General features: G+C 49.8%; 48 protein-coding genes and 1 tRNA gene (1 of these 49 only partly in view). 22 read left to right on the top strand and 27 right to left on the bottom strand.

The window, feature by feature from the left end; translation table 11 throughout:
• Positions 1–39: 39 nt before the first annotated feature.
• Positions 40–1,098: an Mrp/NBP35 family ATP-binding protein gene (locus AC2D8L_RS08875; RefSeq protein ID WP_484685083.1), complete on the top strand. Its 1,059-nt coding sequence runs from the start codon at positions 40–42 to the stop codon at positions 1,096–1,098.
• Between the two features lie 456 nt (positions 1,099–1,554).
• Positions 1,555–3,357: a P-loop NTPase fold protein gene (locus AC2D8L_RS08870; RefSeq protein WP_484685082.1), complete on the top strand. Its 1,803-nt coding sequence runs from the start codon at positions 1,555–1,557 to the stop codon at positions 3,355–3,357.
• Positions 3,358–4,078: 721 nt separating this feature from the next.
• On the opposite strand, the gene AC2D8L_RS08865 is transcribed toward AC2D8L_RS08870, so the two are convergent.
• On the bottom strand, positions 4,079–4,807 hold the full coding sequence (locus AC2D8L_RS08865) for a helix-turn-helix transcriptional regulator (RefSeq protein WP_484685081.1): 729 nt from the start codon (positions 4,805–4,807) through the stop codon (positions 4,079–4,081).
• Positions 4,808–4,910: 103 nt separating this feature from the next.
• Here AC2D8L_RS08865 and AC2D8L_RS08860 point away from each other — a divergent pair, with 103 nt between their 5' ends.
• Entirely contained in the window at positions 4,911–5,237 is a 327-nt protein-coding gene (locus tag AC2D8L_RS08860) for an antibiotic biosynthesis monooxygenase family protein (RefSeq protein WP_484685080.1), read from the top strand.
• Positions 5,238–5,299: 62 nt separating this feature from the next.
• On the opposite strand, the gene AC2D8L_RS08855 is transcribed toward AC2D8L_RS08860, so the two are convergent.
• Positions 5,300–6,394 (bottom strand): ATP-dependent DNA helicase, encoded by a 1,095-nt coding sequence (locus AC2D8L_RS08855; protein ID WP_484685079.1) that lies wholly within the window; start codon positions 6,392–6,394, stop codon positions 5,300–5,302.
• A gap of 115 nt (positions 6,395–6,509) precedes the next feature.
• Positions 6,510–7,259, bottom strand: a complete 750-nt coding sequence (locus AC2D8L_RS08850) for a hypothetical protein (protein ID WP_484685078.1) — start codon at positions 7,257–7,259, stop codon at positions 6,510–6,512.
• Between the two features lie 84 nt (positions 7,260–7,343).
• On the opposite strand from AC2D8L_RS08850, the gene AC2D8L_RS08845 reads away from it, so the two are divergent.
• From AC2D8L_RS08845 to AC2D8L_RS08820, 6 genes are all read left to right on the top strand, one after another.
• A complete protein-coding gene (locus AC2D8L_RS08845; protein ID WP_484685077.1) occupies positions 7,344–7,895 on the top strand; it encodes a MarR family winged helix-turn-helix transcriptional regulator in 552 nt (183 codons plus the stop codon).
• 17 nt (positions 7,896–7,912) lie between these two features.
• Positions 7,913–8,605 carry an MOSC domain-containing protein gene (locus AC2D8L_RS08840; RefSeq protein ID WP_484685076.1) on the top strand — a complete coding sequence of 231 codons (693 nt, stop codon included), beginning with the start codon at positions 7,913–7,915 and terminating at the stop codon, positions 8,603–8,605.
• A gap of 296 nt (positions 8,606–8,901) precedes the next feature.
• Positions 8,902–10,206: an ABC transporter substrate-binding protein gene (locus AC2D8L_RS08835; protein WP_484685075.1), complete on the top strand. Its 1,305-nt coding sequence runs from the start codon at positions 8,902–8,904 to the stop codon at positions 10,204–10,206.
• A 110-nt stretch (positions 10,207–10,316) separates the two neighbouring features.
• Positions 10,317–11,315 (top strand): carbohydrate ABC transporter permease, encoded by a 999-nt coding sequence (locus AC2D8L_RS08830; protein WP_484685074.1) that lies wholly within the window; start codon positions 10,317–10,319, stop codon positions 11,313–11,315.
• A 71-nt stretch (positions 11,316–11,386) separates the two neighbouring features.
• A complete protein-coding gene (locus tag AC2D8L_RS08825; protein WP_484685167.1) occupies positions 11,387–12,502 on the top strand; it encodes a carbohydrate ABC transporter permease in 1,116 nt (371 codons plus the stop codon).
• A 394-nt stretch (positions 12,503–12,896) separates the two neighbouring features.
• Complete coding sequence (locus tag AC2D8L_RS08820) at positions 12,897–14,231, top strand: hypothetical protein (RefSeq protein WP_484685073.1); 1,335 nt, start codon at positions 12,897–12,899, stop codon at positions 14,229–14,231.
• 180 nt (positions 14,232–14,411) lie between these two features.
• Here the strand turns inward: AC2D8L_RS08820 and AC2D8L_RS08815 are convergent, their stop codons facing one another.
• The 7 genes from AC2D8L_RS08815 to AC2D8L_RS08785 all read right to left on the bottom strand — a co-directional run bounded on the left by AC2D8L_RS08815 (position 14,412) and on the right by AC2D8L_RS08785 (position 22,411).
• Positions 14,412–15,440, bottom strand: coding sequence for an SH3 domain-containing protein (locus AC2D8L_RS08815; RefSeq protein ID WP_484685072.1), 1,029 nt, complete (start codon positions 15,438–15,440; stop codon positions 14,412–14,414).
• A gap of 146 nt (positions 15,441–15,586) precedes the next feature.
• A complete protein-coding gene (locus AC2D8L_RS08810; protein WP_484685071.1) occupies positions 15,587–16,228 on the bottom strand; it encodes a glutathione S-transferase family protein in 642 nt (213 codons plus the stop codon).
• Positions 16,229–16,401: 173 nt separating this feature from the next.
• A complete protein-coding gene (locus AC2D8L_RS08805; protein ID WP_484685070.1) occupies positions 16,402–18,435 on the bottom strand; it encodes a hypothetical protein in 2,034 nt (677 codons plus the stop codon).
• Positions 18,436–18,664: 229 nt separating this feature from the next.
• Positions 18,665–19,570, bottom strand: a complete 906-nt coding sequence (gene ubiV, locus AC2D8L_RS08800; RefSeq protein ID WP_484685069.1) for a ubiquinone anaerobic biosynthesis protein UbiV — start codon at positions 19,568–19,570, stop codon at positions 18,665–18,667.
• Positions 19,571–19,572: 2 nt separating this feature from the next.
• Positions 19,573–20,577: a ubiquinone anaerobic biosynthesis protein UbiU gene (ubiU, locus tag AC2D8L_RS08795; protein WP_484685068.1), complete on the bottom strand. Its 1,005-nt coding sequence runs from the start codon at positions 20,575–20,577 to the stop codon at positions 19,573–19,575.
• The gene (ubiT, locus tag AC2D8L_RS08790) at positions 20,574–21,104 is read right to left on the bottom strand and encodes a ubiquinone anaerobic biosynthesis accessory factor UbiT (RefSeq protein ID WP_484685067.1); all 531 of its coding nucleotides are present in this window, start codon (positions 21,102–21,104) and stop codon (positions 20,574–20,576) included. Before ubiT ends, ubiU begins: the two co-directional genes overlap by 4 nt.
• 215 nt (positions 21,105–21,319) lie before the next feature.
• Entirely contained in the window at positions 21,320–22,411 is a 1,092-nt protein-coding gene (locus AC2D8L_RS08785) for a LacI family DNA-binding transcriptional regulator (protein WP_484685066.1), read from the bottom strand.
• 215 nt (positions 22,412–22,626) lie between these two features.
• Here AC2D8L_RS08785 and bglA point away from each other — a divergent pair, with 215 nt between their 5' ends.
• Together bglA and AC2D8L_RS08775 are read left to right on the top strand one after the other, a co-directional pair.
• Positions 22,627–24,297, top strand: coding sequence for a beta-galactosidase BglA (gene bglA / locus AC2D8L_RS08780; protein ID WP_484685065.1), 1,671 nt, complete (start codon positions 22,627–22,629; stop codon positions 24,295–24,297).
• A gap of 22 nt (positions 24,298–24,319) precedes the next feature.
• Complete coding sequence (locus tag AC2D8L_RS08775) at positions 24,320–25,324, top strand: ABC transporter ATP-binding protein (RefSeq protein WP_484685064.1); 1,005 nt, start codon at positions 24,320–24,322, stop codon at positions 25,322–25,324.
• A 39-nt stretch (positions 25,325–25,363) separates the two neighbouring features.
• On the opposite strand, the gene AC2D8L_RS08770 is transcribed toward AC2D8L_RS08775, so the two are convergent.
• The 9 genes from AC2D8L_RS08770 to AC2D8L_RS08730 all read right to left on the bottom strand — a co-directional run bounded on the left by AC2D8L_RS08770 (position 25,364) and on the right by AC2D8L_RS08730 (position 37,721).
• The gene (locus tag AC2D8L_RS08770) at positions 25,364–25,888 is read right to left on the bottom strand and encodes a hypothetical protein (RefSeq protein WP_484685063.1); all 525 of its coding nucleotides are present in this window, start codon (positions 25,886–25,888) and stop codon (positions 25,364–25,366) included.
• A gap of 167 nt (positions 25,889–26,055) precedes the next feature.
• Entirely contained in the window at positions 26,056–26,616 is a 561-nt protein-coding gene (locus AC2D8L_RS08765; RefSeq protein WP_484685062.1) for a hemerythrin domain-containing protein, read from the bottom strand.
• 69 nt (positions 26,617–26,685) lie between these two features.
• Positions 26,686–28,221, bottom strand: a complete 1,536-nt coding sequence (locus tag AC2D8L_RS08760; protein ID WP_484685061.1) for a dipeptide ABC transporter ATP-binding protein — start codon at positions 28,219–28,221, stop codon at positions 26,686–26,688.
• Positions 28,208–29,071, bottom strand: coding sequence for an ABC transporter permease (locus tag AC2D8L_RS08755; RefSeq protein WP_484685060.1), 864 nt, complete (start codon positions 29,069–29,071; stop codon positions 28,208–28,210). The genes AC2D8L_RS08760 and AC2D8L_RS08755 overlap by 14 nt, the downstream gene beginning before the upstream one ends.
• Positions 29,061–30,023, bottom strand: coding sequence for an ABC transporter permease (locus tag AC2D8L_RS08750; RefSeq protein WP_484685059.1), 963 nt, complete (start codon positions 30,021–30,023; stop codon positions 29,061–29,063). The genes AC2D8L_RS08755 and AC2D8L_RS08750 overlap by 11 nt, the downstream gene beginning before the upstream one ends.
• A gap of 38 nt (positions 30,024–30,061) precedes the next feature.
• Positions 30,062–31,552: an ABC transporter substrate-binding protein gene (locus AC2D8L_RS08745; RefSeq protein ID WP_484685058.1), complete on the bottom strand. Its 1,491-nt coding sequence runs from the start codon at positions 31,550–31,552 to the stop codon at positions 30,062–30,064.
• A 293-nt stretch (positions 31,553–31,845) separates the two neighbouring features.
• Entirely contained in the window at positions 31,846–33,504 is a 1,659-nt protein-coding gene (locus tag AC2D8L_RS08740) for an ABC transporter permease (RefSeq protein WP_484685057.1), read from the bottom strand.
• Positions 33,505–33,591: 87 nt separating this feature from the next.
• On the bottom strand, positions 33,592–34,623 hold the full coding sequence (locus AC2D8L_RS08735; protein WP_484685056.1) for an extracellular solute-binding protein: 1,032 nt from the start codon (positions 34,621–34,623) through the stop codon (positions 33,592–33,594).
• A gap of 206 nt (positions 34,624–34,829) precedes the next feature.
• Entirely contained in the window at positions 34,830–37,721 is a 2,892-nt protein-coding gene (locus AC2D8L_RS08730; RefSeq protein WP_484685166.1) for a sensor histidine kinase, read from the bottom strand.
• A gap of 229 nt (positions 37,722–37,950) precedes the next feature.
• Between AC2D8L_RS08730 and AC2D8L_RS08725 the strand changes: the two genes are divergently transcribed.
• A tRNA-His gene (locus AC2D8L_RS08725) sits at positions 37,951–38,027 on the top strand.
• A gap of 12 nt (positions 38,028–38,039) precedes the next feature.
• On the opposite strand, the gene AC2D8L_RS08720 is transcribed toward AC2D8L_RS08725, so the two are convergent.
• The 3 genes from AC2D8L_RS08720 to AC2D8L_RS08710 form a co-directional block, all read right to left on the bottom strand.
• Positions 38,040–39,212, bottom strand: a complete 1,173-nt coding sequence (locus AC2D8L_RS08720) for a TadE/TadG family type IV pilus assembly protein (RefSeq protein WP_484685055.1) — start codon at positions 39,210–39,212, stop codon at positions 38,040–38,042.
• Positions 39,213–39,266: 54 nt separating this feature from the next.
• Positions 39,267–39,911 carry a L,D-transpeptidase gene (locus AC2D8L_RS08715; RefSeq protein ID WP_484685054.1) on the bottom strand — a complete coding sequence of 215 codons (645 nt, stop codon included), beginning with the start codon at positions 39,909–39,911 and terminating at the stop codon, positions 39,267–39,269.
• A 138-nt stretch (positions 39,912–40,049) separates the two neighbouring features.
• Positions 40,050–40,529: a response regulator gene (locus tag AC2D8L_RS08710; RefSeq protein WP_484685053.1), complete on the bottom strand. Its 480-nt coding sequence runs from the start codon at positions 40,527–40,529 to the stop codon at positions 40,050–40,052.
• A gap of 85 nt (positions 40,530–40,614) precedes the next feature.
• On the opposite strand from AC2D8L_RS08710, the gene AC2D8L_RS08705 reads away from it, so the two are divergent.
• The 6 genes from AC2D8L_RS08705 to AC2D8L_RS08680 all read left to right on the top strand — a co-directional run bounded on the left by AC2D8L_RS08705 (position 40,615) and on the right by AC2D8L_RS08680 (position 47,354).
• Complete coding sequence (locus AC2D8L_RS08705) at positions 40,615–41,232, top strand: DNA-3-methyladenine glycosylase I (RefSeq protein ID WP_484685052.1); 618 nt, start codon at positions 40,615–40,617, stop codon at positions 41,230–41,232.
• Between the two features lie 126 nt (positions 41,233–41,358).
• Positions 41,359–42,843: a histidine--tRNA ligase gene (gene hisS / locus AC2D8L_RS08700; RefSeq protein WP_484685051.1), complete on the top strand. Its 1,485-nt coding sequence runs from the start codon at positions 41,359–41,361 to the stop codon at positions 42,841–42,843.
• A gap of 4 nt (positions 42,844–42,847) precedes the next feature.
• Positions 42,848–43,948 (top strand): ATP phosphoribosyltransferase regulatory subunit, encoded by a 1,101-nt coding sequence (locus tag AC2D8L_RS08695; RefSeq protein WP_484685050.1) that lies wholly within the window; start codon positions 42,848–42,850, stop codon positions 43,946–43,948.
• Positions 43,945–44,676, top strand: a complete 732-nt coding sequence (gene hisG, locus AC2D8L_RS08690; protein ID WP_484685049.1) for an ATP phosphoribosyltransferase — start codon at positions 43,945–43,947, stop codon at positions 44,674–44,676. The genes AC2D8L_RS08695 and hisG overlap by 4 nt, the downstream gene beginning before the upstream one ends.
• A gap of 79 nt (positions 44,677–44,755) precedes the next feature.
• A complete protein-coding gene (locus tag AC2D8L_RS08685; protein ID WP_484685048.1) occupies positions 44,756–45,523 on the top strand; it encodes a TSUP family transporter in 768 nt (255 codons plus the stop codon).
• A gap of 127 nt (positions 45,524–45,650) precedes the next feature.
• Positions 45,651–47,354 carry a methyl-accepting chemotaxis protein gene (locus tag AC2D8L_RS08680; protein ID WP_484685047.1) on the top strand — a complete coding sequence of 568 codons (1,704 nt, stop codon included), beginning with the start codon at positions 45,651–45,653 and terminating at the stop codon, positions 47,352–47,354.
• A gap of 74 nt (positions 47,355–47,428) precedes the next feature.
• Here the strand turns inward: AC2D8L_RS08680 and AC2D8L_RS08675 are convergent, their stop codons facing one another.
• Positions 47,429–47,656, bottom strand: coding sequence for a hypothetical protein (locus tag AC2D8L_RS08675; protein ID WP_484685046.1), 228 nt, complete (start codon positions 47,654–47,656; stop codon positions 47,429–47,431).
• Between the two features lie 51 nt (positions 47,657–47,707).
• Complete coding sequence (locus AC2D8L_RS08670; protein WP_484685045.1) at positions 47,708–48,043, bottom strand: hypothetical protein; 336 nt, start codon at positions 48,041–48,043, stop codon at positions 47,708–47,710.
• Positions 48,044–49,142: 1,099 nt separating this feature from the next.
• On the opposite strand from AC2D8L_RS08670, the gene AC2D8L_RS08665 reads away from it, so the two are divergent.
• Both AC2D8L_RS08665 and AC2D8L_RS08660 read left to right on the top strand, forming a co-directional pair.
• Complete coding sequence (locus AC2D8L_RS08665; protein WP_484685044.1) at positions 49,143–50,882, top strand: hypothetical protein; 1,740 nt, start codon at positions 49,143–49,145, stop codon at positions 50,880–50,882.
• Positions 50,883–51,368: 486 nt separating this feature from the next.
• Entirely contained in the window at positions 51,369–51,593 is a 225-nt protein-coding gene (locus AC2D8L_RS08660) for a hypothetical protein (RefSeq protein WP_484685043.1), read from the top strand.
• A gap of 598 nt (positions 51,594–52,191) precedes the next feature.
• Here AC2D8L_RS08660 and groL read toward each other — a convergent pair.
• Both groL and AC2D8L_RS08650 read right to left on the bottom strand, forming a co-directional pair.
• Positions 52,192–53,844, bottom strand: coding sequence for a chaperonin GroEL (groL, locus tag AC2D8L_RS08655; protein WP_484685042.1), 1,653 nt, complete (start codon positions 53,842–53,844; stop codon positions 52,192–52,194).
• A gap of 50 nt (positions 53,845–53,894) precedes the next feature.
• Positions 53,895–54,185, bottom strand: coding sequence for a co-chaperone GroES (locus AC2D8L_RS08650; protein WP_484685041.1), 291 nt, complete (start codon positions 54,183–54,185; stop codon positions 53,895–53,897).
• Between the two features lie 325 nt (positions 54,186–54,510).
• Between AC2D8L_RS08650 and AC2D8L_RS08645 the strand changes: the two genes are divergently transcribed.
• Both AC2D8L_RS08645 and AC2D8L_RS08640 read left to right on the top strand, forming a co-directional pair.
• Positions 54,511–55,650, top strand: coding sequence for a glycosyltransferase (locus AC2D8L_RS08645; protein WP_484685040.1), 1,140 nt, complete (start codon positions 54,511–54,513; stop codon positions 55,648–55,650).
• Positions 55,650–57,497: an ArnT family glycosyltransferase gene (locus AC2D8L_RS08640; RefSeq protein WP_484685039.1), complete on the top strand. Its 1,848-nt coding sequence runs from the start codon at positions 55,650–55,652 to the stop codon at positions 57,495–57,497. The genes AC2D8L_RS08645 and AC2D8L_RS08640 overlap by 1 nt, the downstream gene beginning before the upstream one ends.
• Here AC2D8L_RS08640 and AC2D8L_RS08635 read toward each other — a convergent pair.
• Positions 57,494–57,671: the 3' portion of a GNAT family N-acetyltransferase gene (locus tag AC2D8L_RS08635; RefSeq protein WP_484685038.1), read on the bottom strand. It continues 275 nt past the right edge of the window; 178 of the gene's 453 nt are visible here — the last part of the coding sequence; the start codon falls outside the window, past its right edge; its stop codon occupies positions 57,494–57,496. The genes AC2D8L_RS08640 and AC2D8L_RS08635 overlap by 4 nt on opposite strands.

Genomic DNA, 57,671 nt, shown 5'->3' with positions numbered 1-57,671 from the left:
CTACTTTAGTTGAACAACGACCAAGCGAATGGAATAGCGATGAGCGATAAAGCTTTAGAAGCACAGGTGCGTGATGCGTTGCAGAACGTGCAATTGCCCGGCGGTGCGCCACTTGCCACCTATGGTGGTCTAAGCGACATCATCATCACAAAAGGCGCCGTAGCGTTCGCCATCACCATTGCCCCGGGGTTAGAGGCATCTTTTACCCCGGTGCAAGAACAGGCTAAAAAAGCCGTGGCCGAAATTGCAGGTGATCGCAAGGTCATGATTTCGGTGACGTCGGACCGCGCCGCTGCGCAAAAAGCACAAGCCACCGCTGCGCCGCGCCAACCCGGCCCGCCACCAAAAGAGCCGGTAAAAGGCATCAAATCCATCATCGCCATCGCGTCGGGTAAAGGCGGGGTGGGCAAATCCACAACTGCTGTAAACTTTGCGTTAGCATTGCAAGCCAAAGGGCAAAAAGTTGGTATTTTGGATGCGGATATTTACGGCCCATCCATGCCTAAACTGCTGGGTCTAGAAGGCAAGCCCGCCATGCGGGACGATGGCATTTTCGCCCCCCACGAAGCCTATGGCCTAAAAGTCATGTCTATTGGCTCCATGCTTGAAGGCGACCAAGCGGTCGTTTGGCGTGGCCCTATGGCTACCTCTGCCCTTCGTCAATTGCTGCGCGAAACCGACTGGGGCGATCTTGATACGCTCGTGGTTGATCTGCCCCCCGGCACCGGCGACGTGCATATCTCCATTGTCCAACAAGTGCCCCTAACCGGCGCAATTGTGGTGTCTACCCCGCAAGACTTGGCACTCATCGACGCGAAAAAAGCCATCGACATGTTCGCCCGCACCAAAGTGACCATTTTGGGCATTGTCGAAAATATGAGCTATTTTCTCTGCCCATCCTGCGGCACACGGTCAGACATTTTCGGCTCCGGCGGCGCTCAAGAAACCGCGAAAAAACTCGGCGTACCTTTCCTTGGCGGCATTCCACTGCACATGGATATCCGCGAGCGCTCAGACGCCGGCACGCCAATTGTTGCCACCGCACCAGACAGCGCTGAAGCAAAGGCGTTTTTGGACATTGCTGAGGTGGTTGGCTGATCCCGCATCAAGTGCGGGAATGCCTCTTGGCGACAGCACGCATTTCCTTTTGGCCACCCCGGACTTGATCCGGGGTTGACTATTAGTTCGCCACTCCTTGAAGTATTAAATTGCACACGGATATCCGATTGGCAGCTTAGAGCCCAACTAGGAGCTTTGAAATTGTTCAAAATCAAGAAATTCTGTGTCCGAGCCGCCCATATACGGGCGTATCACTGCATAAGTTGAGTATAATGCAAGCGTTCGCTAGAACTGGTCGGTATTTTTGCCGAATGTTCGTGCAAACATGTGACACTGATGGGCTTCTCTGTTCTTAGAGTAGGTGACGTTAGCACCGGAACAGTTCAATGTTGCTAAGAACTAATGGTCACGGCACTATTAACATACAACAGTGTGGCTAAAATTAGCGCAGCGCTTCACTTTGCACTTAAATGCGAAGCAAGAGAGGAACCAAATTTGGATCAGAATACAGCGGCAATCGGTACTCTTCAAGAGTATGTAGATATCAGCGAGCCTGGGTACGCAATTATGATTGAAGCTCCCTGGGGTGCGGGTAAGACCCATTTGGTGAAAAATGAGTTCAAAGATCTCCTTTCCAACGAAAAGGCGCGCTATGTCACACTAAATGGGGTATCCGATCGAAGTTCGTTTCGACGAGCGCTACTCGCCACGACTTCTGAATCTAAGCTCACTGAGGCTGCAGGAGCGTTGGGCGATGCCATTGGAAAAGTCGCGAAGATAGGTAATATCGGCAGTCTCCTCAAGGACGCTATTGAAGACCGAATGATTAGCAGTTTGCCCGATCTCTTGATCTTTGATGATGTTGAACGATGCGAAATGTCCTCCGGCGAACTCTTGGGATTGATCAACGAGTTTGTAGAACACCAGTCAAAGAATGTTGTTCTTTGCGCATTCATCGAACGAGATGATAATGGAGAGAAACGTGATGGTTTTCTATCACGAAAAGAAAAGGTCGTTGGTCGAACCGTCCGAATCGTGGCCGATGCGCGCAACGCAATTCCGAAGTTTATCTCTGCAATGCCCGACGGCAATGGGAAAAAGTGGCTCAAGTCCAACAAAGCACTGGTGTCCGAAGTGTTCTCCGCGGAGATTCACTGCAACCTAAGGGTTCTGCGACAGTGCTTGCATGATTGTGGGCGGGTGATTGATATACTGGATGAAGACATAATCGCATCTGCGGATGCTATGAGCCGGTTCGTCCGCACCTATTTGGTTCTCGCGATGTCAATTGCAACAAACGAAATCAAGCCTGAGCAGTTACCCGACCGCGCCAACTATAAATGCCTTATCAAGCCTGATGAGGGAGAAAAGTCTAACCCATTCTTCGAGTGTCACCAGCGGCACCCACACGCTGAAATATATGCAGGAAATGCCGCCACCATCATGCCAGTTGACTTAGGGATTTCGCTGATCGGAATCGGTTTTGAGGAACCTAACAAGATAAACGAAAAACTCCGCGCGACTGGGCAGTTCGCTGGTAAGCAAGAAATCCCGTTGTGGCGTCGTTTTGTAAAGTGGCGGAAAATGTCCCATGCCGAACTCATTGCATCCCATAAGAAAGCGCTGCAATACGTCTTCGAGACAGAGAAGATTGAACCCGGACCATATCTGTATTTGGCGCATGACGTTGTCTCGTTAGCCAAATATGAGTCTCAAGCTTCTGATATAATAGCAAAAAGAATCAGAGATCGAATTAATGCTCTGGCTGAAAGTGACAATATCCCTGAAGCTGCATACGGGAACGACTTTGGCTGGAACGTTGAAAATGGATCGTTTTCCTTTGGGGGGTACTCGTTCAAACTTGATGATCTGACGCGACCGCTTCTTGATGCGATGAGAAATGCTCAACTTGAGGCCTTCAACAATTCTCGTCCAAATGAGGCTAGGCGACTGTTGAATCTTCTACGCGATGACTTGGATGCGTTTAGAAGTGAATTCTCTTGGCAAAACCGCTCTAGTTACCATGATACAGCTATCCTCCAAGTCCTCGATGCCAACGAATTTGCCAAAACCGTCTTCGACTACGTTAAGTCTGGGAAATCAGAGGCAATTGGCGCCCAATTGGAAGAGCTGGCGCAACGAAACCGCCCAGAAACTGATTCAGAGGAACTAAATTGGGCGAAAAAGGTAAAGTCGAACCTTATCGACCTGGCCGAAAAAGCGGGGCCGCTCGAAAAGGTTCAGATGGAATGGTTTTTTGGTTTTCATTGGAGATTTAATACGGACGATGGTGTATAGGACTGAGCCGGATGATAGAACTAAAAGCAAGCTTATTAAACCGAGTTTGCCTAGACTTCGTTCGCGCCAGACGTAAAGTCGCTTTGTCCGCCAAGCGGCCGTTGAACCAAAGGTTTCCTGATTAGCGCACCACAAAAACTTATCCTCGGTCGGCTGAACTTGTGGCACATTGTGGGTGCTTTCATTTGAAACCGCTGCAGGGTGCTGACGAGCAAGAGGTGGTGAAGTTTTTGCGTCATAAATAGTGAGCATAGGACTATAAAGTGAAAGTGGTGGCCGGGTCAGAAGACGGTTCTGGCTCGCGCTATTTATCATCTTCCAGTCTGACACCGAAGGCAGTTGTAAGTCGTCAATGGTTGGTTGCCATTCTTAAATGTTGAACCGAAACGCAAATGCGGATCTCAATCACGGTTTCAAGACGCGGATTAAGGGGATAGAAGGGTTTAGCTCCCCGGGGTGATGATGAATGTGTGCAGCCGCCATCAGTGCGAGGCGCTTAACGTCTCAAATTTTTATACAAAACACCAAGACGAGATCTTAAACGCCTCGCACAACTGCATTTATTTGTTCACCCTGCACGATAATCCCCGGGCGGGGATAGGTCCGTTCTCCGCATCAAATTTATCTGCTCCGCCGAACCAATGTCAGGTTCGAACGCGTTCAACATGCACGATGAATTCCTTAGCAACGTTGCACTGAACGGGTTGTCGATAGGGTCGGATCAGACCTCGCGGGTCGTGTTGGTTTTCATGGCGTCAGCAAAATCTGCCCAGGGGCGGGGCGTAAAGGACAGGTCTGTTACGTTGAGGCGTTCCATGCGGTCACAACGGAAATTGCGGAAATCATTGCGGGTTTGGTCCCAAGTGATCGCGTACCAAATTGGCGGGCTCAAAATAAGAAAGTGAATTTCGACGGCGCGTTCGCTTTTGCGACCCTGCCCATCCCGATAAGTCATTTCTAAGACACGGTTCAAAGCAAAGGCACTTTTGACCCTGTCTCCGATTTGCTCATCGGGTTTGACAAAGCTCTCAACGGTTGCTTTGGAAACCAACTGCCCCAAGCGCACTCGGCGACGCATCTCTGCAATTTTTCGCTGATCGGCGTGGGAAAATGTCCCCATCAGCTTGCGCCTTATCGCGCCAGAATGTCCCATTTGAAATGCGCTCTGAAACACGTCACCAATAGCTAGCCCAACAAGCAGATCGAGCGCCTCCATCCTTGTCAGTGCTACACGCCCGATCCCCCAACCGGTTGACACACGGACGCCGCCACCACGACCACGCTCGGCTTCAATTGGCACCCCGCGATCTCGCAACAGGTCAAGATCCCTGTGAATGGTTCGCAACGAGACACCTAGTTCCGCCGCGGCATCACGAAGGATCAATACATCATCGGATTTCAGCCAGCTTTCCAGCCGATCTAATCGTTCCAAGCGAGATAAAATCTTCATTTGCATACTTTCGCATGAAATATGTCACAATATGTCATATTATTGATTTAAACGATGGTCATCGCAACGATCAACCCCAAACGATCAACCTCAAGAGGACAACATGACCAATCAAATCTTAGAACTCGCAACCATCTACGTGGCTCCAACCTCAACCGAAGCCGACTTCCTTGCAGCTTCAGAAGCCTTTCAGAATGAATTTCTTGAACAGCAGCCCGGCTTCATTCGCCGTGACGTGGTCCGCAAGGGCGAAGGCTGTTTCTTTAACGTCGTCTTGTGGCGCAGCCAGGAAGATATCGGCGCAGTGCTAGCAGCCGCGCAAACTTCCCAAGCTGCCGGTCAGTATTTTTCGCATATGAAAATTGATCCAGAAGCACCTATGGCCGGTATTGAACACCACCCAATCGTGCAGAGCTCTGCAAAAGGCTAGGCTCGTCCTAATACATCCCGGCGGGCGCAGATGCGCCCGCCGGGCTGTTGGCTCGGAAAGTGCTACCGCACCACCGTAATCTGCTCCGCCGCCCGTGTAACCGCCGTATATAAATGCCGCGCGCGGTCTTCGCGGAAGGCCCAACTTTCGTCAAACAGGTAAACATTGTCCCATTGGCTGCCTTGGGCTTTATGTACGGTGAGGGCATAGCCGAAATAGAACTCGTCATATTTGCGCCGCTCACCCCAGCCCAGCTCTTCTTCTTTGCCGTGGAAGAATTTCTCGTGGGTCTCAATGTTCGCGCGGTTGGTGCGGTCACCGGCATCGTCCGGGTTCAGTACCATTTCCAACACACCCAAGCCTTTGTAAATGACGTCTTCCGCAATCCAAAGCTGGCCATTGAGCAGCTGTTTCTTGTGGTTGTTGCGCAGGCAAATTAGCCGGTCGCCGACGACCGGTTCCTGCGGCGGTAGGTTCTTCAGCGCACGTACCCGGTCATTGTAAGAAATGCGAGTGGCGTTGGTCCCGCATAGAATTTGATCGGTGCCCAGCACCTCCTCACGGTTGACTTCGCTCTTGCGCACCACCTTAGATTGTCCGTAAGTCCCGTAATCAAGCCGGCCATTTTCCCGAATTTCCAGCGACAATCGAACAATTGGATTGTCTGCCGCCTGCCGATGAATTTCGGTGAGCATGAAGTCTGGTTCCGCCTGGGTGAAATAGCCGGTGTCATTGATTGGCGGCAATTGAAATGGATCGCCCAATACCAAGATTTTAACGCCGAATGACAATAAATCTTCTGCCAGTTGCTGGCCAACCATGGATACTTCGTCGATCACGATCAAGTCTGCGTCATTTATGTCGCTATCATTATTGAGCTTGAACTGCGGGTTACCCTGTTTGTCATCAACAAACTTATAGATGAGGCTGTGGATGGTTGAAGCGCCTTCACACCCGCGACGCCGCATTACCAAAGCAGCTTTGCCGGTAAAGGCGGCGAACACAACGCTGCCCACATTCTTTGCCAAATGAACGGCAAGTGTTGATTTTCCGGTTCCGGCCCAGCCAAACAGGCGAAAAATTTGAGCGCCATTTTTATCGTTCAGCCATGCATCGACGGCCTTTAGCGCTTCATCTTGTTGAGGGGACCATTGCATGAAGGAATTTCTCAGGTTGGAACTTACCATTGCGAGCATAGTGCTCACAAAAGATTCGATCCAATGCAAATTGTCTTCAATAGTTAGATCCGGCGATTTCTCGCCGGATCAGTTGTTATTTGACTATACCGGGCAGGCTTAAGTCGCCCGATGCCACATCAAAAACGTCCGTTACGCACAATAGCGGTGCATGAAGATTAGCATTCACTCTTAGAGCCGAGGTCACGCCATCATATTGGGCACCTGAGATGATCTCAGCATTTGCAAATGGAACATTTACGACAACTTCAGCGTCGGTAAATTGCGGGGTGTATCCTGGACTATCAATGAATAGCGGCAGCCCTGGCCAGGTGAGGGGCAGCCGAGGTGTTGCTCCCTCAGGAATATCGCGAACGCTTAAAGCGTCTTCGCCACAGGCATCAGATGGCGTAAGAACGACCCAATGGGAGTGCCATTCGTTCCCATCATTGGCCAAGTCGCCGTCGTTGTTCTCGTCATAAAGCGGTGTGTCGCCAAAATCCGGGTGACTGGTTGCAGCGAGGGCCAGAATGCCAGTGCCACTTTCAAACCCAACGACTGATGGGTCCAGCGAAGTTGGCCACACATAGGCATGGACTGGTGCGTCGGCTAAGTCTCCAACTGGCACAGGTTTGTCGGCGCCTGCAATTCCGTTTGTCGTCATGTGAAATGTGGCTGTTCGTCCCTCCAAATGTACATGAGCGGCTAAAATATCAAACGACGCTAACGTGCTTTCAGATACTCCCGACTTAATCGCATCGTCCATTTTATGCGCATGAACGCCATCCGCTGTTGCTGGCGCAGTAAACCCTGCCAACAAGACCAATGAGGCAAATTTGATTTTCATAACATTCTCCTTTGGTTGATGGAATGCTTATAGTAGCGAGTCGAAACTATTGCAATATTAATTTCGATTCGCTATTGAATTGATATGCAAAAAGACGACAAAAACCGAATCGGTGATTTGTTGGAACGCTTGGCGCGCCTTCAACAATCAGAATTGTGGATAAATGACCTCAATCCGGCGCAGCTTGCCGCGCTGAAATATTTGGGGCGCGCGAACCAATATTCGCGGGCACCATCGCAGGTCGCACAGTTTTTGGGTGCCACACGTGGCACCACGTCCCAATCTCTTAAGGCGTTGGCAAAAAAGGGATTTATCTCAGAAGTGCGCTCGTTAAATGACAAGCGATCGATACGTTATGACGTGAATGATACCGCTGAACAGTACCTGCAAATTGAGACCCAAATAGATCAATCAATTGAGCAATTGAGCAAAAAAGATGCTGCTTATATTGCAGAGCTGTTAAGTAATGTGTTGCATAAAACATTGAGCGCAAAAGGCGCGAAGAGTTTTGGGGTTTGTAAAAGCTGTAAGCATCACAACCGGCAAGATGGTCGACCATACTGTCGATTGCTCAAGGTTGAATTGGCACAAGATGAAATTGATGAAATCTGCCATGAACATGCTGCTGCAGCTTGAATATTGAAAGTGATTTTATGACTGTAAATACGCAAGTTTTGGGGCTCTTTGTGGGGAAAGCAAAAGAGCGTTGGCCCGGTAAACCACCGAGTGCCATAGCAAAGTTTGCTGCCAACAGAACTGAGCAGCTCATTGAAACTGGGTTTGTAATTGATGAGCAGGCAGACGCACGTGTTCACGGTGGTCCAGAAAAAGCGGTTCATCACTACCCGTCAGACCATTATTCGACATGGCTAGCACAAAAGTTCGACACGTCATTTGCTTTTAAAGCCGGTGGGTTTGGCGAAAATATTTCCACAGAAGGCATTACGGAAAAAGATGTCTGTTTGGGCGACATATTCTCCCTTGGCACTGCACGCGTACAAATTTCGCAAGGTCGGCAACCGTGCTGGAAACTCAATATGCATACGCGTTTACCTGACATGGCAATTCATCTGCAAAATTCGGGCCGTACCGGTTGGTATTATCGGGTTCTGCAGCAGGGAGAAGTGAAGGTCGGCGACCAACTTGAACTGATCGAGCGGCTTCACGAAAACTGGCCAATGGATCGGCTTATTTCTGCGCGCTTCAACAAGAAATTGGACCCGCTGATCGCTAAAGACCTGTCGCAAATTGTAGAGTTGGCCAGCAATTGGCGCCAATCCTTTTTCAAGCGTGCAAATCGCGAACCGTTTGAAGATCAAACGCCACGTTTGGCCGGCGTATCTTGAAAATCGACTTGAATAATTTTGCCATCTGTTGAGCCAAGAACTGGACAAATAGCTGAAATAGTTGATCTATTCGCTCATTTCGAGTTTGCGCAATTTTTTGTTGGCAAGTCGCAAAAGATATGTCAGCCTAAAGGGGAACCATCAATCGCGTGGAAATGGGCCGAGTTTCCAAAACGTTTTGGAAAAGATGCAAATCGAACCAAAATCGTTAGAAACGAGATCGGCAACCAAGACGTAAATTGATTGGGTGAGACAAAATATGAAGAGCAATGCTCGACATGCGACGGGAGGAATGCATGAATAAAAATCTTATTTCTGGAGTTTCAGCTGCAGTGCTTTTGCTGGCATCTGGTGCGGTAGCATTGGGTGATAGCCATGTGATGGACCTTAAGGGTGAAACCATCAAAGTGTTTGGCCCGTGGCTAGGTGCCGATAAGGACCATATCGAAGCCGTGTTGGCGCCGTTTGAAGAAGCAACAGGTGCCAATGTAGAATATGCTGGTTCGGATAGTTTCGAACAGCAAATCGTTATCGACAGTCAGGCAGGTTCTGCGCCGAACGTTGCGATTTTCCCGCAACCCGGCTTAGCATCCGATTTGGCGTCAAAAGGCTTGCTCACTCCACTCGCTAGTGAAACAGCGGCTTGGGTAAAAGACAATTACGCGGCCGGGCAGTCTTGGGTAGATCTTGGCACATACGCTGACGCGGATGGCAATCCACAACATTATGGCTTCTTCTACAAAGTCGATGTGAAAAGCCTTGTTTGGTATTCGCCAGAAAACTTTGAGGACGCCGGATATTCTGTTCCAGAATCAATGGAAGATCTTCATGCGCTAAGCGATCAAATCGTTGCCGATGGCGGCACACCTTGGTGTATTGGCCTAGGTTCAGGCGGTGCGACCGGTTGGCCTGCGACCGACTGGGTTGAAGACATGATGCTTCGCACACAATCTCCTGATGTTTATGACCAGTGGGTGAAAAACGAGATCCCGTTTAACGATCCGAGCGTTGTTGCTGCGATTGACGAGTTTGGTAAGTTTGCCCGCAATGATGATTGGGTAGATGGCGGCGCTGCAGCTGTTTCAGCGACAGACTTCCGTGATAGCCCTAAAGGCCTATTTTCGGTGCCACCAAAATGCTACATGCACCGTCAAGCCTCGTTCATCCCATCCTTCTTCCCAGAAGGCACAGAACTGGGCACGGACGCAGACTTCTTCTACTTCCCAGCCTATGCGGGCAAGGATCTTGGAAAACCTGTTTTGGGTGCAGGTACATTGTTTGCCATCACCAACGAGTCAAAAGGTGCGCACGCGCTGATTGAATATCTACAGTCTGTTGAAGCGCATGAAATTTGGATGGCACGCGCCGGGTTTTTGACCCCACACAAAGGTGTCGATCTTGCTAAATATGCAAATGACAGCTTGCGTGGCCAAGGTCGTATCTTGCTCAACGCAACAACATTCCGTTTTGACGGATCAGACTTAATGCCAGGTGCTGTTGGCGCGGGTTCATTCTGGACAGGCATGGTTGATTATGCTGGCGGCAAACCTGCTGCTGACGTGGCCAAAGAAATTCAGGATAGCTGGGACGCGATCAAATAAATCGATCAAACAAACTCGCGGATGGGTGCTAACGTGCCCATTCGCTGTTCGTGCTCACAATGTGCACGAAACAGATTAATCTATGTCGGAATCTTTGGGAGGGGGACCACATGTTAGATCAAGTGCTAAGCGCGCTCTTTACTGTTGTTATTGGCGTTGGCGTTTGTGTCTTGTACTTTTGGGGCAGCAATTGGGTTTTAGACCGGCTATTGGGTGGCGAAAACAACTCCTCAAAACATGATGGTTTGCGCACATCCATTCGCCCTTGGATATTCCTCTTTCCTGCGCTGTTCTTCCTCTCGCTTTATCTCATTTATCCCGTTTTCGCGACGGTTTGGCTTAGCCTCAATGACTCAAGCGGACAAAGTTTCATCGGTCTCGCCAATTTCATCTGGGCTTTCCAAGACCCTAACTTTTTGCAGTCCGTGTTCAACAATCTCTTGTGGCTAATTATCGTGCCAATTGGCGCAACGGTGTTCGGTCTAATAGTTGCTGTGATGGCCGATAAATTATGGTGGGGCAATATCGCGAAGTCCCTCATTTTCATGCCCATGGCGATTTCGTTCGTGGGCGCATCGGTCATCTGGAAATTCGTTTATGATTATCGAAGCGGTGGCTCAGAGCAGATTGGTATATTGAATGCCATCGTTCAAGGCCTGGGGTTTGAGCCCCAAGTATGGTTGCAAATTCCATTGTGGAACAGCTTCTTTTTGATGTTGATCCTGATCTGGATTCAAACCGGGTTTGCCATGGTCATCCTGTCTGCTGCTTTGCGCGGCATCCCCGAAGAAACGCTAGAAGCCGCCCGCATCGACGGCGCGAACGATCTGCAAATATTCTTCACCATCATGATCCCGCAAATATTTGGCACCATCATTGTGGTGTGGACCACGATCACCATTGTGGTGCTCAAAGTGTTCGACATCGTGTTGGCCATGACCAATGGCCAATGGGACACACAGGTCTTAGCAAACTTGATGTTCGACTGGTTGACGCGCGGCGTCGACTTCGGACGTTCGTCGACCATAGCTTTGGTGATTATGATCGCGGTGCTGCCGATTATGATTTGGAATATTCGTGAAGCCAACAAAGAAGAGGGGACACGATAATGGCCGATGTTGCAGTTGCTGATATGCAAGCAAAACCTTCTTTCTCACTTGCTAAAGTGGATTGGTCAAAAATGATCACCCACATAGTGTTGGCCGCGCTGGTGATCCTATGGACGCTGCCGACCGCTGGGCTGTTGGTGTCCTCCGTGCGGGATAAAGACCAACTAACGGTGTCCGGTTGGTGGTCAGCGCTTACGACGACTGAGCGAACGGATGGCGGCCGAACCGCTGCCGCCGACGCGCAGGTTTTAGAGAACGGCCAATATGTGATTTCTGGTAACTTGCTCGACGAAGATCAAGTTGGCCGCACTATTTCCGCCTTCGGTTTGACCAATAAAACCTTTCGCGACAACCCCGTGGGCACCGCGATTGTGCCCAAAGCCGGTGGCGAGCTGACCGTTAACGCGGATGGGTCATATCGTTGGGTGTCAACAACGGAGTTTGACCTGAAGCGGGGTCAACGTGTGCTATATGTCGCGCAAATTCCACCGCGTTTCACGTTGGAAAACTACAAAGAAGTGCTTACGTCAGAAGGCATTGATAAGTCATTCGTCAATTCCTTCACCGTCACTATTCCTGCAACCATCATCCCGATTCTAATCGCGGCTTTTGCAGCCTACGCCTTGGCCTGGATGCAGTTCCCAGGCCGAGGGTGGCTCGTGGCACTCGTGGTCGGCCTTTTGGTTGTGCCGCTGCAAATGTCTCTTATCCCAATTCTCCAACTCTACAATGGCGTTGCGCCACTGTTTGGCGTTGAGGCGAAATCTTATCTCGGCATTTGGCTCGCCCATACTGGGTTTGGCCTGCCGCTAGCGATCTATTTGCTCCGCAACTATATGGCGAGTTTGCCCAAGGAAATTATGGAAAGCGCCCGCATGGATGGTGCATCCCACTTCAAGATTTTTACCACCATGGTCTTGCCGCTTTCCTTTCCCGCATTGGCCAGCTTTGCGATTTTCCAGTTCCTTTGGGTTTGGAACGATTTGCTGGTGGCAACGGTATTCTTGGGTGCTGGGGACAATGAATTGGTGCTGACCGGACGCTTGCGCGAATTGATTGGCTCACGCGGCGACAACTGGGAAATCCTCACCTCCGGCGCGTTCATTTCCATTCTAGTGCCGCTGATTGTGTTCTTCTCACTTCAACGTTACTTCGTGCGCGGCTTGTTGGCTGGGTCTGTGAAGTAAGGGACTGGCAAACCCTATCTGAAACATCCCACTTTCGTCACCCTCGGGCTTGACCCGAGGGTCCATGGTGCGACGGCGATTTAGTCGACTAGGGCGTTTCGTGGTCCATGCATTCACAATTCCGTTCATTATCTAAATTAGCACGACCAAATCTCCTGGCTTCGCGAAGCAACGTCAATGATTTAGTTGTGCCTGCTTTGCGGACAAAACTGCTGGAGAAAAAAACGAGGTACCGAATGTCCGCTTTGGGCCGTGACGCCGCACTGCACGGATTCTGTACAATCAAATATGCGCATAACTGTTGACCATGCGATCTGCTATCTGTTTCACTGTTCAAGTAATACTTTAGGGTTTTGAGGAGGCGATCATGGGCGCTGAACAGCTGCCAGAATATTTGAAACAAGGCGAATCTGCGCGATTGTTTCCCGTTCTTTCAACTACTTCAAAAGAGGGTCGGACGACATCAATCGTGTTGGCATGCCTCGGCAAGATAGATGAGTTTGGTTCGCGACTATTAGCATCTGTAGGTCAAAGGGTTGGCAAACGCGCGGTTGTAGAAACTTACACAGAAGTCGTTTTACACAGGCAACCAGCTTCCATCAAAGAACGTCCGGATGGTTTGATTTCTATAAAAGTTGGAGGGCGATACTGGCGCGCACTCGTCGAGGCTAAAGTTGGTACCAATGAATTGGACCCCGATCAAATCGAACGATACCGAGCGCTTGCGAAAGAAAACGATATAGACTGTGTCATCTCGATATCCAACCAGTTTGCAACGTCGCCAGAAAGCCATCCTCTTGACGTCGTTCGCAGGAGCCGTTCAAAGATACCCGTGTTTCACTGGTCGTGGATGCATATTCTCACGACCGCCGACCTACTGATATCTGGAGAAAATGTCGCAGATGTCGACCAATTGTTGCTTCTCAACGAACTACGCCGGTTTCTGACCCATGAAAGCGCCGGAGTTAAGGGGTTCAACCGGATGCCAAAAGAATGGTCCGAATTGAACAAGCTTGTCTCAAGTGGTGGCGCAGTACCAACAAAATCTACGATGGCACAGACGGTATTAGAGGCTTGGCATCAAGAGACGCGCGATCTATCAATGATCTTGAGCAGAATGACTGGTATGACTGTTACAGAAAAACTACCAAGAAAGCACATTGGAAAGCCCGTACAAAGACAAAAAGACGAGCTGAATGAATTGCGTGAAGCGCACTGCCTAAAGTGCAGTCTTGTAGTGCCCAATGCCGCCGCTACACTCGATGTAACGGCTGATATCATGCGACGTACACTTGCGGTTGGTATGACATTACGAGCTCCTGATGACAAGAAGACGACAAAAGCGCGCCTGAATTGGCTTTTGCGACAAATAAAAACTGATCGAACAGATGAACTTTTTATTCGATTACTCTGGCCCGGCGGAAGCGAAGCAACCCAACACTCGGTCACAGACTTGCGCGCAGACCCCGAACTGGCGGCCAAAGGCAAGGAACATCTTGCTCCCCATGGATTTCATGTTTTTCTTTCCGAACGACTGGGAGCAAAGTTCACTCAACAAGTGAACTTCATTTCAGAATTGGAGCAGGTAGTTCCATATTTCTATGGCGAAACAGGCGCCAACCTTTCCACCTGGGTGCGTAAACCCCCACAGATCAGGGCGGAGCGCAAAAGCGGTCAGGATGTTTCACCTAGTGGTCTTGCAGAGGACGCCGAAGACTTTGAAGTTTAATGCGCATTTGCCTCTTCGCGAACGGCAGCTTTGGGCCGGAAACGACAACACTCAGTTAGTACTCGAACAACCAACTTTGGGCTCTAAGTAGAAGTCGGCACAAAGATCGGCTCAAACCAAAAGGCCCGGCAATTTGCCGGGCCTCTCCCACTTGGAACGCTCACAGTTGGGTTTAAAACCCTAGTTCTTCCAAGTCGTGTAGCCAATTTTCATTGTAGTGCCCGCATAGCCGTTTACGCGGAACTGGGAAATACGGCCCTTATTGGTTTTCACGCAGATGTAGGAACCAACAGGGATGCTCCAGATGGAAACTTGGTTGGCAGAGAAGGTTTCTGCTTTACAACCCGCATAGCCCCGGTTTGATTTGTCGCCCACGGCGATTTTCGCGCCATTGATTGGCTTGATATATTTTTGCGCTGGGTTCACTGCACGGTACCAAATGTCTCTTCCTGCACCGGCAGTTGCACCATTGTCCAAGTTAGCTGAAAATGTCTGTTTCAGATTAATAGGACCAGTTGAATGGGTCACTGGCACTACGGGCACTGGCACAATATTTGTGAACACCCGAACTGAAGACGCTTTGTTGCGAATTGTGTTTGGCAAGCTAGATTTTGAATTCACATAGGTTTTGCATATGCCGCTCATGTTGGCATTGCGGCAAAGTTTCGCTTTGGCTGTGCCGTGCAGTTTAACTGATGCGATATTGTCGTTAAACGTTGCATCAAGCGTGTTAAGTGTTGCCGGTCCATGGCAGAACTCTGAGCCGGTGAAATTTGCGCCGGTATAAAAGCAGGCCACGTTACCCAATGGCGGAGGCGTTGGTGTGGGTGTTAGTGGTGGTGTTGCAACTTCTGTGTCACCGCACTTGATCGAGAGGCTTGGACCGCTCGGTGTCATGGTGAACGAGAACCCACAATCTGGGTCAGATGATGATCCACCGCCGCTGGCGACAGGCTGCAAATAGTTTGAGCTGACCCAACCGTCTGGGCCCTCATGTTCGACATAACACCAGCCATTTTCCGCACATTCGTTGACGTCAACGACTTCGCCTGGTGTTAGCGTGTCCAACACGCCGAACGATGCGCCCGGACCAGAGCGTACATTTAATGCTGTGGTCGATTGTGCTTGTGTTGCCCAAGCTGCGCCTGCTGATGCAGCCAATGCTGTGGCGGCGATAACGATGCTTAATGTTGCTTGTAAATTTTTCATGTTCCTCAATCCCAATCTTTGTTTGATGCCCTAAAATCGAGCCCCCTCGATGTCATTAGGTAATCAAATTCGGACTGAACCGTTCCTGAACATCTACGTTCACAATCGGTTCAGTTTTGGGATTTGAAGGTGAATTTGTCGATTATCTATTTATAATCATTGGGATAATTTTCCCGCCAAACAGCGTCTAGACGACCCATTTTCTGTACTTTTTCGCCAATTTCTACCATTTTGGGCGCGTTCGCTTCATACCAATTTCGCCCTGGGCTCCAATGGATCATGCCGCAAATGTAAATGTCTAATGCGCTAAACCGATCCCCCAACATATAGGGGGCAGCAATATGTTCCTCCAAAATGCCATAGAGCTTTTTGGCAAAGTCATTGACCGTGTTCTCATATTGCGCGCGCGCTTTTTCGTCATCAACGAACCGCGCCGGATCATCAACATAATTGTAAGTTGGGTGAATGCTGGACGCCATATAGAACAACCACCGCAAAAATTCGCGCCGTTCAGCACAACGTGGGGCAGGCACCAATTCGTCGCTTGTCTGTTGTTCTGCTAGCCAAAGCGTGATCGCGCCAATTTCAGTCATCACCTGGCCATCAGCCAATTGAAGGGTGGGGATCTGACATCTGGGGTTAATCTTCACCAGCCGCGCTCGTGCCGCCTCATCTTCAAACAAATGCCCAACTTGAATGAATTCATATTCGATGCCGTACCACGCCAACTGCGCTTCCACCACAACCGAACCCCATCCACGCTGACCATAAAGCGTCAATTTTTCCATACGCACCTCCTGCTTAATTGGAACTTATGCGGCTCTTCGTGCCTGCACAAGGAATTGGATTGAGCTGGAGAGCTAACAGAGCGGCAGGCTTGCGAAGGCTGAATTGCTCCAGCCCAAGCACAGTGTTCTCATTACCGAAAATCATATAACTAAACGGCGTCTGCCCCTTTTTGTCACTGACTGGAATCGTAAGTTACGTTGCCAGCGCGGTCCCAGTTAATTTCTCTGGTTGCAGTCACAACCGACTTCCTGCCACCGTTGGAATAGTATTTATATTCGTGTCTGGTTGTGTCTGACTGCGGGATAGTTTCTGAACTAAGGACACAGTCCTCCGCGAAAAACTGCATTTCGTTCCACTGCTCGTACGTCTCCCCACCCGAAAAGCCCGGGGTGCCAACCTGCAGAAGTGTGATCCACCCTCCATAATCGCCATAGTCGCCTCTTCCCCAATTTTGATCGTAGCTTGTTAGCCACCACCCAGAAGTCGAAATTTTGTCGGAGTACTGGAAGGCCGTTCCGTCGATGGCGACGCCACATATGCTTTCCATGTCTGTGTCTGTACGACCATTCAAGGCGGGGCCATCTCTGCCTACATAATGTAGGCCACCTGAAGATGTGCTGCTGAACGAGGTGTCACTACTATTGGTTTCATCATCAAATGTCTCTGTACTGATGATCTCGAATACGTCAGATGACAATCCTTCATTTTCGTCCTCAGCGTCGCCTTCAAAAGTCTCAGTACTAATTATTTCAAACATCCCAGAAGATATCTCATCACTCTGCGTTTCCGTGTCCTCATGTGATGAACCGTCGCCAATCATTAGTTCGGAAAATGCGCTTCGGATATTTTCAGCGTTTGCTCTTCGTTCCTCTGCCGCGCGCTCAAGTGCCTCTGGGTCGAAGATAAGATCGTTGCTAGTCACCTCAAATTCGCGTTTCCACGTTAGGACGGGCTCATAATCGAGCCCCGCCATTTGACCGCGCGCCACTATTGCGAAAAGGCGGCGATGGTGCACGCCTTCTTCTTTTATTGAAATTCTGAAATCGGTGTAATCTGACGATGTCCATTCAAACCCGTTGGGGTCTCCAATTCGAGGAGGTTTTACAAGCACAAAACCATCAGGATAAGTAACTGTGCCGTAGATGACATCGCCAGCTTCGACCATTGAAGGCATATCAACTTGGATTTGCCCACTTGTTCCATCAATTACGGTCAAATGGTGAGACAGATTAACACTGCGGCCCAAGCCATCTTGCACGCGTATGGTCAATCCAGCGTTGTCGCCTACATATGTTTGGCGCGGCATAAGCAATACATCGAACATATTGCCATCTAATTCGGCGGAAACCTCACCATAATCCAGCGTAATGCCAGGGATTTCTGCTTCCATCACCGCTTTTAGTGGCGGAACGGCCCAGTCTGACAGCATCACCGGGTATCGAACATTTTGAGCCGATTTGCTCTCGTCAAAACTTGCAACAGATGATGGAAGGTCCGCGACCAAGGATAGCGGGGCATCAACAACAACGAAATTGAATGTTTGAACATCATTTTCGACGGTTTCATCCCCAACGGATCTGTAGATACTCACATACATTTGATATGTGCCAGGCTGCAAATGAGCGGTGTGAAGCCGCAAGTCGCCACGAAAATCACTATAACCATCGACAGCGGCTGACCGGTTAAATGGTACTGGAGCAGGAAGCTGAGCATAAGAAATCAAGTTTTCCAGCGTCGTGCGCTTCCAATTTAGACTCAAATTTTCACTTTCCCCAAGTTCGTAAAGCACGTCGTCGGAGAGTTTGTTCTCAGGGTTGGAAACTGAACTGAATAGTAGCGCATGTCGTAGCCAGTTCTTCTCGTATGGCCCGTTGATCCGCAAAGAGAAGTTTAACACCGACCCCTGCATGATCCGGTCATTGGTTCGAACTTCGCGCGACTGTACTAAATCAGGATTTCTTAGATCGGGTAGGTTTTCTGCGATCTGTGCGCCGATTGTGGTAACTTTCAGCGCATCAAATGTGATTAAGTCATCCGGCTCAACGACCTCTTCAGAACCTTCGATTTCCAAAGTGAATTCATTGGAATCGTCATCATTTATGCCACCAAAAAAATCTGTGCTTTCGGCATACGCCGCGCTGAACGCCGCGACGACAAAAAGTGTGGCAAAAACTGATCCTAGGCGTCTCCCAACGAAAGTCTTCATGCTCAGCCCTTCTGTGTGCCAAATATTCGTTAATCAGCAGGAAATCAGCAGTTAATCACACATGCAACTGAAAATTTCGTAAGCCCGAGAACGACCAATAATATGTCCACGCGCCTCGAACAATATGGAAGAACAGAAACGTCCAACACGCCCCACACGGTGAGCTAAGAAGCCTGCTAAATCGGCGTGACGCAGGGGCGGTTGATGCGCGGTGACCATAAACCGTCAATTAGACGGCTTCATGCCATTCATAACCCGCCATCTGGTGATAAAAACCGTTGGAAAATGGCACCGCAATACCGTCGTCACGCATTGCTTGAAGCGCTTCGGATGCGTGCATCTTGCCGTCCAGCACATCCCGAAAGGCATTTATGGCTGTAAATGTGCCCTTGGATTGGGGTGATATTCGAAATCGATTGATGCCGATTTTTTGCAGTTCGTGCACATGTTCAACCAAATTCAATATTGAATAGGACTGCGTTTGGATCCCGTTGACCGTTAAAAACTTGTCTCCTTCGAGTGTATCCAGCCGCATGCCATCTGGGTCTTCATCGCAAACAAATAGACAGGAATCTTTCGTCCGGTTGTGGGCCCGGGCGTGATAACAACGCGCAGAAAGCGCCAGCGACATGCGGCCAAAAACCTGCACCTCCAACGCCACGCCGTAGCTTGCCGCCGACTTGGCTAATGCTTCAATGCCCGATTTTGGAATTTCGGGATTTAGGCAAATCGACGTCGCCCCACCTTTTGCATAAACGGCAATTGCTTCTTCATTGTAGCAATTCATTAGCGGCCCAATGCAGTGGGCACCTTCTGACATTTGATAAAGTGCGGAAGCATCGTTGGCTTCAATCATAAACTCATTTGAAGTTGCCACCTTTTTGACTTGGCGGCGATCTACGTCTGATGTGACTTCGGATAGGGTGCAAAACACCACATCTTTGTCTGCATTTGTCAGCCGTTCATAAATGTCAGGCAGATATTTGTCGTAAAGCGGCGCTCGTTTTGAGCAAATGACTTCACCAACAAATACGGTTTCAACCGGAGCTTCTGCGGCAATCTGATAGTAGAAATCGCGCCATTCGTCCGCCGCCCAATTATATTGCACGGGACCAAGAGTAAGTTGTGCAGCCATTTCTATCTCCACGTCTTTGATTTGAACGCGCCTTCGGTTTCTTTCCCGCCCTCGGTCAATGCAATTAGTTCTGAAATGTCAGGTTCTTCGCCAATTGCATACGCATCAATCGCCGCGCGAAACGAAGAAACGACTGAACGGATATAGGCCCGCGAACGTTGCCGCCCCTCGATTTTGAGTGCCGTTACCCCAGCCTTGATCAAGTCTGGCAATAACCGCGTGAGGTTTAAGCTGACCGGTTCTTCAAAGGCATAATAGTTCTTCTTGATCGCCGTATCATATCGCCCTTTGCAAATTGTCGGGTAACCTGCCGTCTCACCGCAGGAGATACAATCAATGGCAAACTCACCCAAACGGGTAGTGAGGTTTTCATCCTCGTCGGGCTCGTATTCCACATGGCTTGCAGGCGAGCACACCCCATCCATGTTGGTGGAAATGCCAGTGACGTAATTGGTAAGGGAACAGCGCCCCTCTGCCATCATGCCAATATTGCCAAACACGAACGCCTCGATCTCACAATTTATGGCATCATGGACGCGTTTGATTTCCGACACCGTTAATATGCGCGGTAGGACGACACGTTTGGCGCCGAAATGCTCAACGTAATAATTAATTGCTTCGGGCGAGGACGCCCCCGCCTGCACTGAAAGGTGAAGCCGCTGATTTGGATGTTCACTGGCAACATATTGGGCCATGCCGATATCTGCGATAATGACCGCATCTAATCCAAGTTCCACCGCATCATCTATAGAGGTTTTCCAAAGGTCGGTGCGCCCGGCGGTGGGAAAAGAATTGATGGCGGCGAGCACCATGGCCCCACGGTCGTGAGCATACTCCACGCTTTTCGAAAGCTCGGCTTTAGTGAAATTCAGACCAGCGAAATTGCGTGCATTTGTCGGGCCTTTAAAGCCGCAATATACGGCGTCCGCACCTGCATCCACGGCGGTGCGTAAACTGGCTGGAGTGCCGGCAGGGCACACCAATTCGGGTTTTTTAAATTGTGTCATGTTTTTGCGCCTGCCACTTTGCTGGCCAAGTTGATGCTTGCCCGAATGGGTTTGGCCAAGGGGCCGAATGCTGTGGCCACATCTTGGGCAAGCGTTGTGTCTAAATCATCAAGCGCGTTGCGCAACAACAGGATCGCCTCCGTATCGCCCGTGATGAGAATGTCGCGATTAAAGAACAATGCATCGCTATCTGTTTTGCTGTCGATTAGACGCAGAAGGGTTCGCAATTTCCCACTGACCAACACGTCATACTCGATGTGGTCATGTCGAGATCTGGCGACCAAACTCAAATTGTCCGGGTCAGGTTTTAGAACCAGCAAAAAGGGAACGCCCTTGGCATCAATCAGATAGGTTTTAAAACAACCCGTATCCAAACGCTCAAAAAGCTCCGGATGTAGATTTGCCACATGGCGTACGATGCGGTTGAGCAAAGGCTGCATTGGAAATAAGGGCAGAACCTTTGATATTGGTCCTGCCTTTTGGTCGCGAAAAATGCGCACCTGCCCACGATGAGTTCTCTTTTTCATGCTCAACTGATATACACGTTCACATACGCAATACTTGACATATGTCAATTTTGACGAATTCGCTCAAAGTGGCGAAAGGAAATGGTTTGAAAACTCATGCCCTTATTGTGCGCTTGTTGAGCCAGCGTGTTGCGCAGGACAGTTCTGTCCTTCGACAAACCCAGGATGAGGGTTCCGAAGACTATGTGTGTTTGTTGCCAAAGCCCGTGTTTGGGCTAACCCTCTTCCACCACAAACTCATCCGGCACCATACGGCGCGGCAGGTTGGGGCGAAGGGAAAAACGGGCGGGGATCAGCTCGCCAGCTGGCGGACCTTTTTTCTCGATGCGCTTCATCAGTTGGCGCACCAAAGCGTGCCCACTTTCATTAAGTGGTGAGCGCACAAAGCTGATCAGTCCTTCAAGTGAGGACAGATCCACATGCCGCAACTCGTCGTCCATGGTTGCGACTTCAAGGTCGACACCGATTGTGCGGCCAGAACTGGCAATCGCCGCTTGGCCTTCCACTGCCATCACGGCAGACGAATAAAGGATTGAGGTAATGTCGGGGTCTTCAAGGGCCTTCTTGGTTAGCTGATAACCGGCATGCACCATGGGGTGCACGGCGTTATACACCACGAGCGCGTGACGGTTGGTGTCCATTTCTTCTAGGCCACGTTCTGCACCGCGCCGACGCTCGACAGCAAATGCATAATGCTCGTCACCATTGATGAAGGCGACCTTCTTGTGGCCAGCATCGAGCATCACCTTAGTGAGGGCCTTGAACATGCCAAAATTGTCCACGTCGACCCAGGAATAGTCCGCGCTACGTTGTTCGCGACCATGCACCACGAAGGGCTGTTTTGCCTCAAGTAAGTATTTGATGCGCTCGTCATTCGGGCGGGGCAGTTCAACAATGAAGCCGTCAACGCTTTTGTCGCGAACATAACGGTCGAACAAAGAAACCAATTCGCTTTCCGCACCCGAAGCAAACACCACGTCATAATCGTAGCTTTTGACTTCCCGCAACACGCCAGAAAACACTTCCACAAAGTGCGGATCAACAAAATGCTGCGAACCGTCGCCCTTTATCCAGCCAATGGAGTGGGAGCGTTGGGTCACCAACCGTTGGGCATTGCGATTTGGGGTATATCCCATATCCTTGGCAACGCCTTGCACCCGCTCACGAGTCTTCGCACTGACATCGCTATAACCGTTCAGCGCGCGTGAAATCGTGGTGATCGACAGGTCTAGCTCGCGGGCGAGGTCTTTTATCGTCACTTGGTTTTGGTCGTTCCCAAAGTCGGGATTGTTTTCTTTAGTGGGCATATTCTCCAACAATTTGCGCCTGTTGGATGGAACACCAACTTCTCTGATTGCAAAAACGCTTCACAACTTCCAACAATTGGTTGACGAGAGCAATCCATCAGGTTTAAAAATAGTTATCCAAAACGTTTTGGAAGCCTGAAAACTAACGATATCAGGGGCGGTGAGAATTGTAAAACAACCACACGCCTTTGGTAATGCGGCACGAAAGAGCAATGATGAACGATATGATCCAGCCTGATTCTACATCCGCTGTCAGACTGACAAAAAACAATGATTGGTGGCGCGGGGCCGTCATTTATCAGATCTATCCACGTTCGTTTCAGGATAGTAACGGCGACGGGGTTGGTGACCTAAAAGGCATCACCGAACGTTTGGATTATGTGGCCGAACTTGGGGTGGATGCGATTTGGCTGTCGCCGTTTTTCACATCGCCGATGAAAGATTTCGGCTACGATGTTTCTGACTATCGCGGCGTTGACCCAATTTTCGGCACGCTTGAAGATTTCGATCAATTGTTGGAAAAGGCGCATGCTTTGGGTCTTAAGGTGATGATCGATCAAGTTATCAGCCACACCTCAGATCAACATGAATGGTTTAAAGAAAGCCGGATTTCTACCAGCAATGCCAAAGCAGATTGGTATGTGTGGGCAGATGCGAAACCGGACGGTTCGCCACCCAACAATTGGCTGTCGATTTTCGGCGGCTCAGCTTGGACGTGGGACCCAAGACGATGCCAATATTACCTTCACAATTTCCTCGCCAGTCAGCCAGACCTGAACTTTCACAATGAGTCTGTTACATCGGCTTTGTTGGAAGAGGTTCGGTTTTGGCTCGACAGGGGTGTTGATGGTTTCCGGCTGGACACCGTGAATTTTTATGTGCACGACCAAGCGCTGACGGATAACCCCGCGCTGCCCAAAGACCAGGTCAATGCGACCATCGCGCCGGCGGTAAATCCATATAATTGGCAAGATCATTTGCACGATAAAAGCCGGCCAGAAAACATTGACTTTCTTAAGCGGCTACGCGCCGTGCTGGACGAATATGATGGTGTGACGACCGTCGGCGAAATTGGCGATGCACAACGACAGCTAGAGATTATGGCAGCCTACACGGCAGGCAATGACAAGCTGCATATGGCCTACACGTTCGACTTTTTGGGCGGCGAGTTTGAAGCGAAATATTTTGCTGAAAAAATCCAGGAACTCGAAGCCATTCTAACCGACGGTTGGCCATGTTGGGCTTTTTCAAATCACGACGTTAAACGGCACATAACCCGTTGGAATATTGAGCCAAGCCTGGCCGGTGAATTCGCCAAACTGTCAGCGGAGCTACTGTTGTCTTTGCGTGGTTCTGTCTGCCTTTATCAAGGCGAAGAGTTGGGGTTGCCAGAAGCGGATGTCGCCTTTGAAGACCTCGTTGATCCCTATGGCATTGAGTTTTGGCCCAACTTTAAGGGCCGCGACGGGTGCAGAACGCCGATGGTTTGGGAACAGTCCGGCGGGCAGGCTGGATTTACCACGGCCAACAGAACGTGGCTGCCTATTCCAATGGAACATCATCAACACGCGGTTGATGCGCAGGCAGACGATTCCGTGCTGCGTCACTATCAAGATTTTCTCGCGTTCCGCGCAAAAACCGCGGCATTGAAATCGGGTGATATTCAAATCGTCGCCGCAACCGACCAGATATTGGCGTTTAAGCGCACCTTTGGCGCAGAACAGATCTTATGTGTATTCAACATGTCTAATTCGGATGCGACTGTTGACCTTAAGGAGCTGGAACAGTTCTCAGTTGCCGCGCGGCCAACAACAGCGACGATAAGCACAAATACGATTTCACTCGCGCGATATTCATCTTATTTTGGCATTGCAGCCAAAGACTAAGCATTGTTTCAAGGGAGGAAACATGGCCGATATTAAAATTCGACATCTGGACAAATCATACGGTTCAGTGAAGGTCCTTAAAGACATAAATCTGGATATAAATTCGGGCGAATTTATCGTGTTCGTTGGTCCGTCTGGTTGCGGCAAGTCGACCTTGCTGCGCACCATTTCTGGGCTTGAAACCATAACGGCCGGTACATTGGAAATTGAGGGTAAAGTCGTCAACGATGTTGCGCCGTCTAAACGCGGCATTGCGATGGTGTTCCAATCTTATGCGCTTTATCCGCATATGAGTGTTTTCGACAATATGGCCTACGCACTGAAAATTCAGAAATTTTCCAAAAGCGAAATCAAGCAAAAGGTTGAAGCCGCAGCGGAAAAACTGCAACTAACAGACTATCTAAAGCGCCTCCCTAAAGCATTGTCAGGCGGCCAACGTCAGCGCGTCGCCATTGGCCGCGCGATTGTGCGCGATCCAAAAGTATTTTTGTTCGATGAGCCATTATCAAACTTGGATGCGGCGCTTCGGGTCAAAATGCGCATGGAAATTGCTGGGCTAAAGGAAACATTACCCGGCACGACCATGGTCTACGTGACCCACGATCAGGTCGAAGCCATGACCATGGCGGACAGGATTGTGGTGTTAAAAGACGGCGTCGTACAACAAGTCGGCACACCAATGGAACTGTACGAAAACCCACAAAGCCTGTTTGTTGCCGGGTTTATCGGATCGCCAAAAATGAACCTGCTGACCGGTGAAAGGGCGGCCAAATTTGATTGCACAACACTGGGCATTCGGTCTGAACATTTAGATATTGTTTCGGAAAACGGGGACTGGCAAGGCGAGGTCGTACACACCGAAATTTTGGGGTCTGATACCTATATCTATCTCAATATCGGCGATGAAGAATTGTTCGTAGTGCGCCAAGAAGGCAACACACCGGTCAAAGTACATTCCACAATTTCGGTGAAAGCCAAGGATGGCAAAATGCACCGTTTTGACGAAAACGGTGCGCCGATAAGTTGAGCTGGCGCACAATGTGTGCGCCAACTTGAAAATGTTGAGTTACATTTTCGCGATGGTGACGGTGCCAACTGATTTGGCGACCAATTTATCCATTTTGGTGCCTTCGTCATGACCTATGTCGAAGCGGTTTAATTCTATGGTGCTGCCAGACATACCGTGAAGTTCTGCAACAGCAGTCACATAGTTATCGGGCACCATTGTTGGCGCAACCATGGAGAAAATGCGGATTGCGGCTGCATCTGTATCCAATGTGAATGAAACACTGCCACCTGGTGCCAACAATACGCCTGGAGGGCCATCTGTGCCGTGGCCAACTGCTGCAGTGCCGTCGCCAATTGCTTTGATGACCATGGCAGGGTCGCCTGTCAGAACCTGAACCTCAGCTTCTGGCGTTACATAATTACCTTTGAAGAAGTGATGGTCGTTCTTGATATCTGCTGCAACGATTGGCGCAAATAATTCTTCTGCAAGGTTATTTGTAACGGTGATTTTGTAGCTGTCTGCAAAGGCAGCGCCTGCGAATAAGCTAACTGCTGCGGCTGCTAGAATTGTTCTTTTAAACATTGTTGTTCCCTTCAAGTTGCCCGCTATTGAGCTGACCTGAAGATAGGTATTCGCGCTAAAGACGTCGAATAAAGCCCGTTCGCTTTTCTTACAAATGAAGGTGACATTTTCGTATCATTTTCTCGCGCCACCGTGAGACTTGCGAGAGCGAAAGTAGGTTTCGCCAATCAGATTCCAACGTTGTAGATGCCCAACGCTGGGCCAACTTCTTCTTCCTCATACCCGAAATGCGAAAGCAATAATTTTTCGAGCGCCTCATGAACATGCACGCATTGATTGAATTGATCTTCGCTTGGGTTTTCGATCAAAATTTGTGCCGCCTCTGCCAAACGAACCAGAAGGGCGTGCACAACTTCATGCTCTTCCCGCAACCGCTGCACCACAACATCAAGAGCTGAATTGTGTCCCTCAAGCGCGGGGAACATGTGGGCATCCTCAATGGAATGATGCCCATTGATTAATTGACAATGCTGGCCACACAAGTTGCCAAACACCCGATAATTTTCAAGAATTGGATTGTCTTTAATATGGGCGTGCAATTCACTCGCACCGGTATCACCCTTTTGCACCCCTTCAAGCATCGTGCGCATCATCCGCATATTGCGTCGATGTTGTTCGTGAATAGCCCGCAGATGCCGCATCGGCAGTTGCTGCTCGGCACTTAAATTATTTGGCTTCGGCACTGTCGGCCGCGTTGCGTCGTCGGGGATTTTGATGTCGTCAATCATGGTGTTGATCTTAAGGCGCGAAGGTCGATTCTTCTACATGTTTGGTAGAACATGGCGCAAAGGCATTCGCTAAATCGCTAACCGCGCGTCCAACAAATCCTTCGTAATCTGTGCTTCTGGCGCATCGAATACTTCCTCGACGTCTCCTTGCTCAACAATTCTGCCATGCATCATCACCAAGACACGGTCAGCGATCGACCGGACCACATCAAGGTCATGGCTGACAAACAGGTAGGCCATGCCGTAGCGTTCGCGTAAATCTTGAAGCAAGGCCAGAATTTCGCCACGAATGGAAACATCAAGGGCAGAGACGGGTTCGTCCAACACTACCAACTTGGGCCGCAATACAAGTGCGCGTGCAATGGCGAGGCGTTGCCGTTGGCCGCCCGAGAATGCGTGCGGGTGGCGCTGAAGCATCTCAATAGGAAGTCCGACGCGCTCCACCGCAGCGTGCACCCGCTCTTCACGTTCAGCGGGCGATAGTTCAGGCATTAGGTTCAGTGGCTCAGACAGCGACTTTGCCATAATGAGACGCGGGTCAAAACTGCCGAACGGGTCTTGAAAAACCATGGAGAGCTCCCGCCGAGCGGCAGTCGGCATAGTGCCCAACTTGCGGCCATAAGCGTGCCCATCAAATTGAATGGTGCCGCGCTGGGCCGTTTGCAAGCCCGCTATGATCCTCGACAGGGTGGTCTTGCCACAACCCGACGGACCAACGAGCCCAACGCATTCGCCTTCTTTGATTTCAAGCGAAATATCGCTGAGCGCCTGCACATATCGTTTGGGTTGCCAGAAAGAGGAGGGTAGGCGAAATCGCCGTGAAATCCCATCAAGCCTGAGCAATGTTTCGCCAACTTTGCGGGAAGTAGAATTGGTGCGTTTGGGAGAAGCTGCTGCGATTAGTTTGTTGGTGTAGGCCTGTTGTGGTGTTCTTAACAATTGTTGCGCCGGTGCATCTTCAACGTGCCAACCTTTTTCCAATACATGGATATGTTCGCAAAGCGCAGCCACAGCGCCAAGGTCATGGGAGATGAACAGTAGCGCCATGCCCCGCTTGTCACAAACACGGCGAATGAGATCGATCACCTGCCGCTGCGTGATCATATCAAGGGCCGATGTTGGTTCGTCGGCAATCAGCAGCTCGGGTTCGCCAGCCAAAGCGATGGCCAAACCAATGCGTTGGCGCTGACCGCCCGATATTTCATGTGGATAGCGATGAACAACACTGGGGGGCAGATCAACTTCTTGAACAAGTTCCCGAACTCGCTCGTCGAAATTGATGTCGGGCACATGCAGTTCAAGTGCCTCTCTGATTTGGTCCCCGACCTTCATTAGCGGGTTGAGCGCCGTCATGGGTTCTTGAAAAACCATGCCCACATGTTTGCCGCGTTCTAGCGGACCGTCAACATTCAGCTGAATGTCGCCTTCGCGGTACGCGCCCTCTGGCAAAAGGTCGATGATGGAGAGTGCCGTAAGGCTTTTGCCCGAGCCGCTTTCGCCGACCACGCCAACGCGCTGCCCGGCGTCTATTTCAAGCGACAGTTGATTGACAACGACATGGTCGCCAAAACGAATGGAGAGATTTTTGATATTAACCAGAGACATCAACGCCTCCAGCTTTTGATAGTTTCGGGTCAAGCGTATCGCGCAACCCGTCGCCTAAAAGATTGAAGCTGATCACGAACAAAACAATTGCCATACCAGGAATGATCGCTTGCATGGGGAAACCAAAGAAGAAGCTTTGCGCTTCTTTTAGCATCAAGCCCAAGCTAGTTTCAGGCGGCTGGGTGCCCAGCCCGATATAGGACAGGCCAGCTTCTGCCAACACGCCAAGCGAGAGCTGAATGGTGGCCTGCACGATCAGTAAATTGGCGATGTTGGGCACAATATGGTTGAGACTGATTTGTCGGTTAGAAAGGCCGGAAAGTTTGGCCGCATCTACATATTCTAGCGTCCAAAGGCTGAGCGCCCCGCCGCGAGCAACGCGGGCAAACACAGGGATGTTGAAAATGCCAATCGCAACCATCGCGTTTATCGCACCCGGGCCGAACAGCGTTGTGATGATGATCGCGCTGATAAGAGCTGGAAAAGCGAAGATGAAGTCGTTGAACCTCAAGATTAATGTTTCCAGCCAACCCCGTTGTGCTGCAGCAGCCAGACCTAGCGGAACACCGATCAACGCCCCAATCGCTACAGCGAGCAGGGCGACTTTTAGGCTAGTCGCAACACCGGTCATCAGCATAGACAGCTGGTCGCGTCCCAAATAGTCAGCGCCTAACCAATGGTCCCATGAAAAGCCCGTAAACCGATTTGGGATATCTACGATATCTGTCGGGTGCGGGGTCCAAGCCACGGAGACAAGCGCCAACGCCAAAAATATGACACTGCCGATCAAGCCAATGCGAAAGCTTGGATGGTCGAGGGCGCGGGAAAAGGTTGAGCGTTCAGCCTTCATCAACTTGCCCCGTTGTTCGTATCCGAGGGTCGACCATCGCGTAGGCCAAATCAACAATGAACATCACCAAAATGACCATCGCGACCAACACCAAAATGGCGCTGCGGACCACGATTAAATCTCGCGCAGAAACAGCGCTAAAGATGAGCCGTCCGAGGCCGGGTAAATAAAAGACATTTTCAACAATGATGGTACCTGCAATCAGAAACGCGAATTGCAATCCCATAATGGTGAGGACGGGCAGCAAAGCGTTGCGCACCCCGTGCCGCCAAACGGCTTGGCTTTGGGTAAGGCCCTTTGCGCGCGCGGTGCGGATAAAGTCCGCTTGCATCACATCAACCAATGCGGTGCGCATCACTCGCGCCAAAATGGCGGCTTGTGGCAATGCCAATGCAATGGCAGGCAAAACCAATGAGCGAAGCGAAAGCCATGGATCTTCTGTCCAGGGCACAAACCCACCGGGCGGAAAAATTCGCCACGTCACGGCGAACATCAGCACCAACAGCATAGCGAACCAGAAGTTGGGGATGGCAATGCCGATTTGAGCCAGCACCATGGAAAAGGTGTCACCCAACTTACCACGATTTTGAGCGGCGATTATGCCGATGGGCAAGCCGATGGCAGTGGACAAAGTCAAGGCACCAAGGGCGAGGGGCAAGCTGACTTGCAGTCGTTCAAGCAACAGTTGGGTCACCGGCATACGCTGGGAAAAACTGGTGCCCAGATCACCTTGCACCAGTCCACCAAGCCAAATGAAGAACCTCTGCCATGTTGGTCGATCAAGCCCAAGCTCAGTGCGCAAAGCGGCTACCGCATCGTCAGTGGCGTTGATCCCGAGCATAAATCGCGCTGGGTCGCCCGGCAAAATATCCAGTAGGAAAAAAATGAACGCCGCAGCGAGAATTAATGTCGCTACGACGCCAAATAGTCTTTTTGCAGCAAAGCCAATCATAAAACCCAATCGGCCTTGCTACGCCATGAATGTCAAGATCAATTCGTCCAGCGAACAGCGGTCAAATCATTGCCTTCAACAGGCGAATTCGGCCACATGCCAGTGAGCTTAGCGTCCCAAACACCAGTTTTAGCCAGTTGGAACAAAAATCCATTCACCGCTTCTTCGCTTAGAATGCGTTGAGCCGCTTTCGCCAATTGCTCGCGTTTTGCTTCATCCGCGGTCACGTTTAGTTTTTCGATGATCGCTTGGAAAACAACATTGTCATATTGGAAGTAATAGTCTGGGTTTGCATAAATCCCGATATCAAACGGTTCCACATGGCTGACAATTGAAAGGTCGTAATTCTTTGTTTTGAACACGTCTTCTAGCCACTGGCTCCATTCCACATTGATCAATTCCAACTCAATGCCGATCTCGCGCAATTGGGCGGCAATAATTTGTCCACCACGACGTGAATATGTTGGTGGTGGCAATTTGAATGTTGCTTTCAACCCATTTGGAAAGCCAGCCTCAGCAAGCAAAGATTTTGCTTTCTCGATGTCGCGTGGATAAGTGCCCAACAGATCAACATAGTAAGGATGGTGCGGCGCGAAGTGGGTGCCAATTGGCGTGCCAAACCCAAACATAGCGCCATCAATAATTGCACGACGATCCAAGGCGTGAGCAATGGCCTGACGCACTTTCAAATTGTTGAAAGGCGCCTTGCCATTATTGATTGAAAGGATGGTTTCGCCTTCGGTTGAGCCTTGCAAGACTTGATAACGCGGATCCGCATCAAAAATGGCGAGACTTTCGGGCGCTGGGAAGTTGGAAAACCCATCAATTTCGCCGGCCAACATCGCGTTTTGCGCAGCGTTGGGATCTGAAATAAAGACGAACGTTGCTTTGTCCAAATGGGCCGGTGTGCCGGTATATTCAGAATTGCGTTCCAAGATCACGCGACTACCTTGATCCCATTGCACAAATTTGAATGGGCCAGTGCCGATTGGCTTGGATTGGTTCATCTCGGCGCTTTCAGGCGCAACAATCACCGCGTCGCCACGGCCAATATTGAACAGAAAGTCCCCTTGAGGTTGGGCAATTTGAATTTCAACCGTTTGCGGGTCAATGGACGTCACAGATTTTATCGGTGCAAAGATACCTTTTTGAGCGTTCGTGCTGTCGTCGGCGCGGGCACGCTCAAAAGTAAATATGACATCTTCAGCATCAAAACCCGTTCCGTCGTGAAATGAAACGCCGTCTTTAAGCTTGAAAGTATATGTCAGGCCGTCGTCGGAAATTGTCCAAGAAGTGGCAAGAGAAGGTTGAACCGCACCTGTTTGATCAATGCGGGTAAGGCCTTCAAATACATTGGCATAGACAACTTCATCAATGGCCGCCGCTGCACCAGCAGTTGGGTCCAAATGCGGTGGTTCCAACACCATGCCCACGCGAATATCACTGGCGAACGCACTTAAGCTCGACATCCCGATAATTGCAGCTGCGAACAGCGATTTTTTGACCATCTTTTCAATAATTTGCGCCATCAACACATTCCAACTTCATTGGCTAAATCCTGATCAAGTTCTAGCGGATTTAACTGAAAATGCAAAAGCAACGTTGGTTTATGTCGTAGTCAACATTCGTCATCCTCGGGCTTGACCCGAGGATCCATGGAGAAGTTGAGGGGGCAAAGAGGTGAACTCTCGAGCAGCACAAAGTCAAATGCAGCCAAGCATATCTTTGGCGTCGATTGTTCAAGTTCAAAAAGCCGGCGCCGATTGTTTCCCTCCCCCTTGTGGGGAGGCAGGCCGGATTGCCGTAAAAGCAATATTTGTTCTTAGCGGTTCGCGCTCTGCAACTTGCCGCCTAAAATCGCCGGCACCAGCCCAATGGTGATAATCAACAGCGCTGGCACGGCCGCAGATTCAAAATTCTCCAAACTCGCCTCGGCATAAACAAATGTCGACAAGGTTTCTAAACCAAGCGGGCGCAACAAAAGAGTTGCTGGAAGTTCTTTTATACATTCAACAAACACCAATGTAAGCGCCGCAACAATAGCGGGGCGCAAAGTTGGCAGGTCGACTTCCACCAGCGAGCGCCAGCGATTTGCGCCCAAAACATGTGCCGCTTCCAGTAAATTTGCGCCGCGTTTTTTCATTGCGGTTTCAAGCGAGTTATGGCTGACGGTCAAAAACCGAACAGAATAGGCATATAGAATGGCAATCGGGGAACCGGAGAGGATCAAGCCAACAGTTACGTCAAACCATGCGCGGGTGGCGTTGTTGATGATACCATCGAGGAAGCCAAGTGGCACTAGAACGCCGATAGCCAAAATGGTGCCCGGAACTGCATATCCGAATGTTGCGAGGTAAGACAGGTTTCGACTGCCATCTGCATTCACCATGCGCCGGGCGGTGAAATAGCCAATCCCGACACATATTGTTGCACCCACAAGGGCCAACCAAACTGTGGTCCAAAGCGCTTCAAGTATCTCGATATTTACCGCCCCACGAACCAAACGGATGAAGGCCGTCGACATCAATTCAAGAACAGGCACCGCAAAACCCAAACCGACAATCAGCAAGCAGAAAAGCGTCGGCGCGAGAACAAACGCAGGGGGTACTTTCGTTCGCGTTGCCGGAATGCGGCTATCGCGTTTCGTAAGATAGTCGAGCTTGCGCCGTTCATGCTGTTCCAACCAAATAAGGCCAGCAATGATGATGACCGTTGCAACGGCCAATTGCGCGGCACCCGGCAAATTGGATTGGTTTAGCCAAGTTGCATAAACAATGGCCGTCAGCGTGTTCACGCCGAAAAATTCAACGGCGCCAACGTCATTGATCACTTCCATTAGCGCTAGTGAAATACCAACAATTAGCGCTGGTCGGGCAAGGGGCAAAATGACTTCGCGGAATGTGCGCCATGGTCCCGCGCCTAAGGTTCTGCTGGCCGCGTCCAATACGCCTGATTGCATCAAAAAGAACGCGCGGCAGCTCAAATAGACATACGGGTAAAGCACAAGGCTCATCACGAACACCGCGCCACCAACGGTGCGAAAATCTGGGAACCAATATTCGCGGACTGATGTCGCGCCGGTCATCATTCTAATCATGGTCTGCAATGGGCCGGTGAAGTCCATCACCTCAACCCATGCATAGGCGGAAATATAGGTTGGGATCGCGATGGGCAGGATCAACGCCCATTCAAAAAACTTGCGGCCCGGAAACTCGAAGTTGGAAACCAGCCACGCACTAAGCAAGCCGATAGTGCCGGTGAATAGGCCAACAAAGAAAAGTAAAATGCCGGTTTCGCGCAAGGCGACCGGCAACATGCGGGAGAATAATCCGCCTTCGGTGCCAAAGGCCCCAATGGCCAACCAAGCAAGGGCGATGGTGGGCAATGCCATTGCAAATATGACAAAAAGCTCAACAAAAGACAGGCGCGAAATCGCGCCTGCAAATAGGTTTCGCTTATTGCCGCCTTGGTCAGCGATCATTCTTCTCCAAGTCAAATCCGCTATATATGTTTAGGTATAGCGGATTTGAAATTTGTGCAAAGCCTAAAGCGTTTTCAGCAAAAGTGTTTAGTTTTGTGGGCCTTCGTCGAATGTAACGGCGTCCACCAACTTGCTGGCTTCGTCGCGCTTGTCAGCGATGTCCGCAAGTGAAATGCTGTCGGCTTTCAACTCGCCCCATCCTGAAACAAGGTCAGATGCTGCTACACCTGGCAATACTGGATATTCAAAGTTTGCATCCGCGTAAATTGATTGCGCTTTTGGAGAGAGCAAGAATTGAATGAATTTTTTGCCGCCTTCAACATTCGGCGCATATTTCGCCAATGCAACACCCGAAATGTTTACGTGTGTTTTGTTGGCTTGTGCGTCCGGGAACACCAAGCGAACTGAAGCAGCCCAGTCTTTTTGCTCTGGCTCTTTGTCGTTGGTGACCATTTTGCCCATATAGTAAGTGTTGCCCAAAGCAATATCGCACTCACCAGAGAAAATGGCTTTTACTTGAGCGCGGTCATTACCGGTTGGTTTGCGTGCCAAATTGTCACGAACGCCTTCGAGCCAGCTTTTCGCGGCTTCTTCTCCATTATTGGCGATTTGTGAAGCGATCAAACCGATTGAATAAACGTGCTGGGCGGAACGCGTACAAACTTTGCCCTTCCAACGTGGGTCGGCAAGGTCAGCATAAGACAAAGCTTCGTCGCTCACCCGATCTTTTGATACGTAAAAAATGCGAGCCCGCAAAGAAAGAGCAGTCCAAGCGCCATCCGGGTCAACAAATTCTGCCGGAATTGCTGCGGTAACGTCTTTTGGAATTGCCTGCCAAATACCAGATTGCTTTGCAGCGTCCAAACGTCCAATGTCAACGGTTAGCAAAACATCAGCCGGTGAGTTTTCACCTTCTGCGGAAACGCGATCGACCAAACCCTTTTTGGCGAACAATACGTTTGTTTTGATACCGGTTTCAGCTTCAAAAGCATCTGTTAGTGGCTTCAAAAGCTCTGGCTGGCGATAGCTATAAACATTGATTTCTTCAGCTGTAGCAGCTGCGCCGAAAACTGATGTGCCAGCCAACATGATTGCTGCGAGCGATTTGGACAATTTCATTTCTGCACTCCAATAACTAAGGGTTTATGTCCCTCTATGGAGCGGTTTTGCTTGGTTTTTTGGCTGTAGTCAACGATCTACATCAAGTCAAATGGCGCGGAATTGGGGCGTGTTTTGGAATAATTCTAAACTGGAGTGAAAAACTCTATATTTATAAGAGCGCATCGGTTGAATTTTGAAGATCGTGGTGCGTCAGAATGTCGCGGTCAGCTAGCCGTTGTTGTCAATCGATCTGCTGGAATCGCGAGTTTCATCAACATGCCAGATTTGCCAAAATTGTCCAAAGACAGCGAAAACTCATTCGCTTTTGCCAATGCTTGGGTCAGCGAAAGTCCGACGCCAGAGTGCACAAGGTCGCCAGATTGATCATCGTCATTGTCGGTTTCATGATAGACGATGAATTGTTCATGTCGGTCCTGCGCGTTTTCACCCATATCTCGAACATGGATCAACAAATCCCCCGCATCATCATGAACAGCGCTCAGAACAACATTGCCACCAACTGGCGTCAACGTAACAGCGCTGGCCAAAAGGTTCATAATGGTTTGGGATAAAAGCTTTTCGTCAGCTTCTATCATGTAAGTGGTTTCTGGGATTGCACTACGCACAAATACACGTTGCGCGTTGGCTTGACTGCGAATGCGGCCAATACATTTGTTGAGCAGAAGACCCAAATCAATCTTATTGGCTGCAATTTCCATTTCGCCAATATTGAGCCGGCTTAAATCGTCAATTTCAGAAATAACCCGCTCGACCTGTTTCGTCGCCTTAGAAATGTCGTCGACATATTCCTTATATCGGTCGTTTTCCAATGGCCCATAAGCTTCGCCCTGCATCAAGCTGTTAAACCCGGCAATCGTTGCCAATGGACGTCTGATTTCTCGACTTAAAGTCGGCAATATTTTGTTGAGTTCGTCTTTTTGGTCGTCAATTTGAGCTTGTTCAACTTGCTCGGCCGATAAGAAACCTAAAATTGTCCCACTTTCTTGATCAACATCCATGCCGATCAAATGTAAATCGCAGTGCTGCGCACCGGCAAAAACCTTAATTTGCCCGCTATCTGCTTTACCGGACAGCAAATCAAGATAGGTGCCGCGTGTGCCCGTGGAGACATATTCAAGAATTGGACGATTGCGCAGTAACTCCAGCGATGGGCCGAACAGTCGGCTACCTACCTCGTCAATATCCAGCAAATATCCCGCTCTATTCAGCTGGATAAACCCGGACCCTAAAAGGGACGCGATCTTCATGATTTCTGAGCGAGTGTCGTCCGGCGAACTGGCCAAAATGCCATTGGTGTTGGCTTGCGTTTCTTCTTGTCGCGCCGTCAACATATAGGCGTTTGCACCTTGCCACACTGTTGTTTGCAGGCGCGCAGAAACATCCACTTCGCCGTCGTCCACTCGAATGATTTTGGCAACTGGGCCAAATCCATCGTCTCCGTCGTCCGCCCGTGGCAAAATCGCATCCAAACCCGCATCTCGCAAATCACCGGTCGTGTTGTGCCCCGTTAGGTCAGCCATTGCGCGATTGGCGAACAGAATGTCTTGGTCTTTGAAAATCAAAATGCCCAATGGCAATTTGTTCAACACCAAAGCTTCATCACTAAGGGCGACCAATGAAGATGGCTTTTGCTCTGTGGGTGTGGCCGACACAGGTTTCATTGAAACGACTTTGCCCAATTCTTTGGGAGATTTGGGTGCGGGGACGGTCGATGCTCTGGTTACATTTTGATTGCCGCTCTCGTCGCCAATATTGACCCGCTCATGCAAAATTCGGGACAATTCATCAAAATTATATTTTGTCGTCTTGTCGTTTTGTGCATCAGCTTGTGAAACCGCAATGGCTTCATCCGTGCTCATTTCGCGTGAAATGTGCGTGGCTGAAATGCTCCAAAGTGTCGACTCAGGTGCGTCACCCTCAGCCTCACCGTCGTCGAGCGCAGCCATTTCCTCTTGAACTGCGGTCAAACTATCATCTGGTTCAGGTTCGCCTTCCGGCTTTGAGTTTTCGAGTTCGTCCCAATCCGAGTTTACAGAGCCTTCAATTGTGTGTTGTGCAAGTAGGTCATCAACTTCAGGAAGCGCCGTATCCATCAAATCAGCGCCGATATTGTCTTCGGTGTTGTACAGATGGTCGATCAGTTCAGTTAAAGCGACTGGCGGCTTTGCAGCGGCTGTATTTTCACCTGAAGCGTTCGCATCAAGTTCTTCTTCGAGCTCTTCGGGCGTTTCAACATCAAGGTCGCTGTTAAAGGATTGGTCCTCGGCCACAGATTGGCTGTCGCCTTCTGCTTCTGCTTCTGCCTCAAGCGAAGCTTCATCCTCTGTCGGCTCGCCAAGATCAACAGGTTCTTCAATCTCTACATGAGATGGGTCTGTATCGTCCGCCGGCTGATCGTCTTGGTCTACGTCGTCGGCCTGTGATGTGTCCGCTAAGTCCGCGGCATGTGGCGCGACAATAGCTTCGTTATCTTGAGGCTGCTGTTCAGTATCGAGTGCGTCAATATCCAACACTAGCAAGGCGGCGTCAGCTTTAAGGTTGACTTTTAACAGGCTTGCATTGGTCAATGCTTCGAATGACGAGGACAGCAAAGACTTGAATTTCTCGTCATCATCCTCAGATGTAGCGCCCGCCACGATTTCGTGGTGGCCGTCAACTATGGCGTAGGTCAAAGCGGGATTGAACAATTGTTCGTCAGCAACAAGTGCAAATGCATCGCCATCAAATTGGCTGAAGTCAATCGAGTCGGTTGAAATGACCAAAAGTCCCATCGTGCCTTCTTGCAAGGGAAGGGGCACACAGGAACAAGTGGTTGAAACCGGCTTCTTGCCCATTTGGAAACGCATGCGTGAAATTGAAGCGCGGCCTTCGTGACCCAATTTTACAAGGCGAGAGACTTGACCCTTAAGCGGCACTGGGTCCGGCAAAAAGGTTAGGCCCTTTTTTTTCTTGAATTTTGAGCGAAACAGTTTTGCCGCTAAGTTGCGCCAAACAAGCTCGCTGCCATCTTCATTCCAGAACCACACAGGGCGCGGATCCAGCGCGTAACTTAAGACGCGTTGCCCAACATTCGTATAAATCCAGTCCTGATGCATAGTCACTCATACTTCCATGTGCCAATATGATACAGAATTGGCACTTTATTCACGTATATTTAAATATATCGCATCTTACGCGCGGTCCATAAAAACCGTCATCGGCCCCTGAACAGAGATGTTTCATGGTTAAGATGGGTAGGGCGTGAAAAAAAAGAAGAATTGCGAAAATCCATGCTTGCAAAGCAGATAAGAGCGTCTTATGTTCCGGCGCACAAAACAGCGATATGCCGCCTTAGCTCAGTTGGTTAGAGCACTAGTTTGTGGAACTAGGGGTCCCCCGTTCGAGCCGGGGAGGCGGTACCATCCTCAAAAAAATTATTTTGAAATTCTAGGCGGCGGTAGTCTTTTAAAGATAGCGTCGGCAAGAGACCCAATCATATCGTTTGTCGCGTCCCTGACCGTTCCGCCATAGTCGAATTTATCCCAAGGGAGCACTTGGCGCCAACCATTTTTGTGACGTGGTCCGAATAGTATAGCAACTTTATTGCCTTGATTGATTGTGGTGTCATCTTCCCAAACCGATTTTAAGCCAGCGTATGAAGTTGGCATGCCAAGTGGATATATTGCGCCACCGCCATTGATGTTTGCCCAGTTGCCCGGAGAATCCGCCGCCGCGTCAGTCCAAATAACGATAATCGGATAGATAAGTTGTTTAGTGCTGGTGGCAGTTGTCCAGTCGGTTTTCATCGCTTCGTAGAAACATTCTAGACCCGCCTCTGGCAAATCGGCACCAGCCCTTGGGATTTGGGGGTCAACAAAGTTTACATATGCGCCACGCTCATCTGGCAATTCATAGACCGGCCCTTTCCTAAAAGCGAAGGGTGAAAGGTGCGGGAAGTTCCTCTCATACCACCAACCCCATCTCGCATTGGGTCCCTCACTGTCGAAATCACGGTAGAAAATTGGGCGAACGTTGATTTTGTCGATCTTTCGACCTTTGTCTTCAGCTTCTTGCTTCAATTTTTGATCAAACGCTAAGGCATTTTGTTTTACCGCATCTAGAATTCCGCCCATGCTGCCGGTAGCATCAATGCACATCGCAATATCTATTATCACTTCAGAATGGCCGCCGACAGAAGCTGAATCAACTGCCACGTCAATCGTATCAATATTAATAAGCCCAAGGAAAAAAGTGGCAACCTGGCCTGTCGCTTTTGCTTCAACAGTGCTCGTGGCAGTGTCGACGGTGACCTCTAGTTTGACTTTGGCGCTGTCGCCAAATTGGGCTTCGAATTGCCCCAAGAAGGAGTCTTCAACCACCTTCTTGATCTGGCTTGATGTTGAATTTGGCGTCATTGACGATGTGCCGGAAAGTACCGCGGCATCAATCGCGACTTGCATATTTTTGCGTTCATTGATGGCAGTCAGATAATCGACAACACCTGCCCCTGCGACAATGAGCGCTGTCGCCAGCAGCGCAAAGATAACGACAAAAGCGCCACTTTCGTTGCGCCCAAATTGCTTAAGCTTTGAGATCAGAAAGGACATTGCAGTCAACCAAATCAGTTTAATTTGGTACAGACTCTGCGCGTTAAAGGTAAATTAAATCACAACCACACGGCTTCCAATTGAAACTCTTGTATATAGATCCTTAATATCTTCGTTCGTAAGCCGAATACATCCCGAAGACACCTTCTTACCGATCGACCAAGGTTGGGTTGTGCCGTGCAATCGATAAAGCGTGTTGCCAATATATAGTGCGCGCGCACCTAGTGGGTTATCAACGCCACCGGGCATATAGGCGGGTAGATGTGGTTCACGCTTGCGCATTTCAGCAGGCGGGGTCCAACCCGGCCATTTACGCTTCGCGGTAACTTTGTGGGTGCCTGACCATTCAAAACCACTGCGGGCAACGCCAATGCCATAGCGCATTGCGCGACCATTTTTCATCACGAGGAACAAATACCGCTTGTTTGTATCAACCACTATGGTGCCGGGCGCATGTGACGAACGATAGGCCACAACTTGGCGTAAAAATCTTGGATGCTGGTTGTAGGGGTTCTTGACCTCTAAACGATGTTTGGGCGTACCTTTTGCAATGCTCATCCCTTGGGGCGTTGCAATGTAGATTGTTTGCCCGAAATGATCTTTTGTTTTGATCAGATTGCCGTCAGCATATGCAACATTGCTCGAAGCGAGCAAACCTATGGCGCATAGCGCCGCAACAAATTTCGTAAAGTTACGCATTACTCAAACTCACCTACTGCCAACACGAAATCGCGCGGAACAATTTGAGTTAAACCTTATCTAAAGGCTCACAATAAACGGTGAAAAAGCTTGGTAAGGAAGCCGTTAGCTGAGGTGGTTTACCAATGATTAATTGGCTTAGAGCATCGCGAAATCATCATCTTCTTCGATGATGTTGGTTGCGTCATTTGCAGATGAGTCTTCAGTCTTGCGAGTTCCAAGAACTGCTTTTGCAATCGCCTTGCCAAGCTCGGTGCTGTTGACCGGTTTAATGACAACTTCGTCTGCACCCAAAGATTTAGCCCGTTCAATATTGTCGCCGCTTGCATAGGCCGTCATCACAACAACCGGGATATCTGACTGCCCTCGAAAACGCTGGTCGCGCAGCACGGTTAAAAGGCCAGCCCCGGAAACGTCGGGCATGTACCAATCCATCAAAAGGGCGTCGAACTCCTGGTCTTGCAAACAAAGCAAGGCTTCAGCGCCCGAAGAAACAGATTTTGTTGAGCCAATGCCAAGTTTTTTGAGTTGTGCTGCTGCAAGCGCACATGCATATTGATTGTCATCAACAATCAGTAAACACATCTGGTCTGGTGATTTCTCAGTTCTATGGGGCATTTGGGTGAAGACTTAACATAATTGTTAAAAGATTGTTTTACGGATTAATGCGATCCCACATAAATAGCAATAGAAAATCATAACAATGAACGAAAATATGCCGCGCTGTTTCTGGGCGGGAAACGATGAATTATACATGCGCTATCATGACACGGAGTGGGGATACCCGGTGGATGATGATGTGCGGCTATTTGAAAAAGTCTGTCTAGAGGGCTTCCAGTCTGGACTTTCTTGGCTCACCATCCTCAAAAAGCGGGAAAACTTCCGCGCGGCTTTTGACGGGTTCGACTTCAATAGAGTGGCCCATTACGGCCCGGACGAAGTTGATCGATTGCTACAGGACGCTGGGATTGTTCGACATCGTGGAAAAATTGAAGCAACGATCAACAATGCGGCGCGCGCAATTGAGATGAAAAAAGAATTTGGCTCACTTGCTGCCTATTTCTGGCAGTACGAACCCGACAACGCCGAGCGACCCGCAAATATGAGCGAAGAAGAAGTGCGAAAGCTCGCGCAGACTGATATGTCAAAGAAGCTAGCGAAAGATCTTAAAAAACGCGGATGGAAGTTTTTCGGCCCCACCACGGCCTATGCTTTTATGCAAGCCATGGGTCTAGTGAACGATCATACTGAAGACTGTTATTGCCGTGCATTGGCAAGCAAAGCACGGGCAGAATTCACCCCTCCCAAACCACATAATTGATCCGCAATATGCATGGGCATATGCGCCAATTCTAACCGCGGCTTGTGTCATCATGTCTGATCGTTTAGGAACCCCAGATGAAGCGTGTTTCTGGCGCGTTGTAAAATGAAAAAATAGAAGGCGTTTATGGCCAAGAAAACGAAACGATTAGCACCCACTTTGCCCCGAGGCTTTGTCGATCGCGATGCGATTGAGATTTCAGCTTTGGATCAAATGTTTCATCGTATTCGTACAGTCTATGAGCGCTATGGCTTTGACCCTATTGAAACACCGCTTTTTGAATATACGGAAAGCTTGGGCAAGTTTTTGCCCGATACAGATCGACCAAACGCAGGCGTGTTCTCGCTTCAAGACGATGACGAAAAATGGATGAGCTTGCGCTATGACTTGACCGCACCGCTTGCCCGTTATTTTGCGCAAAATTTTGACGCACTGCCCAAGCCGTTCCGCTCTTATCGACAAGGCTATGTATTCCGCAATGAAAAGCCGGGGCCGGGACGGTTTCGCCAATTCATGCAATTTGACGCGGACAGTGTGGGCGCACCTGACCCATCAGCGGATGCTGAAATGTGTATGATGATGGCAGACGTGCTAGATGAGTTGGGCCTTGGCGGCAAATTCATCATCCGCGTCAACAACCGTAAAGTTTTGGACGGTGTGCTGGCTCAAGCCGGTCTGGCCGACGAACCAGAAAAATCTCTTACTGTCCTGCGAGCAATCGATAAAATGGATCGATTGGGCGAAGAGGGCGTAAAGCTATTGCTGGGCGCTGGCCGTAAAGACGAGAGTGGCGACTTCACGGAAGGCGCTGGATTAGATGAAGCGCAGATCGAACGCGTGCTGGCCTATGTGACAGCCGATGCAAATGCCGAGCAAATGTTTGATGTGCTGCACACCCAGGTTGATGGCAATGAAGTAGGTACCCAAGGGGTCGCAGAACTCCAAGAAATGCAGGCGCTGTTTGATGCCGCAGGCTATTCTCGAGACAAAGTAAAAATTGACCCTTCAGTTGTTCGTGGCCTTGAATATTATACAGGCGCGGTATTTGAAGCTGAACTGACATTCCCCGTCACCAACGAGAAGGGCCAAACCGTTGTATTTGGATCTGTTGGCGGCGGTGGTCGTTATGATGGGCTTGTTTCGCGGTTCCGATCTGAACCAGTACCCGCGACAGGTTTCTCAATTGGCGTCAGTCGTCTGGCCCACGCCCTCCAATTGGTCGGCGAATTGGATGTATCTGAGAAACAGGGCCCAATCGTTGTACTGGTCATGGATAAAGACCAAATTGCTTCCTACCAGACCATGGTTTCTGAGTTGCGAAATGCAGGTATTCGCGCGGAACTGTTTTTGGGCGCATCAAAGAACATGGCCAAGCAAATGAAATATGCCGACAAGCGCAATGCGCCAGCGGTGATCATTGAAGGTTCGGACGAGCGCGAAGCCGGTGAGGTTCAAGTCAAAGACTTGGTTGCGGGTAAAATTGCCTCCAAAGAGATCACAGATAATGCTGAGTGGCGTGCAGCACGTCCGGCCCAAGTCAGCGTTAAACGTGGGGATCTCGTAGCGCATATCAAATCGCTGCTGGAGCAAGACAGCGCTGATCAGGAGTAGGTCCATGTCGACGTCCATGACTGACTTCAGTGCGCAACGCGATCAACTGAACGAGAAAATCTTAGCCGTTTCAGAACTGGTCTCTCCCGATATTTTGCAGCCTGCGGATTTGTTTTTTGATCTAGCGGGCGAAGATATTGGCCGTCGCTTGATGCTCACCAATGGGCCCGACGGTGCCACATATTGCTTGCGTCCCGACTTCACGCTGCCGATTGCCAAACAATATTTGGATGATGGCGCGGTAGGTGAAACGAAGAATTATGGCTATATCGGCCCCGTCTTTCGCCAGCGCGATCACGGTCAGTTTGAATTTGATCAAGCAGGCTTAGAGTTTCTTGCGCCAAAAGATAGCGACGCTACATTCTCCCAAGTTATGCATTTCGCGATTGAGGCCTGTGCGCTATATGGCGAAACAACCCCGCGTTTGCACTTAGGGGCCGTGGACCTGTTCGAAACACTATTGGCTCAACTTGATCTGCCAGAGGTTTGGCGCCCTCGCGTCCGGGACCGTTTTGGTCATGATGCGGCGATGGGGCGTTTGCTCGACCGGTTGGCTGTGCCTGAAAAGTTTGAGGGCCAAGGCGATCTACCTGCTGATCAGGATGAACTGATTAAAAAAGTGGCCCAAGATATGGCGGCCGCCGGGCTATCTCCCTATTCTGGTCGCCAAGCAGAAGAAATCGTTGCGCGTTATAAAGAGAAGCAAACGCTGGCTGACGCCGCGGTTTCACCAAAGACCGTTCGTGTTCTCAGAGAATTTTTGTCGATTGCTGGCCCTGCCCATGAGCAAGCTTTCCGGGTGGCGGCTTTGGCCAAGAAGGTTGGCATCAACCTCGATTTGCCACTGGAAAAACTGATGCAGCGCCTAACCGAACTAAAGGCAGCCGCGCCAAACATTGCGGTTGAATTTGACGCTGGGTTTAGCCCGCGGCTCGATTATTATACTGGTCATGTATTTGAATTGACGGCCAATAAAACCGGTGAAGTTTTAGCGTCTGGCGGTCAATATGACCGCTTGCTCGAGCGGATGGGTGCAACCGGCCGCACATCGGCAGTTGGTTGCGCAATCTGGTTAGATCGCTTGGAATTAGGAGCATCGCGATGAGCTCACTCTTGGTCGCAGTGCCATCCAAAGGGCGCTTGGAAGAAAATACGCGCGAAGCATTCGCTGAAGCCGGATTGACGATTGATCGCCCCGGTGGCGTGCGTTCTTATCTAGGTTCGATTGATGTGTTGCCCGACGTAACGGTTCGTTTTCTGTCCGCAAGTGAAATTGCCCGTGAGTTGATCAGCGGTAAGATTGACTTGGGCGTTACGGGCGAAGACCTGATCCATGAAGCCGCGGAAACCGGGATCGAACAAGTCGTGATGGCGAAATCGCTGAATTTTGGCCAAGCAGATGTTGTGGTTGCATTGCCCAAAGCATGGATTGACGTCACCGCCATGCGCGATTTGGCAGATGTCGCTTCTGACTACCGGCACCGTCATGGCATGTGGCTTCGCGTCGCGACCAAATATGTCAACTTGACCCGCCGGTATTTCGCAGCGCATGGCATTGCCGAATATCGAATTGTGGAAAGTCTTGGCGCGACCGAAGCAGCGCCAGCATCCGGTGCAGCAGAGTTGATTGTCGATATCACTTCGTCTGGTTCAACTTTAACGGCGAATGAACTCAAAGTGCCAAGTGACGGTATAATTTTGAAGTCTGAAGCCAATCTTGTTGCGTCCAAATCCGCAAATTGGTCTCCAGAAAAGAAGGCTCAACTGAGCCAACTATTGGACTATTTCGGAGCTGGGATAGGTCAGCGGGCGCTCGACGCATTGAGCGGTTAGAACAGCATTGATTGACGCAGGCCCAACCGCGATATAGCTTTTGAAACATCCTACCCACCGCACTTAAAAGAAGATTATTTTGGAACTCGAACTTACCGCTCTGCTGTTTTTGGCTGGTGCAGGCTTTCTTGCCGCATTTTTGGACGCAATAGCGGGCGGTGGTGGTCTGATTGGTCTGCCTGCGCTTTTGTCTGTTGGATTGCCCCCAATTTCTGCGTTGGCGACCAATAAGTTGCAATCAATTATTGGCACAAGCGTCGCTGCCTTCACCTATTGGCGGCGCGGCTATATCAACATCAAAGCGCTAATTTTGCCCATCGTGCTCACATTCTTGGGCAGTGTATTGGGTGCGATCACAGCAAAGTCGATGGATACGGACTTCCTGACCCTATTTGTTCCCATCCTGTTGCTGGCGGTGTCGATTTATTTCATGTTTTCACCAAAAATGACCGATGAAGCACGGCAAGAGCGACTAAAATTCGCAATATTTGCCCCCATAATGGGCTTCGCTTTTGGGTTCTATGACGGGGTTTTTGGCCCCGGAACGGGTTCGTTTTTTATTGCCGGGTTTGTCACCCTGTTTGGTCTTGGTTTAACCAAAGCGGTCGGCAACACTAAAGTACTCAATGCCATGTCCAACCTTGGAGCCCTGTTGTTTTTCATCTATGGCGGGGATGTTGTTTGGGTTGCTGGCGGTGCGATGATTGTTGGGCAAGTGGCTGGCGGATATTTGGGCGCACGCACCGGCATGAAATTTGGCGCGCGACTGATCAAACCCCTAATCGTCATCATCAGCATGACCATGGCAATTCGCTTGCTCATTCCAATTGTTGGTTGGCCATTTTAGCCATCAAAACGCAATCGATGCGTTTATGGTTAATTTAGTTTTAAGTTTGATCTTCAATACTCCTCCTAAAAATATTTGTACTGATTCTACCAAGGCTTAGAGCAGTAAATCTACCAGGAGTATCCGCATGCACAACGATCAAGATCAACGCTCCATCACCGAACGGCGCAACTTCATGGAAATGGATGAAGCGAGTTGTCAACGCATTCGGGCTGTAAAGCCAAGCATCTTGGCACATATGAAAGAGGCCATGGATCGTTTCTACGATAAGCTATCCAAAGCCCCGAGCGCGGAGAGATTGTTTAGCTCCAAGGCAGATCAAGAAAATGCTCGCAAAGCGCAAACCGCCCATTGGCATCACCTTGCTGAAGGCTTGATCGATCAAGAATTCCTACGTGCCAGTCGCAAGATCGGCGACGAAAATGCGCAAGTTGGGCTTGAGCTGAAGCATTATGTTTCCGGCTACGGCTTGATCGTTGAAAGCATCATTGAAGGTGTGATCGAAGATATGATGGAGGGGTCTGGCGGCAAGTCAGGATTTTTCGGCAAGAAAACACAACCCGATAGCCAAGAAATCGCGCGAACTGTTTCGGCAATTGTTAAAGCGTCATTGATGGATGTCGAGCTTTCAATTAGTTCCTACATTCACCGCAACCGCGTTGAAACAGATCGGGTGAACGACGAAATTCAGCGGGTAATTGAAGCGGCGCAATCCGGTGACTTCTCACAACGGGCAGATGCGCAAGTTTCAAGCGATGCGCTACAAGCCCTTGTGAACGGCATCAACAATTTGATGGACGGCGTTGATGAAGGACTAACGAGCGCTGACCAAGTGTTGAGTGCCCTAGCACAGGCAGATCTGAACCCCCGCATGGAGGGTCGCTTTGAGGGGGCGTTTGGCCAGCTGCAAGGCAATATTAATTCAGTTGCGGAGCAGCTTTCAAAGTTAATTTCGCAAATTCAAGATACGTCAGGCTCGCTCAAGACCGCGACACAGGAAATCCTGACCGGTGCAAATGATCTAAGCGAACGAACTACCCGACAAGCGTCTGCCATTGGGGAGACGTCGGCGACGATTAAGCACCTTTCTGAGACCGTTGGCGAAAACACTAAGGAGGCCAACCAAGCCATGCAGCACGCAGATGATGTGCGTAAGACCGCTGAACAGGGTGGCGAAGTGATGGTGAATGCCAGCAACGCCATGGAGCGGATTACGTCCTCTTCTGCGAAGATCTCGAACATTATCGGCATGATTGATGACATCGCATTCCAAACCAACTTGCTGGCGCTGAATGCTTCGGTGGAAGCAGCGCGGGCCGGGGAAGCAGGCAAGGGATTTGCCGTTGTGGCGGTGGAAGTGCGGCGCTTGGCGCAGTCGGCAGCGCAGGCTTCATCCGAAGTTAAAGTGCTGATCGAACAGTCAGCAACTGAAGTGGGTGAGGGCACCAAATTGGTGGCTGAAGCATCTGAAAAACTTCAGGCCATGGTGGATGCGGCGCGTAAAAACAACGAGTTGATGGGTTCAATCGCCAAGAACTCGAGCGAGCAAACAAATGCCATTGATGAAATTCGAGCCGCGGTTTCTCAGATTGACGAAATGACCCAGCATAATGTGGCCCTGGTGGAAGAAACCAACGCTGCTATTGAGCAGACCGAACAACGCTCAAGCGAACTCGATAAGATTGTCGAAGTGTTCAAAATCAATGGCGACCGGGTTAGCTACGCTGCACCAGCGGCTGTGGCCGTTGCACCAGCACCCCAACAAGATGTCCGCGCGACATATGGGGTTTCCGGCAATGCGGCGATTTCTGAAGAATGGGCTGAGTTCTAAGACCACCAAAGATTTGAATTGCAACAGGCGTGGCCAATTTGGCCGCGCCTTTTTGTTTCGATCCTATGGTCACGTCAGCCAACCGCTTCGCGCCGATCCTTAAGCCGCGCGGCCCAACAGGCCAACGCATAGATCCAGGATATGGCGAACAGCACGAGCCCGAAAAATGCCAAAAATGCCGACGCCACGAGGATAAATGCCATCAGCGTAAGCAAAAGCTGAATTGTGCCCTGCACCCAATATCCAATGACGATATTGCCTAGCCCGGGAACCAACAGGTTCAAAAAGAATGCGATAGCCATTTTCATCTGCTGTCCCCAAGGGCTTTGGGCACGTCCAATTTAGTCGGATAACTAGTTGAACGTACACATTACATTGCCAAAGCTGCCATTTGAGTTGATGTAACGGAACGTGATTTGTTCACCGTTATTGTACTGAGAAAGCAAGTCTTTATATGTGTTTTTGTCAACATAGATTTCCCAGCCGTCACATGCAGTACCTGTGTAGAAGCCATGGCAACCGCCAGCCCATTTTCCTGGAGCGCTGGTGGTACATTCGGCGACGGAGGAATAGGCTGTGCCGTTCGCGCCCCGATAGGCGATGAAGAACTCTTTTGCTTGAATAAGTGTAGGCGCCAGCGCCAATGATGAAAATGTAAGCGCGGCAACTAGTTTATGACGAATGCCCATGTCGGTGTCCCTCGTTGATTTATGTTTCGATCTCGAACAGATCACCTGGCGACAGCAAAAACAATTAGGACAGATGTACTAGTGGGGGAGTGAAAAGAACCCCAACACAAAACCCGCCGCACTGCATTTACAGTGGACGTGAGTTCGGCGGGGGTTCCGGGGTAGGCCCTACGGGCCGACGGCGGAAATGTGAACCCGGCGGGGGTGCCGGGGACGGGAGCGCAGCGACCAACGGCGGCGCGAAAGGAGTTGCAGCATGCGAGGTCTTTATTGTCTCGTTATGCGCGAAGAATGTTTAAATGAGACCATAATGACCTCGCATGTGGTGATTTGGCTTTTCAACTCAGCTGCCCTCGGGTGCTAAACCCTTTTATCCCATTACCTGCATCGTGCTTGCTGTTTTGAGCGTCGCAACGCTCCAAATCACACCTCAATTGAGGCAAATGGGAACAGACCCATTGATGACTTATGGCTGCCTTCGGTGTCTGGCAGGACAAGTTGATATTGAAAGGCTCCAAGCCGCAAACGTCTTGCGACCCATCACCATCTTTCAACAGGCTGGTCTGATCAAAATCCCACTAGTGGGTCAGTATGCCAACCTGGCCACTTCCTGCCCGTCGGCAAGCTGCGTGGTTGAATGAAAGATGGGGTAATGATGGCATAGGTTTGTGAGGGCGGGGATAAGATTTTGTTGATAGATATCCTGCAAACAGTATAACTTTGGGTTTAGTCCAATAATGACAATATCTTTATTGAGGATTTGGTCTCGAATGTTGGAGCGCCCGGTTGATACAAACAAAGCTTGGCACCCGAGATAAGTTTTAGAATTTTTTGACTATTTGATTGATTTTGGAAAACCATGCCAGATTTACAGAATGACATTGTGGGGCAAGTCGCGAGATTGCCGCTCAAACCGTCTGAAGCCAATGCCCTACTTCCTCTATTCGAGGCGATTAGCAATTCATTGCACGCAATAAATGAAAAGTTCGGCGATGATGGCCATGCCGAAAAGGGTCGGATAGATATCGAAGTTATTCGTAGAGATGAATGCGAAGAAGATGCCGTTATTGGGTTTAAGATTTCAGACAATGGGATAGGATTGGACGACGACAATTATAGGTCTTTTTGCACTCCATTTTCGCAACATAAAATTGGGAAAGGTGGAAAAGGTGTAGGACGTTTGGGGTGGCTCAAGGTGTTTGGAAGAACCAACGTCAAGTCTCGCTTCAAAAACGGAACCGGGTTAAGCAATCGAGAGTTCGATTTCGTGCTCAGAGACAAAAATCAGATTGACCTGAAAGATCAACCTTCTGTTGACGTTGACTACACCGGCACCTCTGTCAGCATGACCGATTTCAAAGAAGCGTTTGGCGGGAAGTGTCCTGTAAAACGCGATACAATTGTTCAACGTATCGTTGGTCACTTCTTGCCAATCTTCGCCGGAACAAAATCCCCCAAGATGTATTTGCACGACAATGAAATTATCGACATTCAAGAGGTGTTTGATTCCAAGATTGTGACCTCGGAAGAAGTGATGATCGACATTGAAATCGATGATGTCACTCAACCGATTTTGATAAGACACATGCGGTGCGACAAAAGCATCAGACCCAAAGGTTCCGTAAATAACTGGATGTGTTTTTGTGCCAATGATCGCGGCGTTAAGGAGTTTGGAATTGACGATCAAATTGGCCTAAAATCGTTGGGAGGGGATCAGATTTATGTCGGTACCGTTACTGGCGACTATCTTGACGTACACGTGAATCCGCAAAGAACTGACTTTATCTTTGATGCGGAGGAAGGACGTCAAATTCGCCGTCAAGTCGCCGCCAGTGTTCGAGAGTTCCTAAAGGAGTATATCGATAAAGCGCTCGCCCAAAAGAAGGTACTATCGAACACGGTAATTCACAAAAACCCACAATATCTCTATTTGAAGTCTGAAATGGACGACTTTGTAACTGGGTTGAAGCCAAGCAGCAACAACGAAGAAAGTATCTTCGTTGAAATGGCCCAACACAGATACCGTCGACAGAGAAAATTTACCGGTATCAAAAGAGATATTGTTGGTGCGCAGTTATATGACACCGCGATCGCAGACAAAGTTGAAGAATACCAAAAATATATTAAAGACGACAAAAAGGGCTCTTTGGCAGAGTATGTTGTTCGAAGAAAGTCTGTTTTAGACCTGCTTGAAAAACTGAAAGGTTTCAATGACGACGAAGCCGAAGACAAGCATCACCTTGAGGATGCTGTGCATCAGTTGATTTGCCCAATGACAATTGATTCTAGCAAATTGGAAATTGAAGATCACAACCTCTGGATTCTTGACGACCGACTGGCCTTTTTCTCATATTTTGCGTCGGACAAACCCATCCGATCTTACACCGATGTCGACTCTGGCAGGGAACCAGACATTGCTTTTTTTTACGACTCTTGCGTAGCTTGGAGAGAAAGCGATCGTTCTTGTGACACTGTAATCCTAGTCGAATTCAAGCGACCTGGAAAACAATCGTATACTGACAAAACTGATCCGTTCATGCAACTCATGGACTATGTAACGTTATTTAAGTCAGGTGATACGGTGAAAGATAAAGCTGGAGGTGTGATATCCGGTATAGGCGAGAATACTGCGTTTCATTGCTATATCGTCGCTGATCTAACCAAAGGACTACGAAAACGGTTACGCGGAACCTTTGAGCCAACGCCGGACGGCAAGGGTTTGTTTGGCTACACTCGGGGGCCCTCCGCCTATGTCGAAGTAATTCCCTACGACAAACTTCTTAATGATGCACAGGCAAGGAATGCCATATTCTTCAACAAACTTGGTCTGGCAGATTGATGGGCAATTGAGATATCTTTGCCTCAAACATATGCCAGTAAATACCCTGTCTGCAGGATAGATAGGCGCGACCAAACAGTTGACCGGGGGCCTCAACAACGAGTTGTTTCGCCAGCCTTGTCTCTCGCTTGCTTAAAATTGATGGAACGCGCCAGTCGGCGGGGCTGCTGAGGAAGCGTACGGAGTACGCGGCGGCGGTGTAGCAACACTCCCCCTACACATGTTTAGCAAATCAGATTAAGGTCGCTTTCAAGGTTAGCCACAAGCTGATCCCGGGGCGTAGTAACCCCTCACAAAGCGGCTGATATCAGCCGAAATGATGTCTCTCTTACCTATTAGGGTCGGGGAGGCAATGGCGCATGTCCAGAACCTTCGGGTTTAAAGGTCATTGCGGTCGTCTTTGTGCGGCTTACTAACTCCCCGGCTACCAGAGCATGAAGCTTTGGTGGCCGATTTGTTTTTTGCAAAGACTTTGGGAGATACTCAATGGACAATTCAATTTTCAATCAAGTTATTCAAGCCAATGCTGAGGCCATCATTCTCGTGTTGGTGATTTGCGTTGTTTTTCTGGCAGCGCTGGTTCCGTTTTTGTCGGCAGCAATTGTACGCCTAAAAGAGCCGCGATATAGCGTGGCGGATCACCCGAAACACAAGAAGCTGGTGACGATTTATCGTGACCAAAATGGCGACTTGCATGTGGAGAAGCATTGACTGGCTTTATGCTCCACCGTCATTCCCGCGAAGGCGGGAATTCAGGTCGGAATATCGTCAAGCACAAAAGCTGCGGTTTTTGGACAGTCAGACCTGGATCCCCGCCTTCGCGGGGATGACGGTTGGGGGAGTGATCGGGGCTTGCATTTTTTTCGTTCACGGGGCGCACCGCAATTTGCATGACGGCCTACACACTAGTGTGTCCGGCCTATGCGATTTGCTGCACCTGCGCGGGCGCGGGCGCATTTTTTGTCTCGCGCCGACGGGCTGGAAGTTGGTCGGGGTCCTCAGCATTATTGCGCTTCGCCTTGTCCGAAAACCGGTTCCCACTTTTCGGAGCTCAGCCGAAGCTCGTCCGTCTTTTCCCTCGCTTGCTCTGAGTTTGTTGGGCACACCAATTGGCGGGGGTGCCGGGGTCGGGAGCGTAGCGACCAACGGTGGCGCGAAAGATGCTCGGGGAAACTCGCTTGCTCAGAATTTATGTTGGGCACCAATCGGCGGGGGTGCCGGGGTCGGGAGCGCAGCGACCAACGGCGGCGCGAAAAAAAGGGCGATCCGAAGACCGCCCTTAAATCTATAGAACGTTTGAGGGGTGAGCTTAGAAGCCCATGCCACCCATACCGCCCATGCCACCCATATCAGGTGCGCCACCGCCACCAGCAGGAGCTGCTGGAGCAGGAAGTTCTGCAACCATAGCTTCTGTAGTGATCAACAATGAAGATACAGATGCTGCATCTTGAAGAGCTGTACGTACAACTTTAACAGGATCGATGATGCCCATTGCAATCATGTCGCCATATTCAGATGTTTGCGCGTTGTAGCCGTAAGTTTCTGAAGAGTTTTCAAGAACTTTACCAACAACAACTGAAGCTTCGTCGCCAGAGTTTGTAGCAATCTGACGGATTGGAGCTTGAAGCGCACGCTGAACAATTTTGATGCCTGCATCTTGGTCAGCGTTTACGCCTTTAACAGTTAGAGCAGATGAAGCGCGAAGTAGAGCAACGCCACCACCAGCAACAATGCCTTCTTCAACCGCAGCGCGAGTTGCGTTCAATGCATCGTCAACGCGGTCTTTGCGTTCTTTAACTTCAACTTCAGTTGAACCGCCAACTTTAATAACAGCAACACCGCCAGCCAATTTAGCCAAACGCTCTTGAAGTTTTTCGCGATCATAGTCAGAAGAAGTTTCTTCGATTTGCGCTTTGATTTGGCCAACACGACCTTCGATGTCGTCTTTAGTGCCTGCGCCATCAACGATTGTTGTTGTTTCTTTAGTGATGTCGACTTTCTTTGCAGTGCCGAGCATATCCAAAGTAACAGTTTCAAGCTTGATACCAAGATCTTCTGAAATCACTTGGCCGCCAGTTAGGATTGCGATGTCTTCAAGCATTGCTTTACGACGATCACCAAAACCAGGTGCTTTAACCGCAGCAACTTTAAGGCCACCACGAAGACGGTTCACAACCAATGTTGCCAAGGCTTCGCCTTCAACATCTTCTGCAATGATCAAAAGTGGACGTGAAGACTGAACAACAGCTTCAAGGATAGGCAACATTGCTTGTAGGTTTGAGAGTTTTTTCTCGAACAACAAGATGTAAGGGTCTTCAAGCTCAGCAACCATTTTTTCTGTGTTTGTGCAGAAATATGGTGAAAGGTAACCGCGGTCGAACTGCATGCCTTCAACAACGTCAACAGTTGTCTCAGAAGTTTTAGCTTCTTCAACAGTGATCACGCCTTCGTTGCCGACTTTTTCCATTGAGCGAGCGATTTCTTCACCGATGAAAGCTTCACCGTTTGCAGAGATCGTACCCACTTGGGCTACTTCTTCGCTTGTAGAAATGTTCTTTTTAGCTTTAGCCAAGTTGTCAACAACTTCGGTCACAGCCAAATCGATGCCGCGCTTAAGATCCATTGGGTTCATGCCAGCAGCAACAAGCTTAACGCCTTCAACCACGATTGACTGAGCCAAAACCGTAGCAGTTGTTGTGCCGTCACCAGCGATATCGTTTGTTTTTGAAGCAACAGACCGCACCATTTGCGCGCCCATGTTCTCAAACTTATCTTCTAGATCGATTTCTTTAGCAACAGAAACACCATCTTTAGTGATGCGTGGTGCGCCGAAAGATTTATCTAGAACGACGTTACGGCCTTTTGGGCCCAATGTAACTTTAACAGCATTTGCAAGGATGTTGACGCCGTTTAGCATCTTGTCGCGTGCGTCGGTGCCGAATTTTACTTCTTTAGCAGACATTGTGTTTGCTCCTTAGAACTTATCAAGAATGGGGGTGATCGAGGTTAAACTTAACCTTCGACGATGCCCATGATGTCGCTTTCTTTCATGATCAATAGGTCTTCGCCATCGATCTTGACTTCTGTGCCTGACCATTTGCCAAACAACACGCGGTCACCGGCTTTAACATCAAGAGCGATGTATTTGCCGTCTTCGTCGCGCGTACCTGGGCCGACAGAAACAATTGCGCCCTCAGATGGTTTTTCTTGGGCTGTGTCTGGAATGATAATGCCGCCTGAAGTTTTCTCTTCAGAATCGACACGACGTACGACTACTCGGTCGTGAAGTGGACGGAAGCTCATGCTCGTTCCTTCAATTTGATAATTCATGTTTAATAACAAAGGTTGTTAGCACTCTTTATGTCGGAGTGCTAACAACCAACGGCACACAGATAGTAAGCCCATCAAATAGAGTCAAGGATAAGTGCTTGAAATTTTGTTTTGGCCGTGCTGCAAAATGGGCCTAATTCAGCGATATTCTGCTGAGGGAGCTGCCGCAAGAGCGGGGACAAATAGTCAAAATAGATTTCATTTAACTTGAACATTTGCCTTTTTGTGCCCAGTTGCGTAAGCCTTCGCCCAACACTGATCAGAGATAAGTCGCGCAACAACGCGACGAGAGAATGTAATGGATCTCAAAACAAAACCTGAAGCCGATCAAAACCCCAAAAGCGGCGCACCACAACTGTCCTTGGTGGTGCCTACTTTTAACGAAGCGGGCAATGTTGCTGTGCTGGTTGAAAAACTGGAAAATGTGCTGGTTGATATTGACTGGGAAATCACGTTTGTTGATGACAATAGCCCAGATGGCACAGCTGAGATCGTAAAAGAGCTGGGGCAGTCAAAACCCTACGTTCATTGCATTAAGCGGGTCGGGCGTCGTGGATTGTCGTCCGCGTGTATTGAAGGCATGGCGTCAAGTTCTGCGCCTATCGTTGCGGTGATGGACGGCGACCTGCAGCATGATGAAACCGTTCTGCCCAAAATGTTCGAAATGGTCAACGCAGGCAAAGACCTTGTTTTGGCGTCGCGCTTTTATGGTGGGCAAACCGCTGAAGAGGGCCTCAGCAAATTCCGCGAAATGGGATCAAATGTTGCCAATTGGATCGCAAACCTGATCACGGGCACCAAAATTTCAGACCCGATGACCGGCTTCTTCATGCTTAAGCGCGAACGGTTTGACCAGGTTATGCCTAAGCTTTCCAGCGAAGGATTTAAAATCCTGCTCGATATCATCGCAACCGCCCGGAATATTGGCAAGCCGTTTGATATTGGCGAAGTTGGATTTAAGTTCCGTGCGCGTCATGATGGCGAGAGCAAGATGAGCCCATTGGTTGCCGCCCAGTTCTTGGGCCTTGCTATATCCAAAATGGTCGGTGGTTTGCTGCCCGTCAGCTTCATTCTATTTGCCGCTGTCGGCGCATTTGGCGTGATCGTGCATTTGGCGACGCTTACGTTTGCTTCTGAGCGAATGGCGTTTAACTTCACAAATGCGCAATTGCTGGCAACGTTGGTTGCGATGATATCAAATTTCCATCTCAACAACATACTGACCTACGCCAATCAGCGTCTGCGTGGCCTCAAATACTGGCAAGGGCTACTTAGCTTTATTGCAGTTTGTGCTTTTCCAGCGATTGCGAACGTGTCTATTTCGACCTTTATTTATGAACAGAACTCTCTGTTCTATCTGGCGGCGATCGCTGGCATCATCATTTCGATGGTGTTCAACTACGCGATGACGCGCATCTTTACGTGGCGCGTCAGCTAATGAACGGGCAAGGCCTGCAACTGCGCCATAGTCTTGCGCCCCCTAAAGGGCAAATTCGCACGGCCATCTTCTGGCTAGTCGCGATTACTGCGCTCTATCGTTTGTGGGGTGCGTGGTCGATTGATCTTGTGATTGGTGAAGCCTATTATTTGAGCTCTGCCCGCCAGCTTCATCTGGGATATTTTGATCAACCGCCAATTTTCATTTGGGTCATTTGGCTGACGAAAACACTTACCGGAAGTGAAGCGCCATGGCTTCTTCGCCTACCGTTCATCCTGATGTTTTCAGGTGCGACATGGCTGTTTTATCGCATTGGCGCACGGTTGCATTCCGAACGTGCGGGACTGTTCACCGCCATCATCGCCAATATCCCCATATTGTTCACGCTATCCATTGGGTCCTGGATGCAACCAGAGTCTCCTCTAACGCTGACTTGGCTCATCGTGGTTTGGCTATTGATGGACATTTTCTTCGGCCCTGAAAAGCGCACCCCACTTCGCAGCTGGATTTGGGTGGGCTTCTGGGTCGGCATAACCTTCATGACCAAATATCACGCGGTGTTTTTGGTCTATGGTACCGGGCTGTTTATTCTGATCAACAAAGATGCCCGCAAATGGCTGTTCCACCCCGGTCCCTATTTGGCCGTGTTGATAGCAGCGGTCATCTCGCTGCCCGTTCTCATTTGGAACATGCAAAACGACATGGCATCATTTGTATTTCAAGGCAGTCGCGCCTTTGGGGAAGCGTTCCACCTTGATTGGCTTTTGCGCATGATTGGCGGCCAGCTGATTTACATTACCCCCTGGATTGCATTGCCTGCACTTTGGGTTGGGTTGCGCGCTTTGTTCAAAGGTTCTTCGGGCATTTACCCTGCTGACACACCCGTTGGGATGAGCTTTTTCTTTCTCATGTTGGCCCACGGCCCCATACTCTTTTTCACAGCAGTTGCCGCATGGTCAGATGCCCAATTCCATTTTCACTGGCAAGCGCCGGGCTATATGATGTTGTTTCCCATATTGGGCGCAACTACCGCCATCGCGTTTAACAGGTTTCGTACCATTGTTGTCGCATGGTTTGCGATTGGTGCTCTTCTGAGCGCATTGGTGATGAGCGTATTGATAACCCATGCGATGACTGGGTGGGCGAGGGACTATTTCCCGCAAGGCGAGGACCCTACTGGCGGTGCGTGGCGTTGGCACGAACTTGAACAATATTTTGAAAATGAAGGTGTTTTTGACGCTGAAAACACGTTTATTGCGGGTTATTTCTGGATTGAATGTGGTCAAATCGACAATGTTGTACGTGGCCGCAAGCCTCTGGCATGTTTGGCGGATGACCCACGCAATACCGCGTTTAACATTGACTTGCTGGAGCATGCCGGGTCTGACGCCTATATCGCCGCCATTTGGCATTCTGATGAAAAGATAATCGCCAATCTCTCAAATGTGTTTGAGACGGTGGAACGTGTCGGCGAAGTGGACATCATGCGCAATGGGTTTCCCGCGATGCGGCCCGTCCGCATATTCAAAGCGCAAAACCTGTTGGCTGAACGAGAATGGCATGGTCTTGGCAGTTCTAGAGTTGAACTGACATTGTTGCCACGCACGCAGGTGGCAAAATTGTCTGGCACAATAGAACGTGACCCGGCCTCAACCCTTGAAATCGTCGACTTGTGGTTGGATGACGCTTTGGTAGGTACAATTTCGCTGACGGGCTGGAAGCAAGAGTTTGAGTTTGAGCCCGAACGCAATTGGGGTGTTGGGATGCGCAAATCGCAGCTTCGACTTGAAAGCAGGAGCGGGGTAGATATTCGCTTTGACAAACTGTCTGTGGTGTTTAGCGACTAAGCCCGATACGCGCGAAGCATGTAAGTATCGAGCGCATCCGAACTGGTAATCTCAAAGCCATTGCGCAAGTAAAAATCCTGTGCGGGGCTTTCATTAAGCACCATTAGGGTCAGGTCTTTTTGTAATGCGTTCGCATGTTCAATCACTTTGTCCATCATCAAGCGCCCAACGCCA

This window comes from Maritalea sp. YIW29, assembly GCF_057219265.1.
The sequence above is the reverse complement of the archived record's forward strand: the minus strand, read 5'-3'. Positions and strand labels throughout refer to the sequence as shown.

Bases quoted from the DNA above. Each gene is read 5' to 3' on its own strand.
- AC2D8L_RS08875 (WP_484685083.1), top strand. From the start codon at position 40: ATGAGCGATAAAGCTTTAGAAGCACAGGTGCGTGATGCGTTGCAGAAC.
- AC2D8L_RS08865 (WP_484685081.1), bottom strand. From the start codon at position 4,807: ATGAAGATTTTATCTCGCTTGGAACGATTAGATCGGCTGGAAAGCTGG.
- AC2D8L_RS08860 (WP_484685080.1), top strand. From the start codon at position 4,911: ATGACCAATCAAATCTTAGAACTCGCAACCATCTACGTGGCTCCAACC.
- AC2D8L_RS08855 (WP_484685079.1), bottom strand. From the start codon at position 6,394: ATGCAATGGTCCCCTCAACAAGATGAAGCGCTAAAGGCCGTCGATGCA.
- AC2D8L_RS08850 (WP_484685078.1), bottom strand. From the start codon at position 7,259: ATGAAAATCAAATTTGCCTCATTGGTCTTGTTGGCAGGGTTTACTGCG.
- AC2D8L_RS08845 (WP_484685077.1), top strand. From the start codon at position 7,344: ATGCAAAAAGACGACAAAAACCGAATCGGTGATTTGTTGGAACGCTTG.
- AC2D8L_RS08840 (WP_484685076.1), top strand. From the start codon at position 7,913: ATGACTGTAAATACGCAAGTTTTGGGGCTCTTTGTGGGGAAAGCAAAA.
- AC2D8L_RS08835 (WP_484685075.1), top strand. From the start codon at position 8,902: ATGAATAAAAATCTTATTTCTGGAGTTTCAGCTGCAGTGCTTTTGCTG.
- AC2D8L_RS08830 (WP_484685074.1), top strand. From the start codon at position 10,317: ATGTTAGATCAAGTGCTAAGCGCGCTCTTTACTGTTGTTATTGGCGTT.
- AC2D8L_RS08825 (WP_484685167.1), top strand. From the start codon at position 11,387: ATGATCACCCACATAGTGTTGGCCGCGCTGGTGATCCTATGGACGCTG.
- AC2D8L_RS08815 (WP_484685072.1), bottom strand. From the start codon at position 15,440: ATGAAAAATTTACAAGCAACATTAAGCATCGTTATCGCCGCCACAGCA.
- AC2D8L_RS08810 (WP_484685071.1), bottom strand. From the start codon at position 16,228: ATGGAAAAATTGACGCTTTATGGTCAGCGTGGATGGGGTTCGGTTGTG.
- AC2D8L_RS08805 (WP_484685070.1), bottom strand. From the start codon at position 18,435: ATGAAGACTTTCGTTGGGAGACGCCTAGGATCAGTTTTTGCCACACTT.
- ubiV (WP_484685069.1), bottom strand. From the start codon at position 19,570: ATGGCTGCACAACTTACTCTTGGTCCCGTGCAATATAATTGGGCGGCG.
- ubiU (WP_484685068.1), bottom strand. From the start codon at position 20,577: ATGACACAATTTAAAAAACCCGAATTGGTGTGCCCTGCCGGCACTCCA.
- ubiT (WP_484685067.1), bottom strand. From the start codon at position 21,104: ATGAAAAAGAGAACTCATCGTGGGCAGGTGCGCATTTTTCGCGACCAA.
- AC2D8L_RS08785 (WP_484685066.1), bottom strand. From the start codon at position 22,411: ATGCCCACTAAAGAAAACAATCCCGACTTTGGGAACGACCAAAACCAA.
- bglA (WP_484685065.1), top strand. From the start codon at position 22,627: ATGAACGATATGATCCAGCCTGATTCTACATCCGCTGTCAGACTGACA.
- AC2D8L_RS08775 (WP_484685064.1), top strand. From the start codon at position 24,320: ATGGCCGATATTAAAATTCGACATCTGGACAAATCATACGGTTCAGTG.
- AC2D8L_RS08770 (WP_484685063.1), bottom strand. From the start codon at position 25,888: ATGTTTAAAAGAACAATTCTAGCAGCCGCAGCAGTTAGCTTATTCGCA.
- AC2D8L_RS08765 (WP_484685062.1), bottom strand. From the start codon at position 26,616: ATGATTGACGACATCAAAATCCCCGACGACGCAACGCGGCCGACAGTG.
- AC2D8L_RS08760 (WP_484685061.1), bottom strand. From the start codon at position 28,221: ATGTCTCTGGTTAATATCAAAAATCTCTCCATTCGTTTTGGCGACCAT.
- AC2D8L_RS08755 (WP_484685060.1), bottom strand. From the start codon at position 29,071: ATGAAGGCTGAACGCTCAACCTTTTCCCGCGCCCTCGACCATCCAAGC.
- AC2D8L_RS08750 (WP_484685059.1), bottom strand. From the start codon at position 30,023: ATGATTGGCTTTGCTGCAAAAAGACTATTTGGCGTCGTAGCGACATTA.
- AC2D8L_RS08745 (WP_484685058.1), bottom strand. From the start codon at position 31,552: ATGGCGCAAATTATTGAAAAGATGGTCAAAAAATCGCTGTTCGCAGCT.
- AC2D8L_RS08740 (WP_484685057.1), bottom strand. From the start codon at position 33,504: ATGATCGCTGACCAAGGCGGCAATAAGCGAAACCTATTTGCAGGCGCG.
- AC2D8L_RS08735 (WP_484685056.1), bottom strand. From the start codon at position 34,623: ATGAAATTGTCCAAATCGCTCGCAGCAATCATGTTGGCTGGCACATCA.
- AC2D8L_RS08730 (WP_484685166.1), bottom strand. From the start codon at position 37,721: ATGCATCAGGACTGGATTTATACGAATGTTGGGCAACGCGTCTTAAGT.
- AC2D8L_RS08720 (WP_484685055.1), bottom strand. From the start codon at position 39,212: ATGTCCTTTCTGATCTCAAAGCTTAAGCAATTTGGGCGCAACGAAAGT.
- AC2D8L_RS08715 (WP_484685054.1), bottom strand. From the start codon at position 39,911: ATGCGTAACTTTACGAAATTTGTTGCGGCGCTATGCGCCATAGGTTTG.
- AC2D8L_RS08710 (WP_484685053.1), bottom strand. From the start codon at position 40,529: ATGCCCCATAGAACTGAGAAATCACCAGACCAGATGTGTTTACTGATT.
- AC2D8L_RS08705 (WP_484685052.1), top strand. From the start codon at position 40,615: ATGAACGAAAATATGCCGCGCTGTTTCTGGGCGGGAAACGATGAATTA.
- hisS (WP_484685051.1), top strand. From the start codon at position 41,359: ATGGCCAAGAAAACGAAACGATTAGCACCCACTTTGCCCCGAGGCTTT.
- AC2D8L_RS08695 (WP_484685050.1), top strand. From the start codon at position 42,848: ATGTCGACGTCCATGACTGACTTCAGTGCGCAACGCGATCAACTGAAC.
- hisG (WP_484685049.1), top strand. From the start codon at position 43,945: ATGAGCTCACTCTTGGTCGCAGTGCCATCCAAAGGGCGCTTGGAAGAA.
- AC2D8L_RS08680 (WP_484685047.1), top strand. From the start codon at position 45,651: ATGCACAACGATCAAGATCAACGCTCCATCACCGAACGGCGCAACTTC.
- AC2D8L_RS08675 (WP_484685046.1), bottom strand. From the start codon at position 47,656: ATGGCTATCGCATTCTTTTTGAACCTGTTGGTTCCCGGGCTAGGCAAT.
- AC2D8L_RS08670 (WP_484685045.1), bottom strand. From the start codon at position 48,043: ATGGGCATTCGTCATAAACTAGTTGCCGCGCTTACATTTTCATCATTG.
- AC2D8L_RS08660 (WP_484685043.1), top strand. From the start codon at position 51,369: ATGGACAATTCAATTTTCAATCAAGTTATTCAAGCCAATGCTGAGGCC.
- groL (WP_484685042.1), bottom strand. From the start codon at position 53,844: ATGTCTGCTAAAGAAGTAAAATTCGGCACCGACGCACGCGACAAGATG.
- AC2D8L_RS08650 (WP_484685041.1), bottom strand. From the start codon at position 54,185: ATGAGCTTCCGTCCACTTCACGACCGAGTAGTCGTACGTCGTGTCGAT.
- AC2D8L_RS08645 (WP_484685040.1), top strand. From the start codon at position 54,511: ATGGATCTCAAAACAAAACCTGAAGCCGATCAAAACCCCAAAAGCGGC.
- AC2D8L_RS08640 (WP_484685039.1), top strand. From the start codon at position 55,650: ATGAACGGGCAAGGCCTGCAACTGCGCCATAGTCTTGCGCCCCCTAAA.